We start from the raw sequence: 56,329 nt of genomic DNA, 5'->3' as shown, positions 1-56,329 counted from the left end.
CGAGGCGGATGTGAAGCGGGGAAAGACAGTTGAGCACCCCTCGGGTGCCGGGCGCGACCCCGGGCCAGGACGGGGACGGCACGCTGTCGCCCGGGTAGTGGTCGTCGCCCGTCCGCGTGGTGAGCATCGACTCGACATACGCGTCCTCGCGCTCGGGCCGCCAGTGCGCCTTGCCGTAGTAGTTCGTCAGGACGGCGCGGGGTGAGAACGGAGAACCGTCTCCGCGGTCGCTCTTGGCGAGCCCCGCCACGAAGTCGGGGTTGGCCGTACCCCCGCCCGAGCCCGCGCCGTCGGGCGAGTTGAGAACGCCGTCGTCCCCGTGCGTGCCGCCGAAACCGTATGGGGACACCGGGTTCACCAGGGTCATGGAGCGAACGGCAGCCGGATGGTCGCGCAGGTACTGCATGGCCACTCCCCCGCCCATGGACCAGCCCACGAGGTGCGCCCGCTCGATCCCGAGGGCCGTCAGCAGCGCCGCGAGGTCATCGGCATGGTCGCGCAGACCGCGGGTGGCGTCGATGGGCAGTGGGTCGGTGCCGCCGAATCCGCGCAGGTCCGGCGCGATGGGACGGTAGCGGTCCGGGAGCAGCTGAAGTGTCGGGTGCCAGAAGGCGGCGGAGGAGACGTTGCCGTGCAGGAAGACAACCGGTTCACCTTCGTCCCGGACCTCGGTGATCTGCACGGTCAGCCGCTCGGTGGGCACGCGGCGGGTGCGGTTGCCACTCGTGGTCATGTGCGGTCCTGCCTTTCACACGTTCTCTGAACAGTCACGTCGGTGGGCACTCACGCCGGCCCACGTTGCTACGCAAGCCAGGCGGCGATCTGGGCGGCGGCCGAGGAGTTCCATCCCAGTTCGAGGTGGTTGGCGCCGAGGACGGTCTTCCTGCCGCCGACCGTGGGGATGCCGGTGGTGTCGAGCGCGCTGTCGATGAAGACGACACCGTCGCTGGGTCCGCGGTTCTCATTGAAGATGCCGAGCACGTCCGGGGATCCGCCGGCCAGCAGATACGTCGTGACCGAGGCCGGCACCGCGGCGTCGTGCAGCGGCTCGATCAGTGAACCGGCGTCGATCGCGGCCTGGATTCCGCTGCCGGCGGTGTAGAGGCCCCGGCCGCCGTAGTACGTCGTGTACCAGTCCTGGGCTGCGCCGTCGACCCCGTACACACCGTCCCAGCGGGCCAGCATCTGCCGCTGGCCGGGGTAGTTGTCGTATCCGCCGGAGGGTGTCATCGAGAATTCCGGGTGGGCCGTGTACTGCCCGTAGCACGTCATGTGCGAGTGCGGGGAAGGAGCGTTGACCTTGCCTCCGCACTCCGGCCAGATGGAGAAGTCGTGCGCCCAGCCGTGCGCGTAGGGGTAGTCGTAGCCGCCGTTCGGGCCGCCGACGGTTATGAGCTTGCGCACGTCACCGGCGTACGCCCGTCCCCAGCCCGGCTTCACGGACGACACATACGCACGGGCCGACATCTCGCCCTTGCTCCAGCCGACCAGGTCCACCTTGTCGACACCCAGTTTCGCCTTGATGACAGCGATCGCGTCGCCCACGATCTGCGCCTGCATGAGGTTGTCGCCCTGCTTGTGCGCGAAGCCGACGGCGAAGACGCGGTGACCGCGCTCGGCAAGGTACTGCATCAGCCCGGTGGACGGGCAGGCGGCGGCGCCGCATCCGTAGCCGCCCGCCTCGCCGGGGTTGGCCCAGGCACGGTCCGCGGTGTCGTTGGCGCCGTGCACGAGGAGGACGGGGGTGGTCCGGCTGCCGGTGTTCCAGCCGGGTGCCGAGTAGAGCAGGAACCTGCCCGAGGAAGGCCGGGACACACCGCCGAAGTACGTGACGCGCTTGCCGTCCTGATCACCGCGGCCGTCCGACGGGTAGCCCTCGGTGCCGAATCCGCCGGTCGTGTCGAGATAGCGCTCGACGGAGTCCCAGCCGTTGGTGACGGTCCCCGCTCCAAAACTCGCTTCGAGGGAGAGATGGGAGGGCAGTTGGGTGGCCGACGCGGTTCCGCTGGTGATCGGCCACCCGACAGCCGCTGTCAGCAGGAAGGTGAGCAGTATGCGCCATTGCCTTGTCCGGCTTCGTCTGTGCCCCATCGTCCCGTCCCCATCTTCCCTGTCGTCCGTCCGGCCGGTTTCGCCACACTGCTCTGCGAAGCGCACGTTAGGTGAGGGGTGCGGTCGAACCTATGTGGGTGGCCGCCACAGGAAGGGCCACATGTATGGGGCGGCAAGGGGGCGGCTGACGAAGTCGCCGTCGTTGATACGCAGGTGGCCGAGGAGGCTCTCGTCCCGGCCGTCGCGTGGCAACCGGTTCAACTCGCCCGGCTGGTCAGGACGCAGTTCGGATAGTCGTTGTCCGGATCGCCGACGGCGACCCAGAGCTTCAGGACCTTGCCCTGCCTCAAGGCGGCGTAGGAGTCGGGCTCCCGCTCGAACTCTCTGGGGTGAGCGACGTCGAAGCCCACGGGGTGAGCGGTGTCGAAGGAGACGGCGACGAAGCTCTGCTTCTTGTTGGAGCCTTGGTCCCAGGTGCCTGTTCCGGACCAGGTCAAACTGTCGTACCAGTCGACGGCGACGCAGACCTTGTCGGCGATGAACGTCCCGTCCCGCTTCAGCGTGAGGGTGCCGCCTTCCGCATCGGTCCACGTGGTCGCGAGTTCGGTCGCTTCCAGAACGACCGGCTCGCCGTCGGGCGGCGGCATGACGGTGAACCTGCCGCAGGCCGTCAGGGCGAAGGCCATGACGAGGAAAACCAGCGCGGTACGGCTGCGACACAACACACTCCACCCCCGGCGGGCCCTGCGGGCCGCGTGCGCGACCGGTGGACTCAGGAACCCACGCCGTACCCTGACACGCGGTTTGAACATGTTCAAGTCCGGGTTCTCGGCGGCCACCCCGCACGAGGTGTGAGGCGCTGCGGCAGCGAAGCACCGCCCGACCACAGCGGCCGGTCCCGGTCGGGCGGCAAACGGCTCATGGAGCACCTCCACGAACCGCTCCCCGGCCAGGCGCGCGCAATGGTCCGCGCCATCACCGCTTGACGTGGCAGGGCCCCGCGGCAGGTTGCCGGCCACCCCGGGCCCGGGAACGGGCGGGGCGCCCTGGGCGGCGCCGGCTCACTGGCTCGCGAGCCGGCGCCACCCGCAGAAGGCCACGTCAGCGCACCCGGCCACGCGGCTTGAGGGGGCCGGGCGGAAGTTCGGGGGCGGGCAGCCGGTCGCCGTCATAACCCTTCACCTCACCGAACCGCGAGGTCTCCGTCCAGGCCCGCCGGGCCTCCTCGATCTCCTCGTGGGAGCGCCCGATGAAGTTCCACCACATATCATGCATTTCCCGTTCCTTCCCAGCTCAGGAACGTGACGGACCATCCCGGGTCAGCAAGACGTCAGCATTGGCAATCCGGGAGTCGAACCAGTGGCAGCCAAGAGCCTGGCCCACGGCATGGGCGTTTTCTTCAAGGACTGCGAGCACCCGCAAGTCCAGGTGGTCCAAGTGCCCCCCACGAGTACAAGATTCGCTACCGCGACGCAACCGGCAAGCAGACCCAGGAGTCCGGGTTCCCCACCCAGGACAGGACCAACAACCGGTTGACGGAGGTCTACAACAGCAAAAAGGCCACCCCGAGGAACCAAGCCAGGGCCGAACGCATCAAGAAGTACGGAGCGACGCACTTCAGCGAGTACGTCGCCGAGTGGAAGGCCGGCCAGCGTCACCTCGCCGACTCGTCGGTCAGGAATCTCGACTCGCTACTGGAGCACCACCTGTTCCCGGCTTTCCGAAGCCCGGACGGCACCAAGGAGCTGATCGCCATGAGCGAGGCTACCGAGAATCAGGAGGCTCCTGGGTCGGCCTGCTGCGCGACTGCCGGCGGCGAGGGATGCACGCTCCCGTCCTGGCGGTCGGCAACGGCGCGCTCGGCTCCTGGAATGCCCTGGCCGAGGTGATCCCCGGGATCCGCCGCGTCGTCGGGCACCGCAAAGCAGGGGCCTGGGGTCTCCAGGGCTCCGGTCCCCGCCGAGCCGGCGCAGTCGTCGTGGGGCGGTCCGGAGACCCGAAGGCACAGAACCCCGCAGAAGTTCTCGGCAGCGGAGGCCTGGCGGCTAGTCGGTCCGGTCCCACAAGCCCCCAACCCGCCGGTGGGACGGCAACGACGCCGAAGAAGAGGGTCTGATCCGTTCGAGGCAGTGACGGCCCCTGCGGCATCGCGGCCATGGCGGCGTACAGGAGGTGATCGACGCGGCCGCGCCAGGCGGGGCCGGCCTGGCGCGAGCGCGTGATGCACCGCGTAGAGGGCGGCGCCTGCGAAAAGTGTGGTCTGCAGGGCGTACACGGTGCGGTGGAGCTCATCGCGCCGCACGCCCTCCCATGCGGCGGCCCGGTACCGGCGGACTCACCCGGTGGGGCGCGGGGCGCGGAGGTGGGCGCGCTGTTCGAGCTCCTTCGTGGAGACGAGTTCGAGCATGGGCTTTCCGGGTGCGCACATCATGGTCACCACGAACCGGGTTCGCGCGTCGGCGAGCGCGTTGCCGTCCTGGTAGTGGATCACGTCACCGCCCGGCTCCCAGAACGTGCCGCCGGCCTCCACCACCCGCTCGGACTCGCCCTCGAGCTCGAAGCGGACCGCGCCCTCGACCACGTATCCGAAGGCGGGCCCGGAGTGGCGGTGCGGCGGGGTGCCCGGGTCGCCCGGCTCCCACTCGACCTGGATGGTCATCGCCGAAGCGCCCTCGGGGATGGTGAGGGGCGCGGCGTCCTGGAGCACCTGCACCGCGGTCATCCAGCTCTCCGACGCTGCCGGGTCTCCGGTTGTGTGCATGTGCCCTGAGTGGTTGTTCGACACTGGTGTGGACCTCCGTTGGTCGCCTCGTGATCGGGCGGAGTACATTTCCCCGCCTCTTCGTCAGTGTTGACCGGACATTGTGTGGATCCGTGGCACGTATGAAGTTGCCTGAGTGCATTCGTGGAGTGGTGCCACAACAACGGCCCAATCGCTGTCCTAGGTGTTGTGGCTGACGGCGCCGCCACGAACACATCAGCGAGGTCATCGCCCCCGACGGGAAGAGACCCAGATGAGAGTCGTTGTTGCAGGGGCCACCGGACGGATCGGCTCCAGGACGGTCGCCAGGTCGCGGAACCACGGTGTGGAAGTCACGCCCGTATCGCGCGGCGAGGGTGCCGACGTCATCACTGGGCGCGGGCTCACCGAGGCGCTGCGGGGCACCGCGGTGAAAATGGACAGCAGACTGATCGCGGCCTTCGATGACCTGGCCACAACGGTCTTCGACCAAATCACCGAGGAAGACAAGGTGGCGACCCGCTGGCGGTTGGGCGGGCACCACACGGGTCGATTCCTCGACTGTCCACCAACCGGGCGCTACGCGTCCTTCACCACGACCACCGTCGACCGGCTCTAGGACAGGAAGATCATCGACCACTGGTCGGACGCCGACTTCACGGCCTTCCTTCAAAAGCTCGCGGCCTCTCAGCCTCGATCCACCGACGTGCTCTGGACGTGATCTCTTGATCGTTTGGTGAGCGGGTTTCGGTCGGTGGTCGTGGGCAGGCAGGTTGTTTATGCCGGTCTGCCCAGCTTTTGCATGGGGGCGACCCGTGCTCAAGCCGACCCTGACCCCGTCACTGCCCTAACGCCGGCGAAGGCCCCAGGCGGCCACCGGGTTGCGCCATGTCGTTCAGTTCTCCCGCGACCAGGTCGCGCTCCGGCCCGCGTCAGATGCAATCTTCATGTTGCCCGAAAGGGCACCCGGGAATGGACAGGCAGTCACAACTCAGGCTGCCACTTGTCGAACACCCAGCCTGGATATGAGGTGCCGAGGTAAGGCAGGTGAGCGTCCCAGTCCCCAGGCGACAACGCCTGTACGGGTTGCAGTGTGATGCGACCGTTCGAGTCGACGTTGAACCCCCAGGAGAAGCCGACCAGTGGCAGGACTCGCCGTTCGGTGTCATCCATCGGTGTCCATGCGAGGTAGCTGTGGGCCGTCCAGTCGAGGGGATCCCGCCTGGCGCGGGACGGCGCGTCGAACAAGGTGGGATTGATACCGAAGAACGCGTACGGCGACGGCGCATCCTCGAAGAGGTAGAACGGATCCATGTCAAAGGCGGCCCCGGAGGTGGAGTTGTCCGTCGAACGCACCAGCTGCACCCAGCCGAAGAGGGCCCGGTAACCCCTCCCCGGGTAATCCACCACAGCCGTGCAGCTCGGGAAATCACGGGCTGAGGGATGCTTGCCGATCGCGGCGGGGTCATCCACATGTTCCACAGTCACCGCTAGCGAGCCCTGCATGTCGTCACGTAAGAAGGAAATGATCACGACTACACCCTGCCGCTCGGACGCCTCCCTGGGCAGAGCCCGGACGAGAGTCGCGGCAAGCGGTAAAGCAAGTGCGTTCGGTTCCTGTCGGGCCCTGGCGGGCGAGGTGGTCGGGGACGGTCAGGCGAGTGCGGGTGCCGGTGGGTCGTGGACGTCGTCGAAGAGGCGTGTCCACGCTTCTTGCCAGGGCCAGTTGTGGGGCAGGTGGAGGGTGATGCGTCGTGCGGAGCGGGCGATGCGGGCCGGGACCTGGACGAGGTGGGTGCGGAGGGTGGCGGTGGTGGCTTTGGCGTGGAAGGCGGAGGCCAGTGTGCCGGTGGCAGGTGGGCCAGGGCAGAGGCTTTGCTGTCGGCGATGACCTGTTCGACGACGGCGTGGTGGCGGTGTTCTTGTTCGGCCTGGAGGGTCTTGGCGAGGTTGTCGGTGAAAAACGGGTGGTAGCGCCAGACGGAGAAGAGTTCGCCCTGCTCTCCCACGATGGCGGGTTTGGCCAGGTCACGGACCCGGGGCACGATCAGCCGGGCCGTGACCCGCTCCGCTGATCAATTCGCGACTCAGCAGCTCTGGTTGCCGGCCGTACCAAGCGGATTGAACCTGCAGACAACGAGATCGCTCCTGCGGGCGGTTCAACTTCAGGTCTGCCACCAGGGCGTGTATCGGAAGTGTTCCAGGTTGGCCCGCGTGAGTGTGCAGGGGCAGAGAAGCCGATATGCCGGACCGTGCTCCACTTGCTGGTTGACGTGGTCGACGTGCTGTCGCAGCCGTTCACGCTGCGGTTCCTTACGCAAGAGGGGCGGCAGAGGCACACCCCAGATCTCCTGGTCCCTTTCGTGGATGCGCCCCGGCCGCCAGGGGTGCTGCGGCCGGGGTTGTTCCGCTCGGGCAACGGCGCGTTCGAACCGAGCGGAGTCCGGAAGGCGTCAGCTCGGGGCAGGGCCTCTTCGTCCGGGCAGACGGGGCGTGGCCCTGCCGTGCATGGTCGGGCTGACGGTCGGCGTATGCCTGAGGCCAGTCACTTGGCGAGTGTGCCGTCCCCCCGCACGGAAAACCAAGTGCCCTTCACGCCCTGCCCGTTGGTTTCACCGGGCTGCTCGTCACCGGTGTACCAGTAGAGCGGCCAGCAGTCGATGGTGAGCTGCGCGGTGCCGTCGGGGCGGGTGTACTTGATGAGGAGCTTGGGCGCGATGCCCTTGATGTTCTTCTTGTCGACGAGCTTGGCCGGCTTCCACTGCTTGAGGCAGTCGCCCTGACAGTTCGACTTCATCGGCCAGGCGGTGTCCTTGGTGAAGCGGTAGAGCGTGCGGCCCTTGCCGTCGCGGACGATCTCGCCGAGTTCCTTGTCCTCGACCGTCGACAGCGCGGGAAGTGCCTTCGGGGCACTCTCCGTCTGCTTCGCCTTCGACCCGTCGGGGGCGCCCGCGAACCACGTGCCGCCGACGCCCTGGCCCCGGGTCTGCCGGGGCACCGTGTCCTGCACATAGCGGTAGAGCGGCCAGCCCGCAAGCGTGAGCTGCCTGGTGCCGTCGGGACGTTCGACCGAGCCCAGCAGCGACGGGTCGAGGCCGCGGCCCGCCTTCGCACTGTCGGCGAGCACTGGAGGCCAGGTGGCGGCGCAGTCGCCCGCGCAGTTGGACGCGGGGGGCTCGGCCGTGTCTTTGTCGAAGCGGTACAGGGTGAAGCCCGCTCCGTCTGTCACGACCGATCCCAGATTCGCGCTCTTCCACACGCTCAGGCGTCCCGCTTCCTTGGGCTGCGCCCCGCCTTTCGAGGCGGAACGCTTGGCGGAGCCGGCGGTTGTTGCCGCCGTGCTCTGGGAGCTGCCGCACGCCGCTGTGGTCAGGACCGCGGCAAGGGTGATCGCGACCGGTGCGTAGGCGAATTTGCGCATGGGGATCCCTCTTTCGGAATTCTCGATGAATGCGTGAAATGAATTGCTGAGCTGATTGCCCAGGTGGTTGTGCGGCCTCTTCGGCGTCTTTTGATGTGCTCGATGTGCGCCTGAAAGGCCCGCTCCGGCAGCCAGGGAGGAGGTCGGCCGACTGCCGGAGCGGAGTTTATGGACCCGGAATCCGTCCTGCCGGTCACCGTGAACACGGCTTCGGCTGCAGAACGGTTCAATGCCGGGGGACTTCTTTTCTCGGGTCGCCTCTATCGGCGTGCGCCCGCATGCCACCATCACAACGCGCCCGGCCGTACACGCGCAGCCACACGCCTTGTCGTGCGGGGGCACGTCACACACGTCCCGTGCCCGCCCCCGCCAACGTCTGTGTCGGGACGACCACTTGGATGCCGAGCACGCCCAGGTCCACGCTTCCGTCGCTCTCCGCGTACCACCGCCAGTGCGCGCCGGGGATGTCGCCGACGGTGAGGACCGTCCAGCTGCCGCCCTCCGGTGAGGAGAGGTCCGCGAGGGCCCGTGCCTCCTCGGCCGTCGGCGCGTCCTGGAGGACGACGAAGCCCGTGACCTCGCCGGTACGGGCCGCGCCGCGTACCAGGCCGATGCCCAGTTCCTCCGCCGAGTTGAGGATCTCGTCCGGCGCCTTGCCCTGCACATCGGTGACCGAGCGGACCCGGACCAGGCCGTTCAGGCCGGGCAGGGCGCTTGCGCTCGGGTCCACCGACACCACCACCGTGCTCTGCCTGGGAAGTTCGAGCAGACCGCGGACCAGGGCCGCCACCGTGTCCTGCGCAACGACGAGGTCACCGCTGATGCTGAGCGCACCGTTGATCTGCCCGAGGTCCACCATGACCTGCGCGCCCCGCTCGCTCACCCCGATCCGGGCGAGGTGCGGCAGTGCGAGGGTCACGTCGGCCGTCGGATCGCCCTCGATGACGGAGGTCGGCCCGGTGCGCTCCCAGCGATTGGGTTCGAGCGCGGTCCACGGCACGGGCGCCGTGTGCGCCCCCGACACCGACGCGAGCAGCTTCGTTGGTTCGGCGAGGACGCTGTAGACCCGCACCGGACGCTCCGCCTCCGCCGCGTCGGCGGGGATCAATTCGCGCAGGGCCTGCCGCACCATCACCGGCGTACGGGTGTCCGCCGCGAGCCGCCGCGCGAGCGCGCCCCGCCGACGCCGCCGCAGCGCGAGGGCCAGGCGGCGCGGCAGCCGCGGCCGCAGCACCCGGGCGGCCCGCGCGATCCCGGATCCGGTGGCGCGCGCTGCCCGGCCGATCGGACGCCGCGCGACGATCACCACGGTGAGTACGGCGGCGCCGGCGACACCCCCGATCAGCCACGGCGACCCGAGCCGTTCGCCGAGCCCGGCGAACTGTCCCGAGCCCCGGCCGGCCGCGGCACGAGGCGCGGGGGAGGCGCTCCGTGCGGGAGGCTTCGCCGCGTCGGCGTTCTCCTCGGGCAGAACACCGAACTCCACGCCGGGCCCGTCCGCATCCTCCGGCAGGATCAGCGGGAAGCCCGGGGTCAGCTGATCGGGGCTCACGAAGGCAGAACCGTCCGGCAGCTGGCGCCCGCTGTTGAGGACCAGGATCTCCTCGAACCGGTCGCCGTCGCCGAGGGTGCGCTGGGCGATCCCGAACAGCGTCTCCTGCTCACCGCCGTTCTCCTGAGCGGACTTGACCACGTAGTACTTCGTCACCTCGTCGGCCCGCAGCGCCCGGGAAGGCTGCATCCGCAGGGCCGCCGGTGCCGGTGCGGAGTCCAGAGCCCGTACGGAATCCGGAGCCAGTACGGAGCCCAGCGCCTGCGCCGGTGCGGGCAGCGCCAGCCAGGTGACGGCCACCAGGCCGCACACCGCCGTCACCCGTGCAGTCGTGCGCCACGGCGCCGGCCGCCGCGCTTCGTTCGTCGTCCTAGGGGCGTCGCGCATCTTTCTCGTCCTCCTCCGTACGGGGCCTGGTGACGCGCACTGCTGATGCGTCGGCCGTCACACGCGCCGGGCCCCGGGTCGGTTCAACGAGCTGAACCGAAACGTCGACCGCCCCGTTAGGAGGTGCCGAACGGGCGTGTAGCCGGGAGGAGTTGGAAATGGCGCGTCGGCACACCACGGGCTGGGAGGTGCTCGGGTTCGGGGAGGACCCGACCCCCGGGAACCCGGAGGCGATCAGAACACTGGCCAGGACCTATCAGGAGCTGGGCGACGGGGCGGGCGAGGCGGTCGACCTGCTGCGCGACGACGGGGCGCTGCGCCGAGGCAAGGGCCAGGCGATGGACGCCCTGAAGACGCGGATCACGAAGGACCTGCCAGGGCTCCTGGAGAAGACCAGGGACTCCTTCCGTACCGCCGCGGGCGCCTACGACGAGTACGCGAACACCCTGACCGACGCCCAGGACATGCTGGACCGGGCCATCGACCAGGGTCAGGAGGTCGCCGCCACCGCGAAGACGGAGGTCCCGGCCCTCGCGGCGGACGCCACCCCGGAACAGGCCGAGACCCACCAGACGCAGCAGGGCGAGGTGGACGCCGCGAAGGATGCGCTGTCGGCCGCCGAGGAGCTCGGCCGCGCGGCGCAGCGGATGCGCGAGGACGGGTCCAACAAGGCCACGATCATCCTCGACGATGCCGCCGAACAGGCCATCCCCGCACGGGACTGGGTGAAGCAGTTCGGTGACTTCCTCGCGGACAACCCGCTGGTGGAGATCATCGCCGGGGTCATCATCGGCATCGTCGCCGTGTTCTTCCCGGTCGTGGGTCTCATCCTGGGCGCGATCCTGTTCGCCGTCTCGGTGATCCGGATGGTGTCGCAGGGCAAGATCGACGCCGGTGAGATCATCATCGGTCTGCTCACCCTCGTGCCCGGTGGTGTGCTGCTCGGCGGGCTCGGGAAGATCGTCGGGGCGGCGGGCAAGCTGGCTAAGTTCGCGCCGTTCCTGGCCAAGGTGGGCAAGGGTGTCGGGACGGCGTCCGGGGCCGTCTCGGCTGCTCTGAAGAACTCGACGTTCGTCCGCAAGATCATCGACCCGCTGGCCAAGGGGCTCGTGGGTCTCAAGGCGTCCCCCGGCCTGGCCCTCGGCGCCAAGTTCGCGATCGACGTGACCACCGAGTTCTCCCTCGGATTCCTGGCGAGCGGAATCACGGCGCTGGTCGACGGGAAGAAGTTCGACGCGGCCTCGGCCGCCACCGGCGCCGCGCTCGGCGCCGCCACGGCCGGTGCCTTCACCCTGTTCGGGGGGACGAAGTTCGCCACCAGCATCAAGGACGCCTTCACCACCAAGGGCAAGTTCAAGAGCAACATCGACAAGGCGTTCTCCGCGAACAGCCTCGGCTTCGCCGACGGCAAGTTCAAACCCGGCAACGTCTTGTTCACCGATACCAAGGGCGCGCAGAAGACCGGCTTCCACGGCATCAACGGCACGACCAAGTCGGACCCCACCACGGGAGAGGTCAAGACGAAGGTCACGACCCCGGACGGCGCGAAGACCGAGACGAAGATCACCCCGCCCGGCCCCAAGGCCGACCAGGTCCAGGCCCCCGACGACCTGCCCTTCGGAGTCCCGGGGCCCGAGACGTCGACGACCACCACGACACCGGACGGGTTCACCTCGACGACCGCGGACGGCACGAACACCATCAAGAGCCCGGACGGGGACGTCATCACCTCGAACGGCACCACGACGACGATCGACACCCCGATCCAGGGCCCGACCACGAAGGAGAAGATCTTCGACGGGCTCGGCGGCGAGTTCGCGCCCGCGCAGTCCGAGAAGCCCGCGCTCTCCACGGAGCTGGGCCCGAACGGCGGCTTCACGACCTCGGGACCGTTCGGCGAGGTCAACAAGGGGCCCGACGGCACCACGACGTTCAGCTCGCCCGGCGGTGACGGCGGTGGTCCCACGCCGGAGTTCACCGTGAACAACAACACGGTCGCCACCCCGAACGGACTCTCCGTGACCGACAACGGCGGCTCCACGACGGTGGGTGGCGGCGGGCTCAGCGCGGACAACGCGAACGGTGTCAGCTCGGTGTTCAACGGCCCCCCGGCGGGCCAGCCGGTGGTGACCCACAACCCCGCCGACGGCAACGTCGACATCAACTTCGGCAACACCACGCTCAACGGCAACGCGGGGAATCCCGGCGGCGGATTCGCCCTGCCGGACGGCACACAGGCCAATGTCGGCAACAACGGCAACGTGAGCGTCGTCAACGGCGACGGCGGTGGCCAGAGCGTCAACCTGCCTCCGGCAGGCGCGGGCGGCCCGGTCACCTTCACCGACACCAACGTCAGCACCAGCATCGCTCCGGGCGGCGGCGCCACCATCACCACGCCGGGCGGCGCCGCCACCACGCTCGACAACACGGGGTTCACGGTGAACACCGGCGGCCCCACCCCCGACACGGTGCAGTTCAACGGTCCGGGCAACTCGCTCGACGTGACCCCGCCCGGCGGTCAGCCGCAGGTCTCGGTCGGCCCGGACGGCGCCATTACCACCGGCAACATCACGACCGACGGCGGTGGCGGCGGCACGGCCACCGGCGGAGGGGGGAACGTGGAGTTCTCGCCCATCGACATCAAGTTCAGCACGCCCGACGGCGGAACGGTCTCCGTCAACCCGCAGGGACAGTTCGACCTGAACCCCTCCGGAACTCAGCCGCCGATCACGGTCAACCCGAACGGGGACATCTCCGTGGGCCCGAACGGCGTGGCCCCGGTCACCTTCAACGGCCCCGACGGCAGCGCCGTCACCACCAAGCCCGGCGGCGGCCTCGACGTGGCGCCGCCCGGCGGTCAGCCGGTGGTCTCGGCAGGACCGGACGGCGGCGTCACCGTCAGCGGGATCACCACCGACGGCAACGGCGGCGGTACGGCCGCGGGCCCAAGCGGCAAGATCGACTTCTCGCCGCTCGACATCAAGTTCAGCGCCCCGGACGGCACGGCGTTCACCATCAACCCCAACGGCAAGTTCCATGTGGACGGGATCAGCCACGGCGCGGACGGCGTCACCATCGGCGGCTCGACCACGGTCAACAACGACGGCTCGGCGAGCATCGCCCACGGCGACCAGGAGATCAACGTCGCCGCCGACGGCACCATCACGGCCAACGACGCGCAGGGCAATCAGGTGCCGCCGGCCGTGCCGCAGCCGACCCCTGGAAATCCGGTGAATGCGGGCAATACCACCATCTCCGTCGCCAATGCCGGCGGCCACTCGGTCACCGTCCACGGCCCGACCGGCGCCACGGTGACCGTCAACAACAACGGCACCACGACCGTCACCAATGGTCCGATCCAGGCGAGTCACGGCCCGAACGGCATCAGCGGCAGCGTGGGCACCGCCAACCCGGTCCAGGTCAGCCAGGGTCCGAACGGTGTCACGACCGTCAGTCAGAACGGTACGTCGGTGAGTACGGGTGGCAACGGCCCGACCACGGTCGCACCGCAGGGCGGGCCCGCCACGGTCACCGTCAAACCGCCCTCGGGCGGCAACCCCGCCCAGGTCACCACCGCCGACGGCAGCACCACCAGCGTCCACGGCGACGGCACCGTCACCAAGTCCGCGCCCGACGGAACCGGCACCCAGACGGTCAACACGGGCGGCCCGGACAACACCACGGTGACGGTCGGCAACAACGGCACCACGACTGTCAGCAATGGCCCCATCCAGGCGAGTCACGGCCCGAACGGCACCGGCGGCAGCGTGGGCACCGCCAACCCGGTCCAGGTCAATCAGGGTCCGAACGGTGTCACGACCGTCAGTCAGAACGGTACGTCGGTGAGTACGGGTGGCAACGGCCCGACCACGGTCGCACCGCAGGGCGGGCCCGCCACGGTCACCGTCAACCCGGCCGACGGAGGCAACCCGACGCAGGTCACCACCTCCGGCGGCAGCAGCACCACCCTGACAGGGAACGGCGCCCAGACGGACGTCAACGGCAACAACACGGCGAACAGCACGATCAACAACGACGGCACCATCAGCAACAACGCTCCGGCAGGCCCCAACAGCACCGTTGTCACCGGGGCGAACGGCACCACCGCCGCCGACAACGGCAACTTCAGCGTGGACAACACCGGCACCGTCACCGACGGCCCGGTCACCATCACCGCCAACACCGACGCCAACAACAACCCCGTGGCCACCTTCACCGACACCTCGGCCGGCGGTGCGCAGGCCGAGGTCGGCACCAACGGCGTCAACACCCAGGGCGTCAACACCACGGTCAACCCGGGCGGCGATGTCACCTTCACGCACAGCCAGACACCCGGCGGTCCGCCCACGACCGTCAACTCGGGCGCCGACGGCACGATCACCGCACAGACCCCCGACGGGGCCCAGGCGAAGGTGCCGCCGCCGCCCCAGAACATCGCGGGCGGCGGACCGGTGCCCGCACCGGCCGCGAGCACGATCACGAACAACAACGGCGCCACCATCTCGTCGGACGGACAGACCACCACATTCACCAGCGACGGGTTCACGACCACCACCGGCAACGACGGCACCGGCCCGGCCACCACCACCGTCCACCACGACTCCGGCGTCAGCCACACCATCGACAACAACGGCCAGGCCACGGTCGGCAACTCGCCGAGCGGCGCCGGCATCACCGGCACCAACACCCAGGTGACGGTGAACACCCCGCAGCAGGAGGGCTGGGGCCTGTTCGGCTCACCGGAGATGACCGGCGGCCAGAACACCCTGTCCAACGGCCCGGACGGACCCACGATCACCACACACGGGGCCGACCCGGTCCACGAGCCCGGCAGCACCGTCGTGCACGGCCCGAACCCGGGCGGACCCGACGGCGAGTTCTCCGTCACGTACGGGCCGGCCACCGGCACCTTCGCCCCCGGCGGCGTCACCGGCCTCGGCCCCTCCGGCACCCACGTCGACCCGGTCACCAACCTTCCGATCGACACGGCGGGCAACCCCATCGGCAACAACCCCGGTAACACCACCATCAGCACCGTCACCGGCGACGGCAACAGCGGCATCACCGTGCCCACGCCCGGCGGCGGCCCCGTCGTCCAGCACGACGGCTTCTACGGCGGCAACACCAGCGTCGACACCAACAACACCAGCATCGGCAAGAGCCCCGGCGACGTGGAGAACGCCGGTACGCCGGGCCAGAAGTCCGACATCCTGGACGGCCCGCACAACCCCTACAACCGCGGCCCCGCGCCGGGCCCCGAGACCTTCACGGTCGGCGGCAACGGCGGCGGTCCCTCCGCGGTCATCCCGGTCGGCGGCAAGGGCGCCTCCACCGTCCACGGCGGCCCGTTCGACGTGAAGGCCAACGGCAACGGCAGCTTCGACGTGTCCGTGCCCGGCAGCAACCAGCCCGGCGACACGGTCACCGTCGGACCGGACGGCAGCCTCACCGGGCCCGGTGTGGCTCAGGCGCAACCCGGAGCAGGACAGGAGGGGCCCGCCGGGCCCCCGCAGGTCACCTTCAGCAACCACACCACCGTCACCGGCGGGCAGGGCGCGGCGCCGGTCGTCACCCCCGAGGGCGGCGGGGCCACCACCACCTTCGCCAACGGCGGCGCCACCACCACCGACCAGGCGGGGAACGTCACCATCACGCAGAACCCGGACGGCACCACCACGTTCAGCAACAACGCGGGCGGCGAGAACACCACCTTCACCGTCACCAAGAACGGCGTGGAAGGCACCGTCACCACGACCGACAACAACGGCAACCCGGCCACGTTCGACGTCAAGGTCAACAACAACGGCTCCGCGCAGGTGAAGGACGCCAACGGCAAGACCCTCACCGAGGTCGACGCCAACGGCTCCTTCAACGAGCAGCACACCCCGATCCACGACTACCACGCCTACGCGGGCGGCCCCACCTCCGTCACCGAGCTCCACGAATACGGCTACGAGGCCCTCACCAGCATCCTCAAGGGCGCCGTCGGCCAGGCCGTCAACTTCGGCTACGAGGTGGGCGCCAAGGGAGCCGACGCGCAGACCACCCTGGAGAACGCGGGCATCAAACTCGGCTACGGCGTGGGCAATTCGCTGGCCGGCAAGAAGGTCGAGAACGACCACGGATTCAAGACCAAGGGCCCCGAGGTGCCGCTCTCCTCGCTCCCCACGAAAACCATCGGCGCCGTCAACTCCAACCAGGACACCGAATTGGCGAATCCGCCGGAAGAAGTCCCCATCAAGGTCTGAACCGAATGACCCCACCCCTCGTGTGTAGGGCGCGGGTCCACGAACGGTCCATGAAATACCCATCCGCATCACCGACTTGGGAACAGGAGAAATTCCGATGGCCGATTACATCGTCAACGACGAGAAGACCAGCGCCGCCGCCTCGCAGACCATGAACGAGTACGAGATCGCAGTCGCCCAGCTCAACAAGATCAAGTCCGACCTGGACGCGCTCACCGCCGACGGCTACAACACCCCGTCCGCCAAGAACGACTTCCAGCCCTTCGTGCAGGAGTACACGGACAACTACGGCAAGGTCACCGAGGGCCTCACCGGCATCTCCGAGTACATCAAGAAGTACGGCGAGGGCATGACCCAGTTCGACTCCGAGATGGGTGGCAGCCTCCGCAAGTGACCCCTCCCGGACATGGGCCGGGCCGGCCCGGCCGATGTCCCGCACAGCCTGGTGACCCCCGTGCCCAAGGAGCACTGACGATGCGTCTGACCGTCACCGCCGTCGACCCGGAGCAGGGTCAGACCGCGGACATCATGATCGAGACCGACCCCGAGGCCCCCGCGGGCGAACTCGCCGAGCAACTGCACCGGCGGCTGCGCGGCGGCACCCCGGACACCCCGCCCGTCCTGTACCACGGGGCCACCCCGCTCCCCGCCGACCAGCCGATGGCCGCCGCCGCCCTGCGCTCCGGCAGCCTGCTGTCCCTGGACGCCCCCGCACCCGAGGCGGGCCCGGAGCCGGACGGCGTCGTGGAACTGCGCGGCATCGGCGGCGCCGACGCCGGGCTGGTGTTCCGGCTGTCGCCCGGCGACTACGAGATCGGCTCCGCCGCGTCCTGCCGCATCCAGCTCCGAGCCGGAGGGCTCGCGAAGACCGCGGCGCGCCTGAAGGTGCACGCCGACGGCACCGCGACCGTACGCTCGGTCGACCAGGACGGTGTCACACGGGACGGCACCGAGGCGCGGGACTGGACGGACTGGCCGCTCGGCGGCGTCCTCACCGTCGGCCCGGCCCTGCTCGAACTGGCCGCGCCCTCCGTGCCCGACGCCGCCCTCCAGCCCTCCGACGACGGCGTGGGGCTCGACTACAACCGGCCGCCCCGGCTGCTGCCCCCGCCCGTCAACAACCGCTTCCAGCTCCCCGTACCGCCCGGCAAACCCACCCGTAACAAGTTCCAGCTCGTGCTGATCTTCGCGCCGTTGATGATGGCGAGCGTCTCGTTCGTCCTCTTCAACAACCCCAGGTTCCTGATCTTCGGTGTCCTCTCCCCGGTCGTCGCCCTCATTGCCCAGTTCTCCAACAAGCGCCGTGGCAAAGAGAGTTACGAGGACCAGCTCAAGGAGTACGAGGAGAAGAAGGCCGTCCTGGAACAGGACGTGGACGAGGCGGTGCTCGCCGAACAGCACGCCCGGCGCCTCGCCGCCCCGGACCCGGCGTCGGCCCTCCTGATCGCCACCGGCCCGCGGCAGCGGCTGTGGGAGCGCCGCTGGCGCGACGACGACTTCCTGCTGATGCGGCTCGGCGTCGCCGACCGCCCCGCCTACGTGGAGCTCCAGGACCCCGCCGAGCCGGAACACCGCCGCAGGGTCGACCGCACCACGCACTCCGTGCCCGTGACCGTGCCGCTGCGCGCCTCGGGTGTCATGGGCGTCGCCGGAGGCGACACCGCCGAGCCGCTGGTGCGCTGGCTGATCGCCCAGGCCGCCGTCCTGCACAGCCCCTCCGACCTGCGGATCTGCGTACTGTCCGGCACCGGCGGCGCGGACCGCTGGTCCTGGGTGCACTGGCTGCCGCACTGCGCGCCGCTCGGCGAGGACACCATCTCCCTGGTCGGCGCGAGCGCCGAGTCCGTGGGCCGCCGCATCGCGGAACTCACCACCGTGATCGCCGCCCGGCAGCAGGCCGGCGACCGGGCACCGCGCGGCGGTGCCGTGGGCGAACCCGATGTCCTGGTCGTCCTCGACGGCGCCCGCAGGCTGCGCTCCCTGCCCGGCGTCATCCAGATCCTCCGCGACGGACCGGCCGTCGGCGTGTACGCGCTGTGCGTGGACGACGAGGCCCGGCTCCTGCCCGAGGAGTGCCGCGCCGTGGCCGTGGCCGGGCCGAAGTGGCTGCGTGCCGAGCAGGACAACGCCGACCCCGTCGACGAGGTCCGCATGGACGCGCCGACCCGCTCCTGGTGCGTGGGCGTGGCCCGCGCGCTCGCGCCGATCCGCGACGTGGGCGAGGACGCCGACGAGAACCTGCTGCCCGCCTCCGCCCGGCTCCTCGACGTACTCGGTCTCGAACCGCCCACCCCCGACGCCGTCGCCGCGCGCTGGGTGATCGCCGCCCGCAGCACCCGCGCCGTGCTCGGCGAGGGCGTGGACGGTCCGTTCGCCGTCGACCTGGCCGCCGACGGGCCGCACGGCCTGATCGCGGGCACCACCGGATCCGGCAAGTCCGAACTGCTCCAGTCCCTCGTGGCGAGCCTCGCCGTCGCCAACCGGCCGGACGAGCTGAACTTCGTCCTCGTCGACTACAAGGGCGGCAGCGCCTTCGCCGAGTGCGAGGACCTGCCGCACACCGTCGGCATGGTCACCGACCTGGACACCCACCTCGTGGGGCGGGCCCTGGTCTCCCTCGGAGCCGAACTGAAGCGGCGCGAGCACATCCTCGCCGAGGCCGGGGCCAAGGACATCGACGACTACACCGACAAGCGCATCCGCCGCCCCGAGCTCCCCCCCATGGCCCGGCTCGTCCTCGTCATCGACGAGTTCGCCTCGATGGTGCGCGAACTCCCCGACTTCGTCTCCGGACTCGTCAACATCGCCCAGCGGGGCCGCTCCCTCGGCATTCACCTGATCCTCGCCACCCAAAGGCCCTCCGGCGCCGTCACCGCCGACATCCGCGCCAACACCAACCTGCGGATCGCGCTGCGCACCACCGACACCGGCGAGAGCCGCGACATCATCGACGCCCCCGACTCCGGGCAACTCTCGCCCCGCACCCCCGGCCGCGCCCACGCCAGGCTCGGCCACGCGGCGCTGCTGCCGTTCCAGACCGGCCGGATCGGAGGCCGCCGCCTCGACGCGTCGGACACGGACGAGGAACGCCCGGCGCCGATGCTCACCGAGCTCCACTGGGAGGCCCTCGGCGCCCCGATACCCAGGCCGGACGCCCAGAAGGACGCGTTCCAGCCGGTCACCGACCTGTCGGTCCTGGTCGCGGCGGTACGCGACGCGGCCACCCGGCTCTCCGTACCGCCCGCCCGCCGCCCGTGGCTGCCCCCGCTGCCCGACACCCTCACCCTCACCGACCTGCCGACGCCCCCCGAGGCGGACGAGGACGGCCGGCTCGCCCCGGTGGCGTACGGCCTGGTGGACGTACCCACCGAGCAGACTCAGCGTCAACTCGCCTTCGACCTCGACGAGATGGGCCATCTGTACATCGTCGGCTCACCGCGCAGCGGCCGGTCCCAGACGCTGCGCACCCTCGCCGCCGCTCTCGCCGGCGCGCACCGCTGCGCCGACGTCCACCTGTACGGACTCGACTGCGGCAACGGAGCCCTCCAGGCCCTCAGCGGGCTGCCGCACTGCGGTGCCGTGGTGGACCGGGGCCAGGTCGAGCGGGTGGCCCGCCTCCTCAACCGCCTGGCCGCCGAGGTCGGGCGGCGCCGTGAACTCCTCGGCAGGCGGGGCGTCGCCGACCTCACCGAGCTGCGCCGCGCCCTGCCCGAGGCGGAGCGGCCCCCGCACATCCTGCTGCTCGTCGACCGGTTCGAGGCGTTCGAGCGGGACTTCGCCAACTACGACCAGGGCAGCCTGATGGACGCCATGACCCTCCTGATGCGCGAGGGCGCGAGCGTCGGCGTGCATCAGGTCCTGTCCGGCGACCGCATCCTCGGCCAGAGCCGGTTCTCCGCCTCCACCGAGGACAAGCTCGTCCTGCGCCTCAACGACCGCTCCGACTACTCCATGGTGGGCCTCAACGCCCGCAATGTCCCCGAGGACCTCCCGGCCGGCCGCGGTGTCCTCTCCAAGGACATCAACAGCGCCCAGGTCGCGTTGATCCCCGGCACCGACGGCACCGACGCCACCGGCGCGGGCCAGGCCCAGGCACTCGGCGCACTCGCCGAACGGGTCGCGGAACGCGACGCCGGCGTACCCGCCGAGCGCAGGCCGTTCCGCGTGGACGTCCTGCCCGACGAACTGGACTTCGCGGACGCCCTCGCCCGCAAGCCGCGGAACACCTCCCCACTGTGGGCGATGATCGGCGTCGGCGGCGACGAACTCGCCGCCATCGGAACCGACTTGTCACAGGTGCCGTCCTTCGTGGTCGCCGGCCCGCCGAGGTCGGGCCGCAGTACGGTGCTGCTCACCATGGCGAAGTCGCTGACCGATGCCGGCACGAAGATCGTGGTGATCGCGCCGCGCAATTCGCCGCTGCGCGGCCTCGCCGGACAGCCCGGCGTCGTGGAGGTCTTCACCGACGCAGACGTCGCGGTCGCCGACTTCCGCGCCGCACTCGGCAAGGTGGACAGCCCCGCCGGAGCCATCCTCGTCGACGACGCGGAAATGATGATCAACTCCGAGCTCGACACCGACTTCGTCGCGCTCGCCCGCGGCAGCGCCGGGGACGGCTGGGGCCTGATCGTGGCCGGGAACAACGAGGCACTGCTCGGCGGCATCGGCGGCTGGCAGGCAGCCGTACGCCGCAACCGGTGCGGCGCCCTGCTCGCGCCCCGCCTCATGGGCGACGGCGAACTCGTCGGCGCCCGTCTGCCACGTGGCCTGATGGGCCAGGACAGCGAACCCGGCCGCGCCCATCTGCAGCTCGGCGACGGCCGCTTCACCACGGTCCGCGTGCCCGCCACGACGGTGGACTGACCGGCAGTACGGCGTACCGCACCACGGAGCAAGGCCGGAAGGCCTCCGCTCCCCTCCGGCCACCGGGGGGAGCGGAGGCCTTCCGGCCTTGGGCACACACGAAGAAGAGGGCCCGGCCGTTCCTCCCAGGAACGGCCGGGCCCTGTGCGGGGCCGACATCGGTCAGGTGGCCGCCGCGCCGGCGGCCACCGGCGCCTCCTCACCGAAGGCGAACGTCGAGGTGATGGCGTCGAAGAGGTCGCACAGCGGCTCGGCGAGCGGAATGTTCGGGCTGAAGCAGGTGATGATCAGGACCCGCTCACCACCGGGAAACGGCACGAACGTGTGCGTCACCACCATCTTGTACGAGATGCCGTCGGCGATCTCCGTCTCCTCGATGCCGGCCATCCGGCCGACCGGACCGACACCCGGCAGCGTCACCGTCGTGAGGGTCCGGGTGGTGCCCTCGCGGCGGCGGCCCCCGCCGGCCGAGAACTGTTCGGCGATGCCGCTGGCGGAGAAGTCCTCGCCGGGCGGCGGATTCACGCTGAACACCATGAGCCCGGCCATCAGCAGGCCGTCCTCGTACATGGCGGTGGTGCCAGCCGCATAGACGGCGCCGCGCATGCGGGCGCCCTCCATGATGCGCCGCGCACTGCGGAACGTGTGATTGATGGCGTCCCGGGTCTCCTTCTGCGGAGCGTGCCGCAGCATCTCGGCGCGGCGCTCGGCGAGCGTGTCGCCGTGCAGGTCGTACTCCGTCCAGTTCTCCGGGATGGCGATCCCGAAGGTGTGCGAACCAGCGGTCATGGGACCGTTCTCCTCAGTTCGTTTCGGGCCGGGCCCGTGTCGGGCCGGGCGGATGGGGGAAGCGAGGAGGCCGTCGTCCTAGGACGACGGCCGGGCGGCGCCTCCGGCGGGTGTTGCGTCGCCGCCACCGCCCGGGCTGCCGTTTTCCTTGAGCGAAGAGCCCATCTCGGTGTCGAATTCGGCGAAGGCCTTCACGATGGCGGCGCAGCCGTCCTTGAGGTCCTTGCTGTTCCGCTTGACCTGTACGCGCCCGTCCTTCCACGCGTCGTCGAAGTTCGTGCCGGGGCGCACCAGCGGCGGGCCGACGTCCTCGGGGTCGTAGCCCGACGGCCGGGTGTCGATGAGATCCACCACCCGGCCCAGCAGCTCACCGAGACGTTGCACCTCGTCTCCCGGCATCTCGATCTCGGCCAAGGCTCCTCCCTCGTACGCGTCGTCCGGCGGGCGTGTCCCGCCCCGCTCCAGGAACGACCGTGGACACGGGACGGTTCAACGCCCCGCCGGATCAAGGGCATAAGGAGGTCGGAGCGGCACCGGGGGTCTCGGGGACGGTCACACGGACTTGCGGACGAGTTTTCCGTCGGGCGACACGGCGAACCACTCGCCGTCCAGGCCCTGCCCGTTGACGTCACCGGGCGCCATGTCGCCGACGTAGTAGTACAGCGGCCAGTCCCCGTACGTGACATGCACGGCACCCCCAGACTGCTTCGCCTCGCGCAGCAGCGACTTCTTGACGCCCTTGCCCGCGTCGGCGGGGGCGGGGCTGGTCAGCGCGGGCCACACGGCGATGCACTCCGCGTCGCAGTTGCTGGTGGCCTCCTTGTCCTTGGTGAAGGCGTACAGGGTGCGGCCCTGGCCGTCGACCAGGATGGAGCCGAGCCCGACGTCCGCCACGGTGACCTCGGTGCCAGGCGCCGCCGTGACCGGTTCCCTGTCCGCGCCGGTGCCGCCGTCGCTCCCGGTACCACAGGCGACAAGTCCCAGGGCCAGCGGGATCGTGAACAGAGCCTTGCGTGCGCGCATGGTGATGACCTCTCTCGTACGTCGTGAAAGCGGGGCGAGTTCCCCGTGGCCCACACGTGCCGCCCGCGGTACGGGTTCAGCGAGCGCCGTCCCGTCTGCCGACGCCCCAAATCACGGACGGCGTTGAACCGTTCGGTCCGTGCGTCCGTTGGTCGACGCGAAGGGCCCTGGAAGCCCAACTCCCGGAAGGACGAAAGACATGCGCAGGCTCACTGTCGCGGCGGGCGTCGCCGTGCTCCTCGCCGGCCTCACCGGTTTCGCCGGTCTGGCCCCGGCCTCGGCCGAGAGCGGCCCCGGCGCCGGGAGACCCGATGGCGCCCGGGTCTCGACGGCCGCCGCCGAAGCTGCGCGGGCACCGGCCGTCTCCCTGATCGCCCGGCTCACCGGCGACCAGGCAGCGCGGAAGAAGGACGGGCCCGCCGAGGGCGCCCAGGGCGGCAAGGCCGTCGCGCTCATCAAGGTCAAGGGCGACCGCGTCACGTTCGCCCTCACCTGGAACGGCATCGACAGGCCGGCGCGCGGCCATCTCCACCAGGGCCGGCCCGGCAGCAACGGCAAGGTGAAGGCCGAGCTGTTCGGCACGGCCATGCCCGCCTCGGTGAATTCCGCCGCCGGGCAGACCTCGATGTCCTCCGCCGCGCTCGCCCGGCGGCTGCGCACCGACCCCGGCGGCTTCTACATCGACCTGCACTCCGAGGAGTCCCCCGGCGGCACGGTGCGCGGACAGCTACGGCTCCTGGACAAGCCGGTGAACCCGCTCAGCATCATCAGGGGCGGCAAGTTGCGCGCGCTCGCGGACGGCGGCCAGGAGATCCCGGCCGACGCCCCCGGGAAGGCGGGCGACCCGGACGGGCACAGCACCACGTTCCTGCACCCGAGGCCGGACCGCGTCGACTACTCCATGGCCTGGGTGAACATCGGGGCGCCGCTGGCCGGACACATCCACGAGGGGGTGCTCGGCGAGAACGGCGACGTACGGCTCCCGCTGTTCGTCACTCCCGTACCGAAGAACATCTTCGCGATCTCCGGCAGCGTCAGCACCCCCGACGCCGAGCTGATCGCACGCCTCAAGGGGAGCCCGACCAGCTTCTACTCGGACGTGCACACCCGTGAGTTCCCCGACGGCGCCGTACGAGGGCAGTTGTTCCGCTGACGTTCACCGGCAAAGGGCTGACGGGGGTTTCGCGGGTGGCTTGTGGGCAATCTTGCTTGCCCCGGCCCCTGGTGACACCCTGCATCCGTGCGGATCAAGCTGCCCTTCCCCAACTCCCGCCTGTTCTGGGGGATACTGCCCGTGGTGCTCGGGCTGATCGTGATCCTGGGCGTCATGACGTTCGGCGCCGGCAGGGCCGCCACGGTGTCCGGCGCACCCGCCGACGACAAGTACGTGGACATCGGGACCGTTGTGCCGAATCGGGCGCCCACGGCCGGACCCGACGCATCCACCGGCTCGTACACCGTCGACTGCGGCCGCAACGAACAGGGCCACTACAACATGGACAACGTCGTGACCTCCCCGGGCGTCGTGAACGGCGCCCACCACACCCACGACTACGTCGGCAATCTCTCCACCAACGCCTTGTCCACCGACCGGACTCTGGCCGCCGCCGAGACCACCTGTGCGGGCGGCGACCGGTCCACTTACTACTGGCCGGTGCTGCGCCGCCTCGACCGCACCGGCGAGGCCCACAAGGCCGGCGTCGGTGCCCACGGCAACACCGGTGAGGCCGTCACCGCCTCCTCGGTGCGGGTGGAGTTCCGTGGCAACCCGGTGAGTTCGGTCGTCGGCATGCCCCGCTTCCTGCGGCTGATGACGGGCGACCCGGTCGCGGCCACCACGGACAGCACGAACGTCCGTGCACAGTGGGGCTGTTCCGGCTACCCGGACCGGTTCACCCGGAACTACGCACGCTGCCCGCAGGGCAGCGGACCGACCCGCACCCTGGACTTCCCGAGCTGCTGGAACGGCCTCGCCACCGACAGCCCCGACCACCGCGCGCACACACCGTTCCCCGCCGCCGACGGCGCCTGCCCGCGGGCCACGTTCCCCATTCCGCAACTGCGCGTCACCCTCACCTATGAACTCCCGGAGGGCACGCCGTTCGCCGTCGACTCCTTCCCGGAGCAGCTGCGCGACCCGATCACCGACCACGCGATGTTCGTGAACGTGATGACCGGGGACCGCATGGCGGAGCTGGTGCGCTGCATCAACGAGGACCGGCAGTGCAGGGCGGGGTGACCAGGACCCCTCGCACAGCCCCCGACCAACCTGTGACTTGTCTCACATCTGCCGGGAATTGAACCGACCCGGCCCGCCGTCCGTGTTCAGCGCATCGGCCCAGGAGAGGACGGAGAAGATGGATGGCGGCATTGTGGTCCCGCAGCCGGCAGAGACAGGACACCGGTGACGAGGCACTGATCCGGTCCCTCTACGAGGAACACGGCAGAGCCCTGCTCGCGTACGCGCAACGCCTGACCGGCGATCGCAGCGCCGCCGAGGACGTGGTCCAGGAAACCCTGATCCGGGCCTGGAAACATCCGGACGCGCTGGTCAACGGCAAGGGCTCGGTACGTGGTTGGCTGCTCACCGTGGCCCGCAACATCATCACGGACCGGTACCGGGCCAAGGCCGCGCGCCCCACGGAGGTCGCCGAGTCGGTGACCACCCAACCCGTCGAGCAGGACCACGCGGACGCCGTGGTCGACTCGATGGTCGTCATGGAGGCGCTCGACCGGCTCTCCCCGGACCACCGGGACGTACTCATGGAAATCTACTTCCAGGGCAGGAGCGTCGCCGAGGCGGCGAACAGACTCGGGATACCACCCGGGACGGTCAAGTCCCGGTCACACTATGCATTGAAGGCCCTGCGGGACATGTACGCGGACAGACCGACGGCAGTGAAGCTGGTGGCGTTGAAGGGGGTGGCGGTGTGAGCACCAGGGAACACGACAGCGAACTGCTCGGCGCCTATGTCCTCGGCGCGCTCGATGAGCAGGAGGTGCGAACCATCGACGAACACATGGCTTCGTGCCAGAAGTGCCGCGACGAACTGGACGGGCTGCGGGAGATGGAGTCCGCGCTCGGCGAAATGCCCCCGGAGGCGTTCCTCGACGGGCCCCCGGAAGGCGGTGACCTGCTGCTCCAGCGCACGCTGAGGCAGGTCCGCAACGAACGCGCCGGGCAGACGCTGCGGCGAAGAGCGGTCCTGGGCGCGGTCGCGGCGGTCGCAGCGGGCGCCGTGCTCGGTGGCGGCATACTGATCGGGCAGAACACCGGCGACGGCCGCGCCCTGGAGGCCCGCCCGCCGGCACCCTCGGTCACGGCCACCGCACCGGCCACGCCCCCGGGGAGCGTGAAGGTCGTCGAGGGCCACAGCACCAGAACCGGCAGCGAGATGCGCCTGAAGGTGACACCGGCAGTCGACTGGATCCGCCTCAATGCCTCGGTCACCGGCATCCCGGCGGGAGAGCGCTGCCGCATCGTGGTTGTGGCGAAGGGCGGCAAGCGCGAGATCGCCGGCAGCTGGCTGGTCGCCAACAAAGAGAAGGGGGCGAACCTCGACGGCTCGGCAGCCGTCCCCCTGGACGACGTCGAGAAGGTCGTGGTCGAGAACGACAAGGGCAAGGAGTACGTACAGGTCAGGATCTGAGCACGCGCCGGGCCCGCACAGCCCATGCCCTTGCAGCGCCGCGGACGTACCCGGAGTGTGGGGCCACCACACCGCCGCGTACGCCCACGGCCGACGCGACCGCCCGGCCCGCTCCTCGAACGAAATATCCGGAGTACGGGCGCACCACCGCCAGGGGGCCACGGCCGTGACAAGCCGGACGATTGCCCGCGAGCGGGGCGAGCCCGGGGACTCCGCCGTCCGGGCCCATGGCTACCGCCCCGTCCGGTGCCGGTGGTTGGCCCCCAGGGCCACAACTGCCTGCGCGGCCAGCCGGCCACGTCGGACCGGTGCCGGCAGGAACGCGGCAGTGGGGGCGGTGCGCTCGTCGTCAGGGTCCGGAGGGCGGTCACGGCGGCCACCCCCACGGCGGCGCCGGTCACGATGCGCCAGATCCCGGCCCAGGCTCCGCCGCCGAGTCCGATGCGGTCCAGCAGGAGGAAGCTGAGCATGGCGCCCGGCAGGTGTCCGGCGACATGGGCGGGCCAGTTGCCCGGCGGCGAACGACGGGCTGCTCACCGAGGCCTGGTTGTACGCGGGCACCGCCAAAGAGCGCGACCCGATCGACGGTCTCCGGCCATATGGACAGGGGCACCAAACCAGGACTTCGGCGCAGTCGCGTGCCGTCCGATTCGTGATCACGTGAGTCCGAGAAGGATGAGCGGCCGGCCGGCGTCGCGGGCGTTGTGCCGGAGGCCGGCGGCGATGCTGCTCTTCCAGGCGAGGCGAAGAGCGCTGGCGGCGAGGTTGCGCCAGGTCGCCATGGCGCCGGGTGCTGAGCCGGTCGCAGCTGGGAAGCTTCCTCGGCGATCGTCGTGTCTCGGACGTGGTCCAGGTCTTCGATCTTCCAATGGCTGCGCATCAGCCGAGCGAGCTCGGCGGGTGTGGCTTGTTCCGCAGTTGGGCTGGTGACCGCGCAGACGGTCTTGATCCTGACCTCGCCGGTGTTGCGCTCCATCGGCGGCGTTTGGAGCTGGATGGCCCGGCGGGCGCCGGGAAAGAGCAGGCTGTTCGCCGTGCGCACTTGGATGCGGCGGATCTCACCGCGGTCGTCCCGGTGTCGTGGGTGCTGCCTGCAGCGGAATCTGCTTCCAGGGAAGGGATTTGATCTGCTTGTAGAGCTGCTTGTGAAGCTTCTTCTGGTTCCGTTTCACGATCACGATGTACTGCGTGTCTCGGCCGAGCAGGTAGCCGGCGTGCTCGCGCTGGGTGTGCATGGCGTCGCCGGTCACGACCACGTCCGCCGGATCGGCAAGGGTCTCCGGCAGAGGCTGGAAGCAGGTGGTTTCGTCGGTCTTTACGCCAACGTCGAGTTTGGCCAGGACCAGGCCTCAGAGGCGGTCGCAGGCTGCGAGTACATGAATCCAGCGGCCCATCGCCCGGTCCAACGCGTCGCCGTCGATGCGGCCCAGCAGCCGACGCACCGCCGACTCCGCCGGCAGGCACCGATTCGGGAACGGCGGATCGGTCCGTACGCCGAGACGCTCCAAGGACGGACGACGGGGCGTCGGTGATCCACTCACCCACCGCCGGCAGAGAGGTCGCTCCGGCCGGAAACGCGCACGCGGACAGCGCAAGCATGACGACCAGAGCGTGCCGTACGCCGCGTGGATCGCGAGGGCCGGGCACCTCGGCCGGACGCTCCAGCCGGCCCGGGATGTCTCCGGGTACGCCCGGGATGCTCGCGAAGTTGGTCAAAGGCAAGCGGGATCGGCGATGACGCGTCGGCAGGCACGGTTCATTCGCCCGCGGTGTCCTCGGCCTCCCAGCGAAGCAGATCGCCTGGCTGGCACTGGAGCACCTCGCAGAGTGCTGCGAGCGTCGTAAAGCGCACCGCCTTGGCGCGACCGTTCTTGAGTACCGCCAGGTTGGCGGGCGTGATCCCTACGCGGTCTGAGAGTTCGCCCACGGACATCTTCCGCCTGGCCAGCATCACGTCGATGTCGACGGCGATCGGCATCAGATCACCTCGTCCAACTCGGCCTGCATCTGCGCCGCTTCGACATCGCGGGCGACGGCCTGGGCGAGCAGCGTCCGCAGTACGAGCACGATGAGCGCGACCCCCAGGATGGCCACGCCAATCCCGCCCATGATGAGAGTGACGCCCGGGTCTTCCCGCTGGCCGGGCGCATTCACGGCCGTGACCGCGAACCACACGAGGGCAGCCGCGACGATCGCGCCGATGATGACGTCCACGTACCGGAAGGCGGCGTGGGAGAACACAGTTCCGCGCCGCACCATCGCCACCAGTCGCCATACGCAGACCAGGGCGACCTGAGCCGTTCCGATGCCCAGGATCGTGATCACGCGCAGCGCGGTCAGCGGGAGCGACCCGTCCTCCGGATCGTTTCCGCTGACCAACGCCCACACCATCAATGCCTGTACGAACACGGTGCCGGTGAGCACCACCACGAGCACGGTGCGCAGCGCGCGCACGGTCAGCTTTCCCATGACTCATCCTTCCATCGAAATACGATGGAAATCTATCGAATATCGATATGTAAAGCAAGGGCTGAGCCGAAGGACGAATTCATACCCTGGCGGGACGCCCCCCTCCCGCGACCGGCGAGATGCGAAAGTTTTCGATCTTGCCGAAGTCGACCTCACTCAGTCACACATCGGACGCCGTGCGACTACGCCGAAGCCTCCGGCACCAGGCCGCTGTGCGCGATCAGGTTCGGCTCATCGAACGCGGCCGGGACCGGGATCAGATCGAGAGGGGTAACGATGGACGACCATGGACTGAGCGGGAATCCGGCGTGGACTCCGGTCGCGCTGCTCGCGCGCGAGCAGCGCGCTCGGCTCGGGGCGATCGGTTCGGACCTGGAGGAGCAGCCCGAAGCCGATCGACGCAGCGGCCCCGCACCCGGTTTGCGGGCCGCTGTGAAGGGGCCGATCCTGAAGGAAAGGCATGCCGAACGATCGTGTGGACCGAGCACAAGGGCTGCGAAGCCTAGGACCGCGGCCCGATCCAGGGAGCGGGTTCCAGATGAGGCTTGTCGTCGATCTCAACCGGTGCCAGGGATTTGCTCAGTGCGTCTTTCTCGCCCCGGACGTCTTCGCTCTGCATGGCGACGAAGCGCTGCTGTTCTCCCCGCACTTCGACGAGGCGCAACGTGACCGGGTGGAAAAGGCTGCTGCAGCCTGCCCGGTCCAGGCCATCCTCGTCGACTACTCCGACGAGCCGACGAAGGGCGTGGAGCCCCATGTCCGCTGAGACCGACGTCGAGGTCTTGCGGCGCCAGGGCCGCATTGTCGTCGTCGGTGCCTCGCTGGCCGGTCTGCGCGCGGCGGAAACCTTGCGCGACAAGGGCTTCACCGGATCGCTGACCATGATCGGCGACGAGCCGTACGAACCCTACGACCGGCCGCCGCTGTCGAAGCAGGCGCTGCTCGGGCGGGCGCGGGCCGAGGACACGGCATTGCCTCGGCGGCGCGACATCGATGCCGAGTGGCGTCTGGGCGGCGCCGCTGAGGGCCTGGACCGGGAGGCGAAGCGGGTGCGCCTGGCGAACGGCGACACCGTGCCCTACGACCGCCTGCTGATCACCACCGGGACACGAGCTCGGCCCTGGTTCCACCCGGAAGAGGCTGCACTGGACGGGGTTTTCGTGCTGCGTACCCGCGACGACTCAGCACGCCTGCACCGAAAACTGACCGGGGGCGCCTCCAGGGTGCTGGTGATCGGAGCCGGTTTCACGGGCTCCGAGGTCGCCTCCGCCTGCCGGGAGTTGGGCCTTGAGGTCACAGTTGCCGAGCGCGGCCCGGCACCGCTGGTAGGCGCGCTCGGCGGGGTGATCGGCGCGGTCGCGGACCGGCTGCAGCGCAAGCACGGAGTCAATCTGTGCTGCGGAGTCAGTGTCACCGCCCTCGAAGGCGACTATGCGGGACGACTCAGGCGCGCTCATCTGTCCGACGGTTCGGCGATCGACGTGGAGGTGGCGGTCGTCTCGCTCGGTGCCGTCCGGAACACGGAATGGCTCGCCGGTTCGGGGGTGGCCGCGGGCCCCCGGGGGATCGCGTGCGACGCCGGGTGCCGGGTGTTCGACGTCAATGGCATCGTCACCGACGACATCTACGCCGCCGGTGATGTCGCACGCAGCCCCCACCCGCTGTTCGACTACCAGTTCCTGGCGCTGGAGCACTGGGGCAACGCGGTCGAACAGGCCGAGATCGCCGCCCACAACATGATCTGTGCAGGTCCAAAGCGCCGTCCGCATCTGTGGCTGCCGATGTTCTGGTCATCCCAGTTCGGTGTCAACATCAAGTCGGTGGGTGTTCCCTCGCTGGGCGACCAGCTGGTCGTCGCCCAGGGGACGCTCTCCGAGGAGCGGTTCGTAGCGGTGTACGGGTACCACGGCCGCGTCATCGCCGCGGCGTCCTTCGACGGAGCCAAGTGGCTGGGGTTCTACGAGCAGCAGATCGCGGCCGGCGCGCCGTTCCCGCCGGAGTACGACACGGTCGACCGTCGCACCGAAACTCTGGAGCCGGTCGACCCGGCCTTCCCCGACCCCCATCTGCCCACCCACGGGCCCACCGTCACGCTGACGGGTCACTCACCGGACGAGCGGCGTGTCGAGTTCGTTCCGTCGCATGCCTGATCACCGGCCCTGTGCCGCCCGGAGCCCCTCAGGAGACACCATGACCCCAGGCACCATCACTGCGCAGATCGCCGACTACGCCAATCGGGCCGATCCGTACCCGCTCTACGCAGAACTGCGCAAGACACCGGTCAGGCGGGAGGACGACGGCACCTACCTGGTCAGCACCTACTACGAGGTGCGGAACCTGGCCAACGACCCGCGGCTGAGCAACGACACGAGCAACCGTCCGCCGGGCTACGCGCGCGTCGGGCACCCGGCGGAGGAGACCGGTCTGCCACCCAGCTTCATCTTCACCGACCCGCCCGTGCACGACCGGCTGCGCGACACCATCAACCGGCCGTTCGGTCCTCCGCACAGCCCCAGATTCCTCGACGGACTGCGCGGAGAGCTGGCCCAAGTCGTCACCGAGCTGCTGGACGCCTTCGACGGCAAGGACCAGGTCGACATCGTCGAGGACTTCTCCTATCCCCTTCCCGTCACTGCCATCTGCAAGGTCCTCGGCGTGCCTCGCGAGGACGAACCGCTCTTCCACGGCTGGGCCGACGCCCTCGCGTCCGGAATCGATCCCCAAGCCGCCGGCCGGAGCGGCCAGGAAAAGGCACAGCAGGCGCGCCAGGACATCGGCGCCTATCTGTCCGACCTGATCGAGACCAAACGCCGCCACCCCGGCCCCGGAATACTCAGCGCGCTCGCCCCCGACATGACACCGGCAGACCTGGAGGCCACCGCGGTCCTGCTCCTGGTCGCCGGCCACGAGACCACCGTCAACGCGATCACCAACACGACCCTCACCCTGCTGCGCCACCCCGACGTCCTTGACCGGTTCCAGAAGGAGCCGGAACTGGCCGTCCCCCTCATCGAGGAAGTACTGCGATACGAGCCCCCGGTCCAGTTCGTCCCGTGGACCACCGCCCTGGCCGACATCGACGTCGCCGGCACCACGATCCCCAAAGGCTCACCGGTCTGGCTCATGCTGGCCGCGGCCAACCGCGACCCCAAACGCTTCAAGGAGCCCGACCGGTTCGATCCCGACCGCAAGGACAACGAGCACCTGGGTTTCTACACCGGCATCCACTACTGCTTCGGCGCCCCGCTCGCCCGTATAGAACTACATGTGGCTGTGCCCGAACTGTTCCGCCGGGTCAAGTTCTCCCGGCTGATCGAGGACCCGCCGCCGTACCGCGCCAACGCAGTGCTGCGCGGCCCCCGCCACCTTCCCGTGGCGATCGAAGGCCTCACTGCCTGATCGTCACACAAGCCCTCCCAGGGGTGTCGGCGTATGTACCGACCGGCAGAGGGCGTCATTGAGGCCGCCGAGGAGCTGCGTCACCCGTGTCCGGTGGGGGACGCACCTTTCTCGATGTCTCCGAGGGGAGCCGTTCATGACCACGGCGAAAGACCTGTTCATCATCTCCATGGACCTGAAGCATTCCGTAGGGCAGGGCGACCTGTCCCTCGCACTCGCGGGAGCCGAGCTGATCGATCTCATCGGTGCGGGTGCGGTCGCCTTGGACGGAGACCGCATCGTGCCGGGTGAACCGCCGACGCTGGACGACCGGTTCATGTGCGAGGCCGCGGCAGGGCTCACTCGGCAGGCACCCTACGAACGGGTCGAGGACTGGCTGTGGCGCCGTGGCCGAGACCTCTCGGCCGCGTACCAGGCCGCCTTGGAGGAGAACGGTGAGCTGAAGCCGCAGCGAAGCAGTCGGTTGCCCTTCGGCTCGGGACGCATGGAACCGGTCGATACACCCGCCCGCCGCCGTGCAGCCGACCGCTGGAACGAGAAGGAACCCGTCCTGGCCGCCCTCGCCTCGATCGTGGGCATCGACGACGAACGCTCCGACGATGAGACCGGCCTCGATGACGACGCAGTGACGACCGTGGTGACCACCGTCCACGACGCGGTGATGGAGCTGGAGGCCGTACGCCAGAGGCGGAACATCGAGAAAGCCGCCTTCGCCAACGTCTGGCGCGGACCGTGAACCGAGCCCGCCTTCAGCAGCGCGCTCGGTTCCGACATCGACGCACGGCCGTCGGGCAACTCCCCATGCTTGTCCGTGGACCAGTATCGGTCAGAGGCCCGCGGACTACACCTGGAAACTGAGTGCGCGTCCGGCCCACCGTTCGATCGCGGTGTTCCATGGACACCGCCAAGTCTGGAGTAGGACGGTCACCGGACCGCGCTGCAACTCACAACTGACACCGTGATCCTGTTTGCGCAGTCCGGCAGGATCGTCACCCGGCACGCATAGGACCTGGTCGTCCCAGCCTCGTCGCGCGCAGTGCGGAGTGGGCCCGGCCCGCGCTTGATGGGCAGCAGCACAGCGGACCGCAGTAGCGCGTACGCGCCGAACAAGCGAGATCCGCGATTCACGGCCCGCCAGGAACAACGCGCGCAGTCACTCATCGACCGGGTGTGGCCGGCAGGCAAGCCGCCGGTCTTCCGTCAGTGCCGGTCCAGCTGCTCCGCCCAGTCGGCGGGCACCCTCCCAGTGGGGCCCGGGACCGGCTGGTCGAGGGGGTGGCTGTCGGGTGGAGCCAGTTCGGGTCCGGTCTCGGAATACTCCGAGGTGTCGAAGTTCCAGAACCAGCCCTCGCCCGGTTCGAAACTGCGGATCACGGGGTGTCCGGTCGCCGTCCAATGGGCGGTGGCGTGCTTGGCGGGCGAGTCGTCGCAGCACCCGACGTGGCCACACAGCGCGCAGCGCCGCAGGTGTACCCACCATCCGTCGGCGGCGTCGCACTCGACGCAGCCCGAACCGCTCGGCGGGACAGAGGTGTCGATGCCATTCTGCGATGTCATGAGCTCTCCTCCTGGACAGTCCGCCGGACGAGGAAGCCGACCTTCATGTCGCACTCAGTCAAGTATGTCCGGAAGGCGCCGCCGACGCGCCACGGCTCGGCCTTCCGGTCCGCCGCGCCACGGATTCAGATGTTGAACGTCGATGGTCGCCGCACACGCTCCCGCTGCCGCCGTCGCGCAGGCCGGCATCCGACTGCGGGATCCCAGCCTCGTATCGACCGCCATCGTCCGGGGCGCTGAACTCCGTCCAGCCTCGGACCGGTCGGCGCGGCTTACCCGCTCACGTGATGTCGGCGCCGTTTCCTCACCCGCACGGGTGACAGACCGGGCGGACCGGCGGCACGCAGGATGGGACCGGGGTCAGATCGAGAGGGTGGCGATGGACGACCATGGACTGAGCGGGAATCCTGCGTGGACTCCGGTCGCGCTCCTCGCGCGCGAGCAGCTCGCACGGCTGGGGGTGGTCGGTTCGGAGCACGCCGCAGCCGCCGGGGACGTCCTCTTCGCGGCCGGCGACGCGTCCTACGACTTTTTCGTCGTCCTCGACGGGGCGGCGGACATCGTGGAACGGCTCGGTGAGACGACCGAGCGGGTAGTGGCCTCGTACGGTCCGGGCGAGTTCCTGGGCGAGATCGGCATGCTCACCGGCGAGCGCGCACGCCTCGCCGGCGTCATGCGGAGCGCGGGCCGGGTGCTGCGCGTCCCGCTGCGGCAGATCCAGGTGCTGATGACGCAGGACACCGACCTCAGCGACTTCGTTCTGCGAACGTTCCTCGAACGCCGGGCGAACCTGTTGCGCAAGCGCGCCGGTCTCACGCTGGTCGGATCCCGGTACGACCCACACTGCCGGGCACTGCTGCAGTCGTTCTCACGCAGTCGGACCGCTGTGAACTGGCTGGACCTGGAGGATCGGCCAGAGGCCGAGGCGCTGCTTCGGGAACTCCGGGTGCCCGTCGCGGACCTCCCCATCGTGCTCGTCCCGGGGCGGCCGATGCTGCGCAACCCGCAACCGGCCGACATCGCCGCAGAGTTCGGGGAGCCACCCGCCGAGGCCGACGACGACCGGGACGTCTGCGACCTGCTGGTCGTCGGAGGCGGCCCGGGCGGCCTGGCGGCGGCGGTGTACGGCGCGTCGGAGGGACTGCAGACGGCTCTGCTCGACGCGGCGGCCTTCGGGGGCCAGGCCGGTACCTCCTCCCGGATCGAGAACTACCTCGGGTTCCCCGCAGGTCTCTCCGGCGCCGAGCTCGCCGCCCGCGGTGTCGTGCAGGCGGCCAAGTTCGGCGTCCGGTTGCACCGCAACGCCCGCGCCGCCGCCTTCGCCGGCCGCCCCGGCAGACACTGCGTGACCTGCGACGACGGGCGCGTGTTCAGGGCCCGGGACGTCATCATCGCGACCGGCGCCGAGTACCGGCGCCTTACCGTGCCCGGAGCCGAGTCATGGGAGGGAAACAGCGTTCACTACGCCGCCACCGTCGCCGAGGCGCAGTCCTGCCTCGGCAAGCCGGTCGCTGTCATCGGCGGGGGAAACTCGGCGGGACAGGCCGCGATGTTCCTGTCGCGGACATCCGGTCCAGTACATCTGCTGGTCCGGGGCGAGGATCTGGAACATTCGATGTCGCGCTACCTCATCGAGGAGATCGCGGCCAACCCGAGGATCCGGGTGTGGCTTCGGACGGAGACGGTCGCCCTCGTGGCGGACTCGGAGATCACCGCAATCGACGTCGTCGACCGGAAGGCCGGCCGGCGTTCACGCCTGGAGGCCGGCGCCGTCTTCGTCTTCATCGGCGCAACGCCCTGCACCAGCTGGCTCGGCGGTCGGCTGGCGACGGATCGCAACGGCTTCCTGCTCTCCGGACAGGATCTCGACAGCGCCTGGGAAGCCGACCGGGCACCACTGCCCTTCGAAACGAGCGAGCCGAGCGTGTTCTGTGTCGGCGACGCACGCAGCGGCAGCGTGAAGCGGGTCGCCGCCGCCGTCGGAGAGGGATCCGCCGCCGTCCGGCTCGTCTTCGAACGCCGACGACTGGATGGCGATCGTCACCTGCTCATGTGAGGGACGAGCACGGACGGAATCGACACCATGGAACCGGCGAGGATCTCCGGGACGCGGGATTCACACCTGCATCCACGGCCGAGGAGCCCGGAACGCCGATGAGCGTCCGAGAGGAATGGCCACCGACGGGTCCAGCACAGCACCACGGCGGTGTGACAGAGCCAGGCGGAGGCGACTCTCCGGATTGTCGAAGTCACACAACAGTGCATGCTCCTTCGTGCTGCAGGAGGGAGGAGCCGTAGGTTGCCGGGCGTCAGTCGACACGCGGCTGGGAACCGCCGTGGTGGGCTCAGCGCCCCGGGCCGCAACGCGGTCGCGATGGCAGCCCGGGCGGGTGCCGTAACCCCGGCGCCGGAAGCTGACTGGCCATCAGAGAAGTCGGCGTCGGGTCAGCATTGATCCGAGCAGCCCCTGCATCAGCCGGCCACACCCACGACTCTCGGGGACGCCTGCCGAACACCGATGGCCGGTTCGTTCGATACCGCCCGAGGTGCCGCAACCAGCGCCGGCTCACTGGCTCGCGAGCCGGCGCCGCCCACAGAAGGCCACGTCAGCGCACCCGGCCACGCGGCTTGAGGGGGCCGGGCGGAAGTTCGGGGGCGGGCAGCCGGTCGCCGTCGTAGCCCTTCACCTCGCCGAAGCGCGAGGTCTCCGTCCAGGCCCGCCGGGCCTCCTCGATCTCCTCGTGGGAGCGCCCGATGAAGTTCCACCACATGACGATCTCCTCCTCGAAGGGTTCGCCGCCGAGGAGCATGAGGCCCGCGTCGCTGTCCGCGCGCAGCGGGAGTTCGGAACGGCCGCAGCCGAGGTAGAGCATGGAGCCGGGCTGCACGGGCACGCCGTCGACCTCGGCGCTGCCGGACATGGAGAGCACCGCGTACTCGAAGTCCGGGTCCAGCGGCAGCCGGGCCTCGGCGCCGGCGGTCAGGGCGAGGTCGGCGCCGACGATCGGGGTGTACGCGGTGCCGGGCGAGGCGGCGCCGTCCAGCTCGCCCAGGATCAGGGTGGCGGTGAGGCCCGGGGCGGAGACGGTCGGCAGGTCGATGTGGTGCTGGAAGTGGGGCTCGACGTGGCGGTGGGCGGACGGGAGGGCGACCCAGAGCTGGGCGCCGTGCAGGAACCTCGCGTGGGGCTTCGGGCTCTCCTCGGAGTGGCTGATGGCCCGGCCGGAGGTCATCAGCCCCAGTTCGCGCGGGCGGATCGTGCGCAGACTGCCGACGCTGTCCCGGTGCAGGACCTCGCCGTCGTGCAGCCAGCTGACCGTCTGCAGGCCCATGTGGGGGTGCGGCGGGACCTGCATCCCGGGTTCGTCCGCGATGTCGTCGGGACCGTAGTGATCGACGAAGGCCCAGGCGCCGACCATCCGGCGGCCCAGGTTGGGCAGCAGTCTGCGGACCTCGGTGGACTCGCCCAGCCGGACGTGGCGAGGGGTGAGGAGTTCACGCACGGGCTCGGCGACGACAAAACCCCGTCCTCCACAGACGGAGAGTGCGGCCTGGCGATCGAGATTGCTCATGGCGCTCAACCTATTCCCGAGCGGGTCCGGGAGGGCCGGTACCCACGCCGACAATTTAGTGGAATATTCAATCACCGTGCGCCGTTGGGGCAGTCACAGGGTGGTCGGGCAGCGGCTCGGCCACCGGTCGGACGGAGCGGGGCAGGAGCCGCGCGGTCCGTGACTGAGGAGGTCAAGTGAGCGACACCTACTTCGAGTTCGGCACGGCTGCCGACCGCTGGGACCGTGCCCGGATGTTCTTCGAGGCCAAGGAGTACATGAGCGCGGCCCGGATCCTGGAGGGACTGGTCGAGGAGGTCCCGGAGCAGGTGTCGACGCGTCTGCTGCTGGCCCGGACCTATTACCACTCGGCACGGCTCGGCAAGGCCGAGACGGAGCTGCGGGCGGTGCTGGAGCGCGACCCGGTCGAGCACTACGCGCGGCTGATGCTCGGCCGCACCCTTGAGCGTCAGGGGCGGAGTGCGGAGGCGGCCGGTCATCTGCGGATGGCCGCGGCGCTCTCCGGGGACTTCGGCTCCGCTCCGGACGGGGCGGCCGCTCAGGGGCCGTCGGGCACCTGAGTCCGGGAGGGGCACGGTACGGGCGGCCGAGCAGGGCGGCCGCCCTGCTCGGCGTCGTACGCGCATCGGAATCGACGCCTCCGGCGGCCGCCCGGCCGATTTTCGGATGCCGTGCGCTCGTCCCGCGTGATATGTCACTCGCTCATGACCGATCTTGAGACCTCTCGCCTCCTGCTCCGCCCGATGAACGCCACCGACGCTCTGCGGGTGATCTCCGGCACGCCCGGTGAAGGGGCCCGCTGGGCACCCGGCTATCCGTCCCCGGGGGAGAAGTCCGCGGCCCAGCGCTTCCTGGAGACCTGTGCGACGACCGGCGATCCGAGTCCCTTCTGTTCGTACGAGATATGTCGCCGCACGGACGGACTGGTGATCGGCGGCATGGGATTCCATGGCGCGCCGGACGAGGACGGGGACGTCACGATCGGCTACGGCCTCGTCCCCTCGGCACAGGGAATGGGTTACGCCTCCGAGGCGTTGCGCGCCCTGCTGCTGTTCGCCCGCGAGGAGGGGGTGCGTCGGGTGCACGGTGACACCGACCTGGACAACATCGCGTCCCAGCGCGTCATGGAAGCCGTCGGCATGCGTCTGGAGAAGCAGGACGAGCGGCTGAAGTACTACCGGACCGACTGGGGCCCGCGGTCCGAGGAGTAAGCCGGTGCGGGGGGAACGCCGGAACCCCGACGGGAGGTCCCGTCGGGGTTCCGGCGTTCCGCCCGCGTGTGATGCCGGTCAGCCGGCCGCGGTGGCGGGGCGGTTCGCGCCGCTGCCTCCGGTGGTCACGGCTCCGGTCCTCGGTGCGAGCAGCCGGTCCGTCAGCTGGCCGAAGAGGAGCCCGAAGGCCACCCAGAGGGTGGTCTGCACGGCGAGGGTGCTCAGTCGGAACTCCCAGAGCAGGGAGGCCGGGAAGTCCTTGCCGACTTCGTTGTACGAGGGCAGGAACGCGTAGGCGAACCCGATCACCAGGACGTACGCGGCGGATGCCGTGATCGTCGCGTTCCAGTTGCCCAGCCGGGGAGCCAGCCGTTTGCCGAGGATGACGGCGGCGACGGCCAGCAGCACGCTGAGGGCGACCATCAGGAAGAACAGCGCGGTGCGCGGGCCGATGGTGTCGGGGTTGCCGACGGCCGGCGGGTTGGCCGGGTACTTCAGGAACGGGACGACGTACACCGTCAGCAGTGCCGCGCCCGCGATCAGCGCGGCCGTGGCCCGCGGACCGAACCTGCCGATCCGGCCGAGGGCGTAGCAGAAGACGAGCGCGGCGATGCCGCCGATGGCGACACCGAAGACCAGTACACCGGTGGCGAGGCCGGCGGTGGACTGCATGGTGCGGCTGACCAGTTCCTCGCCGCCGTCGTGGTGGTGGCTGTGCGCCTCCTCCAGGGCGATGGCCGCGTCCACACGCGACTCACCGAGGAAGTAGGCGACCAGCAGAGCGAGTGCGCCCGCGGCGAGGCCGGCCAGCATGCCGCGGACGAGCAGGGCTCTGACAGATATGGAGTTCATGTGGTTTCCCCAGGATCGGACGGTACGTCAGTGGCAGGGGAAACCGAGGAGGTGGCGGCCGTCGTGGACCCACTCGTGGACACCTTCGCCGGAGATGACCGCGGTGGCGCCCTGCTCGGCGCCGACGAAGTACAGCAGTACGAGCATGAGGATGCCGAAGAAGACCGCCCAGGGGGCGATGGCCTTCAGGGAGATGGGGGTGATCGCCGGTACGGCGGTGGCGGGGGCAGCAGTCTGTGCCATGGCAGAACCTCCTGAGGGAACACGCGTCCCGATCGTGGTGCCTGAGACGTGGGTGCTGGGTCTGACTTCCCGCACAGGTACGGGTTCACAGTGGCGCGACCGTGCCGGATTCTCACCGGACTTCCGTCACACCTACGTCATGTTCGCCGTGACCATACCGCTTGGGGACAGGTGCCGCCATGGTGCCGGTGACGGGGCCCGACCGCCCGGATGCCAGGGTGGGCACACCCGAGGGGCCAGAGTTCAGGGAGTTGACCGGGTCATGGCAGTACAGGTGATGTTGATCTCACCGGCGCTCAACGCCGCGCTGCGCGAGGCCCGTTTCGACGGTGACGCACCGCTGGACGCGGCCGGGGTCCGCCGGGCGGAGGCGGTCGCGGCAGCGGTGCCGGACGCCGACCGGTATCTGCGCGGGCCGTCCGAACGATGTGCCGGGACCGCCGACGCGCTGGGGCTGCGGGCCGGACCCGAACCCACCGTGCAGGGCTGGGACATGGGCCGGTGGAGCGGTCGGCGGCTGGCGGCGGTGAGCGCGGCCGAGCCGGAGGCGGTGTCGTCCTGGCTGACCGATCCTTCGGCGGCTCCGCACGGTGGCGAGTCCCTGCTCGAACTCTGCGCCCGGGCCGGACGCTGGCTGGACGCGCTGGAATCCGCCGAGGGCGGCGGGGGCAGCCGCGTGCTGGCAATCGTCGAGCCGGCGGTGGTGCGGGCGGTGATCGTCGGGGCACTCGCGCTGCCGGTGGAGGCGTTCTGGCGGCTGGACGTCGCCCCGCTGACGCTGACCGCGCTCAGCGGCCGTTCCGGTCGGTGGAACCTGCGGTGCGGGCAGCAACTGTCCCCCGCGACCGGCCCCGCCGTCTGATCCGACCGATCCGATCCGACCGATCCGATCCGGGCGGCCGATCCGATCCGGGCGGCCGATCCGATCCGGCCTGCGATCCGGTCGGCCCCGCCGATCCCGCCGATCCCGCCGATCCGAATGCGCTGTCCGGGATCCGGAGCTACCCCCTATGGTGGTGGGTGCAGCTGGTTCGCCCTGTCCGCCAGGCAGGCGCGTCGCAAGAGGGAACCCGGTGGGAATCCGGGACTGCCCCGCAGCGGTGAGTGGGAACGACCGCCGTCATCGAGCACTGGACCCGACGGGTCCGGGAAGCGACGGCCAGTAGGTGTCTCGTACGCGGGACGCGCCCACGAGTCCGAAGACCTGCCACTGCCCGTGCGCGTCGGACGCGCACGGTGATCCCGGTGACCTCGTGGGCGGGTCGGCGTACATATCGAGCAGGTCACGCGCGTCGGCACGGCGCCGCGGATCCGCCCGGTCCGTCATCCCTTCGCGTCTGCGATCCGTCCCGGGGTCGTACCAGGACACGCTCGCGAAGGAGAGTCACGTGACCACCGAGTCCGCAGTCGCGGCAGCCCGGGCCACCGTGTACGGCTACCCCCGCCAAGGGGGCGACCGGGAACTGAAGAAGGCCGTCGAGGGCTACTGGAAGGGCCGCGTCACCGCAGCCGCCCTCCGGGAGACCGCCGAAGAACTGCGCCGCGCCAACTGGCGACGGCTTGCCGAGGACGGCATCCACGAGGTCCCGACCGGTGACTTCTCGTACTACGACCATGTGCTGGACACCAGCGTGATGGTCGGTGCCGTGCCCGTCCGGCACCGTGCGGCCGTCGCGGCCGACGCGCTGGACGGCTATTTCGCGATGGCGCGCGGGACACAGGACGTGGCGCCGCTCGAAATGACCAAGTGGTTCGACACGAATTACCACTATCTGGTGCCGGAGCTCGGCCCCGACACCGTCTTCGCCGCCGACTCCACCAAGCAGGTCCGGGAGTTCGGGGAGGCGCTGGCGCTCGGGCACGACGCCAGGCCGGTGCTGGTGGGTCCGGTGACCTATCTGCTGCTGGCCAAGCCCGCTCCCGGTGTCGCCGCCGACTTCGAACCGCTGACCCTGCTCGACCGGCTGCTGCCGGTGTACGCCGAGGTGCTGGCCGATCTGCGTGCGGCCGGTGCCCAGTGGGTTCAGCTCGACGAGCCCGCGCTGGTGCAGGACCGTTCCCCCGCGGAGCTGAACGCCGTCGCACGTGCCTACCGCGATCTCGGTGCGCTTGCCGACCGGCCGCGGCTTCTGGTCGCCTCGTACTTCGACCGGCTCGGTGACGCACTCGCCGTACTGGCGAAGTCTCCGGTCGAGGGCCTCGCCATGGACTTCACCGGTCCGGCCGCCGCCAATCTGCGGGATCTCGCCGGGGTCGGGGGTCTGCCGGGCAGGCGGCTGGTCGCCGGGGTCGTCGACGGCCGCAACGTGTGGATCAACGACCTCCAGCAGTCCCTGGCCACCCTAGGCACCCTGCTCGGTCTGGCCGGCCGGGTCGATGTGGCGGCCTCCTGCTCGCTGCTGCACGTGCCTCTCGACCTGGCCGCCGAGCGCGACATCGACCCGCAGGTGGGGCGCTGGCTGGCCTTCGCCCGGCAGAAGTCGGCCGAGATCGCCACGCTCGCCAGGGGGCTTGCCCGGGGCACCGCATCGATCGCCGCCGAACTCGTCGCCAACCGCGCCGACCTGGCCTCCCGGGCGGGCTCCGCGATCACCCACGATCCGGCGGTACGGGCCCGCGCCTCGGCCGTCACGGAGGCCGACTCGCACCGTGAACTGCCCTATCCGCAAAGGGCGGTGGCCCAGCGCGCCCGGCTCCGGCTACCGCTGCTGCCGACGACCACGATCGGCTCGTTCCCGCAGACCTCTCAACTGCGCACCGCACGAGCCGACCTGACGGCGGGGCACATCGACGCGGCCGCGTACGACAAGCGCATCGAGGCCGAGATCCAGGAAGTGATCGCGTTCCAGGAGGCTGCGGGCATCGATGTGCTGGTGCACGGGGAGCCGGAACGCAACGACATGGTGCAGTACTTCGCCGAACGGCTCACCGGCTGCCTCGCCACCCGGCACGGCTGGGTCCAGTCGTACGGCACCCGGTATGTGCGGCCGCCGATCCTGGCCGGGGACATCGCGCGCCCGGAGCCGATGACGGTCCGCTGGACGACGTACGCGCAGTCGCTCACCGGCCGGCCGGTCAAGGGCATGCTCACCGGCCCCGTCACCATGCTCGCCTGGTCCTTCGTCCGTGACGACCAGCCGCTCGGCGAGACCGCGCGCCAGATCGCCCTCGCACTGCGGGACGAGGTGAACGACCTGGAGTCGGCGGGCAGTTCGGTGATCCAGGTGGACGAGCCCGCGCTGCGCGAGTCGCTGCCCCTGCGGGCCGCCGACCGAGCCGGGTACCTGGCCTGGGCGACCGAGTCGTTCCGGCTGGCCACCTGCGGCGTACGCCCGGACACCCAGATCCATACGCACATGTGCTACGCGGAGTTCGGCGACATCGTCCGGGCGATCGACGACCTGGACGCGGATGTGATCAGCCTGGAGGCGGCCCGCTCGCACATGCGGGTGGCCGACGAGCTGGCGGCCACGGGCTACCCGAGGGAGGTCGGCCCCGGCGTGTACGACATCCACTCCCCCCGGGTGCCGAGCGGCGGGGAGGTGGCCGCCCTGCTGCGCAAGGGCCTGGAAGCGATTCCCGCCGAGCGGCTGTGGGTCAATCCCGACTGCGGTCTGAAGACCCGGGGCTGGCCGGAGGTGTGCGCCTCGCTGCAACACCTCGTTTCGGCGGCCGCCGAGGTGCGGGCCACTCTGCCCGGCGGCGCCGGCCGGACGGTCCGCTGAGGGTCCTCCGACGGTTCCGCGGCCCGGGGCGGGTGCCCGTTCGGGTGCCCGTCCCGGGCCGCGGCGCGCCGTGTCATGAGGCCCCGAGCCCGAGCGGTCCGGCGGCGATCGAATGCAAGAAGTGTGGTCCGTACCAAGGTATTGACAGCCCCTTGGTTCACTTCTTAAATCGCATGAAGAACCAAGACCTCTCCCTGCTCCCCCACAACGGGCATTTGTCATAGCCATGACATGAGCTCGCTCCACTCCGCACGGGAAGGACCCCCATGACCTCTCCCCGCCGTCTGCTGGCGGCCGCGCTCTCCGCGCTCGCTCTCGTCTCCGCCTCGTCCGCGCTCGCCTCCGGGGCGCCCGCCCCCGGACCCCGCACCACCGCGGCCACCTTCACCGACGACTTCGACGGCCCGGCGGGCGCCGCCGTGGACGGGGCCAAGTGGCAGATCGAGACCGGCGACAACGTCAACAACCATGAACGGCAGTACTACACGGCCGGGAACAACAACGCGGCACTCGACGGCCAGGGCCATCTGGTCATCACCGCGCGCCGCGAGAACCCGAACAACTACCAGTGCTGGTACGGGACTTGCGAGTACACCTCGGCCCGGCTGAACACCTCCGGCAAGTTCACCCAGACGTTCGGTCACGTCGAGGCGAGGATGAAGGTGCCGCGCGGCCAGGGCATGTGGCCGGCCTTCTGGATGCTGGGCGACGACATCGGTCAGGTCGGCTGGCCGAACTCGGGCGAGATCGACATCATGGAGAATGTCGGCTTCGAACCGTCCACGGTCCACGGCACGTTGCACGGTCCGGGCTACTCCGGCGCGGGCGGCATCGGCGCCGCGTACACCCTGCCGGGCGGCCAGGCGTTCGCCGACGACTTCCACACCTTCGCCGTCGACTGGGCTCCCGGCTCGGTGACCTGGTCCGTGGACGGAAACGTCTACCAGCGCCGTACGCCCGCCGACCTGGGCGGCAACAGCTGGGTGTTCGACAAGCCCTTCTTCCTGATCCTCAACCTCGCGGTGGGTGGCTACTGGCCGGGCGACCCCGACGGCGGCACCTCCTTCCCGCAGCAGCTCGTCGTCGACCACGTGCGGGTCACCACCAGCGATCTCCGGCCGCCGGCCTGACCGCACGGCCCGCACGGCCCGCACGGCCCGCACGGCCCGCACGGCCCGCACGGCGGGCACGGCCCGCACGGCGGGCACGGCCCGCACGATCCGCCGGTGGCTCGCCGGACCGGTGACAGGCGACCGGTGACCTGTCACCGGTCACCGGTCGCCTGTCACGGGTTACCGGTCGCCTGTCGCCTGTCGCCTGTCGCCTGTCGCCTGTCACGGGCTACCGGTCACCGGCCACCGCCGGGCCCGCAGCGCGGGCCTACGCGTCCCGGTAGGACTCCAGCAGGCGCAGCCAGACCTCGCTGATCGTCGGGTACGCGGGAACGGCGTGCCACAGCCGGTGGACGGGGACCTCGCCCGCGACCGCGATCGTCGCCGAGTGCAGCAGCTCGCCGATGCCCGGCCCCACGAACGTGACGCCGAGCAGCGTCTCCCGGTCGAGGTCCACGATCATGCGGGCGCGCCCCCGGTATCCGTCCGCGTACAGGCCGGAGCCGGCCACCGCCGCGAGGTCGTGATCGACGGCCCGGACCCGGTGGCCGGCCCGTTCGGCCTCGGCGAGGGTGAGGCCGACCGAGGCGGCCTCCGGGTCGGTGAAGACGACCTGGGGGACGGCCGCGTGGTCGGCGGTGGCCGCGTGGGCGCCCCAGCGGTCGGTCTCCAGCAGTGGTGCGCCGGCGGCACGGGCGGCGATCGCGGCGCCCGCGATGCGTGCCTGGTACTTGCCCTGGTGGGTGAGGAGCGCCCGGTGGTTGACGTCGCCGACGGCGTAGAGCCAGGGCATGCCGTCCACGCGGCAGCTGTCGTCGACGGTGAGCCAGGTGCCGGGCTCCAGGCCCACCGTCTCCAGTCCGAGGTCTTCGGTGCGCGGGGCCCGGCCGGTGGCGAAGAGGATCTCGTCGGCCTCGATCTGTTCGCCGCCGTCCAGCTCCACGGTGACCGGGCCGTCCGGGGCCGCGCGCCGCACGGCGGCGACCGAGGCCCCGGTGCGGATGTCGGCGCCCGCCTCGGTGAGCGCCTGCCCGACCAGTTCGCCGGCGAAGGGCTCCATCTTCGGCAGCAGGCCCTTGCCGCGAATCAGCATCGTCACCCGGGCGCCGAGGGCCTGCCAGACGGTGGCCATCTCCACACCGACCACACCGCCGCCGACGATCACGAGGCGACCGGGCACCTTCTTGGCGCTCGTCGCCTCCCGGCTGGTCCAGGGGCGGACCCCGTCGATGCCCGGCAGGTCGGGCACGACGGCGCGGCTGCCGGTACAGACGGCAACGGCGTGGCGGGCGGTGAGCAAGTGTTCGGTGCCGTCGGGCGCGGTGACGGAGACCGTCTTCGTGCCGGTGAGCCTGCCCCGGCCGCGGTAGATGTCCGCGCCGATGCCCTCCAGCCAGGCGACCTGTCCGTCGTCCTTCCAGTGCGATGCGTACGCGTCGCGGTGGGCGAGGACCGCCGCGGTGTCCAGCGGCCCCTGCACGGCCTCGCTGAGGCCCGGGACGCGGCGGGCGTCGGCGCGGGCCACCACCGGGCGCAGCAGGGCCTTGCTGGGCATGCACGCCCAGTAGGAGCATTCGCCGCCGATGAGCTCCACCTCGACGACCGCGGTGCTGAGCCCGGCCGCACGGGCCCGGTCGGCGACGTTCTCACCCACCGGACCCGCTCCGATGACCACGACGTCGTACTCGGCGTTCACTGAAGGATCTGTCATGGGGACAGTCTGGTCGTGGGTGTGCGCCGCGGCCACATGGGCAGGCGGAATAGCGCAAGCGCAGGCACCGTTGTTCGGACAGATCCGAGCGGGCACAGGAAGAGGTACAGACAATGAGCACCGTTGAGCTCACCAAGGAAAACTTCGATCAGGTCGTCAGCGACAACGACTTCGTCCTGATCGACTTCTGGGCTTCCTGGTGCGGCCCGTGCCGGCAGTTCGCGCCGGTCTACGACGCGGCTTCGGAGCGCCACGACGACCTGGTCTTCGCCAAGGTCGACACGGAGGCACAGCAGGAGCTGGCGGCGGCCTTCGAGATCCGTTCCATTCCCACGCTGATGATCGTCCGGGAGAACGTGGCGGTGTTCGCGCAGCCCGGAGCGCTGCCGGAGGCGGCGTTGGAGGATGTGATCGGGCAGGCGCGGAAGCTGGACATGGACGAGGTCCGCAAGTCCATCGAGGGGCAGCAGAAGGACGGGCAGTAGGCGCCGTACGCTGCCGGAGCCTCCTTGGCTCCCCGTTTTCCATGTCCTGGTTTTCCACGTCCTGCGCGTTGCGCGCGGGTGAGGGGCCCGGCCGGGCGGGCCGGGTCCTTCGTCGTGTCCGGCCGTGGCCGGCCGGGCCCGGGAGCGCCTGGTTCGGCCTCAGCGGTCCGCGTCGGCTCCGGCTTCCCTCTCCCGGATCCTGGCCGAGAGGCCGAAGGACAGCTCGGCGCCGTCGACCAGCAGGGCCTCCACCGTGTGTGTCTCGGGGTCGATGTCCGCGACGATGCCCTCGCCGGAGTACCGGGGGTAACCCGACGCCCCCGTCTCACCGGTCGCCGACACCACGGCCGAGCGGACGGCCCCGCCGGGCCCGACGTCATCGGGTTCGGCGGCATCGGACTCGGCGGTGTCGCGCTCGGCGTCATCGACGGTGGCGCCCTCGGCGGTGGCGTCCTCGGCGATGCTCGGGACCAGCAGGATCTCGTAACTCTGCGGATGGCTCATGGTCATGACGCTAGGCATGCGGCGGGTGGTGCGCACGTTGCCGCGCTGGCACCCGGTGCGGTCCGGCCCGCCGGGCCCGTTCCCGGCGCCTCAGGCGGATTCACGCCCGACCGCCCCGACCCGCAGCAGGTCGTGGTGTTCGGGGGCGGCTCCGGGGTGCCGCACCAGCCGGTCGACGAGATCCGCCAGCGGCTGGGCCGTGGCCAGCTCCATCCGTACGGTGCTGAGCCGGGGCCGCAACAGCCTGCCCAGCATCAGATCGTCGGCGCCGACCACGGCGGTCTCGCGGGGCACGTCGATGCCCGCGTCCTGAAGGGCCCGCATCAGGAGCATCGCGTATTCGTCGTTGTAGGCGAACACGGCGTCGAGGTCCAGGGTGCGCCAGCGGTCCGCGAGCCGGGCGGCCGACTCCTCCTCGTACCGCAGCGGCAGTGGCTCGATCCGGGCCCCGTGGGGCCGGGCGGCCTGCCGGGCCCCGGTCAGCCGGGGTTCGGCGAACAGGTCGAGGCCGCTCTCCTCGGGCATCACCACACCGATCCTGCGCCGTCCGCGCTCCAGCAGCAGGCCCACCGCGCAGCTGCCGACCTCCCGTTGGTCCATCACCAGCGCGTGGACACCGGGCACCGGCCGGGGGCCGAGGGTGATCACGGCCTTGGCCCCGGATCGTCTCAGCAGACCTGCCCCCTGCGGGGTGAGGGGGATAGTGCCGGGGGCGATCACGGCGACGGGACGCAGTTCGGCCCAGGCGCGGGGTGCGTCGTCGGGGTCCAGGCCGGTGCTGCCGTACTGGACGACGGTGTAGTCGAGGCGGCGCAGCCCCGATTCCAGTTCGTGGAAGAACCGGTGGTGGAGCGGGCCGGTCGGGAAGGCCGCGGTGGGCAGCAGCACCATCCGGGTGTGTCCGGCACGCAGGCTGCGGGCCGCGGCGTGCGGGACGTAACCCAGTTCGGTGGCTGCCTCCCTGACCCGGCCGCGGGTGGATTCGCTGATCCGCACGGTGGGGCTGTTGTTCAGCACGTACGAGACGGTGGCCCTGGAGACCCCGGCGAGCCGTGCTACGTCGGCGCTGGTGGGGACGGGGCGTTGGGCGGGCTGGTTCGGTAACTGGCTCATGGCGTCGGGCAGTCTTCCAGACCTGTCGTGCGTGGGTACGCTCCGGGGCAAGGCTGAACCCTCGATGGCGGGGCTGATCGGCCGGGTGACCGGAACGGTGGGACCGGGGCCGGTCCGCGAGGTGATGGTACGGATCCGGGGCGGCGCCGAGCACTTTCTCGCTCATCCGGCGTCCGCGAAGGAGCGGATCGAGGTGGGCACGGTGGTGACGGTGCTCGGAAATCTGCCGCCGCGCATGGTCAAGTTGACTTCCGTGTAAGGGAGTTGAGGTCCGCGCCGGATCCTTTTGACGGCCGGGGCGATCAAGGCGCGGGCCGCCGCCCCGGCGGAGAATCAGGAGGCGGTCGTCGCCCGGCAGCCGGCGGAGAAGTGGCCGGAGACCGTCCGGGCGGGCGCGGGTGCCTTCGGCAGTGCGGACCACATGGTGCCCGCCGAACGGGGCCGACGGCATGTCGGACATGTTCGCGAAGGCGCTGCCATGAGCGGCACGGGTGCGGGCCCGGCCCGGCAGTTGCCCGCGACGACGGGCCGGAGCGGTCCGGCCGAACCCGTGCCGCGGGTGAACGGGGGTGGCTCCGGGGACTGGGGCCTCGCCGCAGAAACGGCGGATCCCGGTGACGGGTGATCAGGAGGACGGCGCGCCTTCCTGACCGGACCCGGCCGGCGGTGGCCGGTGTGCCCCCGATCCGGGCGCGCACCGGCCCCGCTCCACGGATTCGGCCGCACAGGTCATACGGTGTGGGGATGACCATCCAGCACCGTGACGACAGCATCGACACCTCGGCGGACTTCCCCGGCCGCACCGGCACGACCGCCACCTCGGAGGCCGACCCGCGTGATGTGGGGCCGGTACGCACCTCGTACGCCCCCGACCGGGACGGCGACCCCGACCCCGGCGAGATCGTCTGGACGTGGGTGCCGTTCGAGGAGAACGACGGGCGCGGCAAGGACCGCCCGGTTCTGGTGGTGGCCCGCGAGGAGACGGGCACGCTGCTCGCCGTGCAGCTCTCCAGCAAGCAGCACGACCGGGACCGCGAGTGGGTGGCGCTCGGGGCCGGCCCGTGGGACAGCTCCGGCCGGCCGTCGTGGGTCGATCTGGACCGGGTCCTGCGGGTGCACGAGGACGGCATGCGGCGCGAGGCCTGCGCGCTGGACCGGGACAGGTTCGACCTGGTCGCCGGGCGGCTGCGGGAGCGCTACGACTGGAGGTAGGGCCCCTGGCCCTGCCCCAACCCGTGCTCCTCGCCCCGGCCCCGTTCCGGCCCGTGCTCCTCGCCCCGGCCGAACGTCCGCTCGAAGGCGGTCCGGGTGGTGGCTTCGGGGCTGCGGTCGAGGATGCCGAAGACGATCTGCTCGAAGTGACCGGCGAACCTGCCGCCGTCCAGGAGCAGCGCCCGGAACACCCCGGCCACCTGTGCCGGATCGTTGCGGAACACCCCGCAGCCCCAGGCGCCCAGCACCAGCCTGCGGTACCCGCGTACCGCCGCGACCTCCAGCACCCGCTCCGCCCGGGAGGCGAGCGCGGCGGGGATGCGGTGGGCCTCCTCGGGGGTGCGGCTGCCGATGACTCCGGCGTTGGGCGCCGGGGAGGTGAGGAAACCCGCAGTGTACGGGGTGTCGAGCAGCCGCCCGCGGTCGTCGCGGAACACCGGCACACCCGGTGAGTGAATCACCCGGTCGGTGTAGAAGGCGCTGCGTTCCGCCCGGTGGTGGGCGTAGTAGTCGGGGGCGCGCAGCAGGGTGGCGTACAGGGCGGAGCCCCGGCACAGCGCCTCTTCCTGGGCCTGGGCGCCGTTGAGGTAGCCGCCGCCGGGATTGCGGGCGGAGGCGTAGTTCAGGACGGCGACCTTGCCGGGGCCCTCGCCGGTCATCCGTTGCGCCGCCCGCAGGCTGCTCTCGCCGGTGACCTCGACGGCCGTGGTGCGGTCGGAGTCCAGCGCCGCGACCGGCACCGGCTCGGGGCCGTACAGCCTGGTTCCCGAGAGTGCGGTGGTCAGGGCGCGCTCGATGCTCACCTCGCGCCCGTCCGGTGTGCGGTAGCGGCCGGCCTCGACGATGGCCTCGGTCTCACGCGCGATGCCACGCAGTCGTGCGCTCATCGGTACTCCCCCGTGTGGTGCATACGGGGCATGCTCGGCGCTCCGACGGCATGGACGCAACCGGATTTCCGATCCGAAGGGGCACTCTTGTGCGATCCATCCGCAGGGGTTTGGGTGGTGGGGAGGCACCGAGAAGAGGAGGCCCGGCATGTCGTCCGACACCCCCTGGGAACACGGCCCGCCCGGCCAGCCCCCGCCGCTCGGCGAGGGCGAGGCCGAGGATTTACTGCGCTGCATCTGTTTCAAGACGGGACCGCCCCGCAAGGTCGGTGTGGAACTCGAATGGCTCATCCACGACCGGGATCGACCTCACGTCCCGGTACCGCACCACCGTCTCGACGCGGCCGCCGGCATCGTCCGGGGCCTGCCCCTGAGCGCGGCGCTCACCTTCGAGCCCGGCGGCCAGCTGGAGCTCAGCTCGCGCCCGGCCGACTCCCTGATGGCATGCATCGATGCCACCGCCGACGATCTCACCGCGGTACGCGACGCCCTGGACGGGGTGGGTCTCGTGCCGGTGGGATTCGGCGTCGATCCGTGGCACCCGCCACGCCGTCTGCTGCGCGAACCCCGCTACGACGCCATGGAGGTCGCCTTCGACCGGTCGGGACCGGCCGGTCGCGCCATGATGTGCACCACCGCGTCCGTCCAGGTGTGTCTGGACGCCGGGGAGGAGGAACCGGGTCCGCTCGGCTACGGGCGGCGCTGGCAGCTGTCCCATCTGCTGGGCGCCGTCCTGGTGGCGGCATTCGCGAACTCCTCCTTCCGGCACGGTCGCCCGACCCCCTGGCGGTCCGCCCGGCAGTCGCTGTGGGCCGACCTCGATCCGTGGCGGCCTCTGGCACCGCCCGGCCTGCTGCCGCCGCGCGACGCCTGGGCGACCCATGTGCTGGACACCCCGGTGATGTGCATCCGGGAGGAGACCGGCCCCTGGTCCGTGCCGGAGCGGCTGACGTTTCGCGAATGGATCCGTACCGGCGCGCCGAGACCACCGGTTCGCGCCGATCTCGACTACCACATCAGTACGCTCTTCCCGCCCGTGCGGCCGCGCGGCCATCTGGAGCTGCGCATGATCGACGCCCAGCACGGTGCGGACGGGTGGCTGGTGCCGCTCGCCGTCACCACTGCCATGTTCGACGACCCGGAGGCCGCCGAGACCGTGTACCGCACCGTGAAACCGCTGGCCGAGACGGCCGGGGCGGAGCCGGCGCCGCGCAATCCGCTCTGGGTCGGTGCCGCCCGTGACGGCCTGGCCGATCCCGAACTGCGGGCGGCGGCGGTGGCCTGCTTCGAGGCCGCACTGGAGGCGCTGCCCCGGTTGGGGGCCACCACCGCCGTGCAGGACGCCGTGGCCGGCTTCAACGACCGTTTCGTGGCCCGGGGCCGATGTCCGGCCGACGATCTTCCCGAACTGCTCGCGCCGGGCCCGCCCGGTGGTCCGGGCCGCCCCTGGGAGGGGTCCCGCTCATGACCGATTCCGCCACACCCACCGGCTCCGCTCCCGAAGGGGCGGACCCCGAGGCACTGCGGCAGCGCGCCCTCGCCGCGCTGCTCACCGCCCGGGAACGCACCGCGCTGCTCACCGACAGTGTGGACGACCACGAACTGACCGCCCAGCACTCGCCGTTGATGTCCCCGCTGGTCTGGGACCTCGCACACATCGGCAACCAGGAGGAGCTGTGGCTGCTGCGCGCGGTGGCCGGGCGGGAGGCGATGCGCCCGGAGATCGACGGGCTGTACGACGCCTTCGAGCATCCCCGGGCGACCCGCCCCTCGCTGCCGCTGCTGGCCCCCGCCGAGGCACGTACATATGCCGCGGAGGTACGCGGCCGGGCCCTGGACGTCCTCGACGGTGCCGCGCTGGACGGCGGCGGTCCGCTGGTGCGGTCGGGGTTCGCCTTCGGCATGATCGCCCAGCACGAACAGCAGCACGACGAAACGATGCTGATCACCCATCAGCTGAGTTCGGGGACGGCCGTGCTGACCGCGCCCGTGCCGCCGGCCGTCACCGACGCCGCCGGCCTGCCGGCCGAAGTCCTCGTCCCGGGCGGCCCGTTCACCATGGGGACGTCCACCGAGCCGTGGGCCCTGGACAACGAACGCCCGGCGCATGTGCGCGACGTACCGGGCTTCTTCATCGACACGACCCCGGTCACCTGCGGCGCGTACCAGGCGTTCATCGAGGACGGCGGCTACACCGAGCGGCGCTGGTGGCGGCCCGGGGGGTGGGAGATGGTCCGTGAGCACGAGCTGGCCGCTCCCCTGTTCTGGCACCGGGACGCCGGCCGGTGGCTGCGCCGCCGCTTCGGGGTCACCGAGGAGGTTCCCGCGAACGAACCGGTGCTCCACGTCAGCTGGTACGAGGCCGATGCGTACGCCCGTTGGGCCGGGCGACGGCTGCCCACGGAAGCGGAGTGGGAGAAGGCGGCGCGCCACGACCCGGCGTCGGGGCGTTCGCGGCGCTACCCCTGGGGCGACGAGGACCCGTCCCCGGAGCTGGCGAACCTGGGGCAGCGCCATCTGCGGCCCGCACCGGCCGGCGCGTACCCGGGGGGACAGTCGCCTTGCGGCGTCCGGCAGTTGATCGGTGATGTGTGGGAGTGGACGTCGAGCGACTTCCTCCCCCATCCCGGCTTCTCGCCGTTCCCGTACCGCGAGTACTCCGAGGTGTTCTTCGGGCCGGACCACAAGGTACTGCGCGGCGGTTCGTTCGCCGTGGACCCGGTGGCGTGCCGGGGTACGTTCCGCAACTGGGACCTGCCGGTGCGACGGCAGATCTTCTCCGGCTTCCGCACCGCCAGGGACATGTGATGTGCCGTCATATCGCCTACCTGGGGCCGATGGTGCCGCTGGGCGAACTGCTGACCCGGCCGCCCCACTCATTGGTACGCCAGTCCTGGGAGCCGAGGGAGCAGCGGCACGGGACCGTCAATGCCGACGGTTTCGGCGTCGGCTGGTACGCGGACGGCGATCCGGTGCCCGGACGCTACCGGCGCCCGGGGCCGGTCTGGGGCGACCAGACCTTCGCCGACCTGACCAGGGTGGTGCGCAGCACGGCGCTGCTCGCCGCCGTCCGTGATGCCACCCATGCGGACGCCGACGGCGAGGCGGCGGCCGCGCCGTTCGCCGCCGGGCCGCTGCTGTTCAGCCACAACGGTGTGGTGCAGGGCTGGCCGCACTCCTTGGCCCCGCTCGCCGCGGGCCTGCCACCGGCCGAACTGCTCGCCCTCACCGCCCGCTGCGATTCGGCCCTCGTCTGGGCCCTCGTACGGCACCGTGCGGCCGTGGGCGACCCACTGCCGCAGGCCGTCGCCGACACCGTGGTCGACGTGGCGGCCGCGGCGCCGGGATCGCGGCTGAATCTGCTGCTCACCGACGGCGCGACGATCGTGGCGACGGCCTGGGGCGACACCCTGTCGTACCTCGCCGAGCCCGGTCTGCGCACGGTGGTGGCCTCGGAGCCCTACGACGACGATCCGCGCTGGCGCACGGTCCCCGACCGCACCTTGCTGACGGCGACCCGTGCCGACGTTCTGCTGACCCCGCTCAAGGAGCCCACTGCGTGAGTCCCTTTCTGCTGACCCGCACCCTGCCGGTGGACGCGACGGACGCGGCGCTGCGCGCCGATGTGCTGCACGGTCTGACCCGGCACCCGAAGACACTGCCGCCCAAGTGGTTCTACGACGCCCACGGCAGTGAGCTGTTCGAGGAGATCACCCGGCTGCCCGAGTACTACCCGACCCGTGCCGAGCGGGAGATCCTGATCGACCGCGCCGACGAGATCGCCCGGGCCGCCGGGGCACGGACCCTGATCGAGCTGGGTTCCGGCTCGTCGGAGAAGACCCGGCACCTGCTGGACGCGCTGGACGCACTGCACAGCTACGTACCGGTCGATGTGAGCGAGAGCGCGCTGCGCGGGGCTGCCGAGGCCCTGCTCGCACAACGGCCCGAGCTGTCCGTGCACGCCCTGATCGCCGATTTCACGGGTGGTCTGGCGCTGCCGGGCACGCCCGGACCCAGACTGATCGCCTTCCTGGGCGGCACGCTCGGCAATCTGCTGCCCGCCGAGCGCGCGGTGTTCCTCAAGTCGGTACGGTCGCTGCTCTCCCCCGGCGACGCGCTGCTGCTCGGCACGGACCTGGTGAAGGAGGAGAAGGTGCTGGTCGCCGCGTACGACGATGCGGCGGGGGTGACCGCGGAGTTCAACAGGAACGTGCTGCGGGTCGTGAACCGGGAGCTGGGGGCGGACTTCGACCCCGCCGGCTTCGACCATGTGGCGCTCTGGGATCCGGAGCACGAGTGGATCGAGATGCGGCTGCGGGCCCGTCGGGCACACACCGTGAAGATCCCGGAGCTGGATCTGGTGGTGCCCTTCGAGGCCGGCGAGGAACTGCGTACGGAGGTCTCGGCGAAGTTCCGCAAGGAGGGGGTCCGGGCGGAACTGGACGCGGCCGGGCTGCGGCTCGATCAGTGGTGGACGGATTCCGGCGGCCGGTTCGCGCTCTCGTTGGCGATGGCGGTCTGAGCCCGGCGGGCCAGGTCGCGGCGGTCCGGCCGGCCGGGCGCCGGGATCTGCGGAAGTACGCGGATCTCGGCGGTCAGGCCCGCCGCCGTCACCACCCGCCACAGTGAGGCGATGAGCGGATCGTCCCCGACGAACGCGGCCGCACCGGCCGGTGCGGTGTTCTCGTGACCGGCCCGGCGGCAGCCACTGACGGGCCCGGTCCGGCCGGTCGTTCCGGTGGGCCGGGGCGGCTCGACGCGGTAGCTGAGACGTACCGGCCGGACCGTGGCGCCCGCGTCGATCGCGGCCTGGAAGGCGGCCGGTGCGAAGCGGCCGCCGGAGCCGCGCCCGCACCAGGTGGTGCCCTCCGGGAAGACGACCACGCGTGAACCGCCTCGCAGCGCCGAGCCGATGGTGCGCACGGTCGTGGGCAGTGCGCGCAGTCGGTCGCGTTCGACGAAGAGTGTGCCGCCCCGGGCGGCGAGCGGGCCGAGCAGCGGCCAGCCACGTATCTCGCTCTTGGCGAGCATCCGGCCGGGGAACACGGCCGCGACCAGCGGGATGTCCAGCCAGGAGATGTGGTTCGCGACGACGAGCGTGCCCGCCGCCCCGGATGCCGTGCCGGGGCCGGCCGGTGTGCCGACGATCCGCACCCGCACCCCGAAGGCGCGCACGACGCCGTACGCCCAGCGCCGGATCAGCCGTTCCCGCCGTGCCGCGCCGAGCACCGCCACGAACGGTGCGCCCAGCGCCCCGGCCGTGATCCACAGGCATCCGGCGAGCAGCAGGGCCGCGGCGGCCGGGCGGCCCCGTATCCGGCCGTCGTGACCGGCGCAGGTGCCCGGGGTGCAGGGGGCGGTGGGCAGCCAGGGGTTCATCGCAGCGGGGCGAGGGCGAGGAAGTGGCGCAGGTAGCGCGGGTCGGTGCGGCGCAGCGACAACAGTACGTACAGGTCGGCGACGTTGAAGTCGGGGTCGTGGGCGGGTGCCCCGCACACCCGGGCGCCGAGGCGCAGATAGCCGCGGAGCAGCGGGGGGAGCGTGGCGAGACC

General features: G+C 70.7%; 49 protein-coding genes, 4 pseudogenes and 1 riboswitch (1 of these 54 cut by a window edge). Of the genes and pseudogenes, 29 read left to right on the top strand and 24 right to left on the bottom strand.

Annotation, left to right across the window (positions count from 1 at the left end):
* The 4 genes and pseudogenes from AADR41_RS13570 to AADR41_RS13555 all read right to left on the bottom strand — a co-directional run.
* A protein-coding gene (locus AADR41_RS13570; protein ID WP_342281621.1) for an alpha/beta fold hydrolase crosses the window boundary here: on the bottom strand, positions 1-733 show its 5' portion. The gene continues 299 nt to the left of window position 1, outside the view; only the first 733 of its 1,032 coding nucleotides appear in the window; it begins with the start codon at positions 731-733; its stop codon lies off the left edge, out of view.
* Between the two features lie 68 nt (positions 734-801).
* A complete protein-coding gene (locus tag AADR41_RS13565) occupies positions 802-2,091 on the bottom strand; it encodes an esterase/lipase family protein (protein ID WP_342281620.1) in 1,290 nt (429 codons plus the stop codon).
* Between the two features lie 218 nt (positions 2,092-2,309).
* Entirely contained in the window at positions 2,310-2,738 is a 429-nt protein-coding gene (locus tag AADR41_RS13560; RefSeq protein ID WP_342281619.1) for a hypothetical protein, read from the bottom strand.
* Between the two features lie 415 nt (positions 2,739-3,153).
* Positions 3,154-3,318, bottom strand: a pseudogene (locus tag AADR41_RS13555) (pirin family protein); the annotation flags it as partial.
* A gap of 464 nt (positions 3,319-3,782) precedes the next feature.
* Between AADR41_RS13555 and AADR41_RS13550 the strand changes: the two are divergent.
* Positions 3,783-3,955 (top strand): annotated as a pseudogene (locus AADR41_RS13550) (transposase); the annotation flags it as partial.
* Between the two features lie 432 nt (positions 3,956-4,387).
* Here AADR41_RS13550 and AADR41_RS13545 read toward each other — a convergent pair.
* The gene (locus AADR41_RS13545; protein ID WP_342281618.1) at positions 4,388-4,813 is read right to left on the bottom strand and encodes a cupin domain-containing protein; all 426 of its coding nucleotides are present in this window, start codon (positions 4,811-4,813) and stop codon (positions 4,388-4,390) included.
* A 253-nt stretch (positions 4,814-5,066) separates the two neighbouring features.
* Here AADR41_RS13545 and AADR41_RS13540 point away from each other — a divergent pair, with 253 nt between their 5' ends.
* Positions 5,067-5,411 carry an ester cyclase gene (locus tag AADR41_RS13540; protein WP_342281617.1) on the top strand — a complete coding sequence of 115 codons (345 nt, stop codon included), beginning with the start codon at positions 5,067-5,069 and terminating at the stop codon, positions 5,409-5,411.
* A gap of 365 nt (positions 5,412-5,776) precedes the next feature.
* Here AADR41_RS13540 and AADR41_RS13535 read toward each other — a convergent pair whose 3' ends face one another.
* Complete coding sequence (locus AADR41_RS13535; protein WP_342281616.1) at positions 5,777-6,325, bottom strand: hypothetical protein; 549 nt, start codon at positions 6,323-6,325, stop codon at positions 5,777-5,779.
* Positions 6,326-6,648: 323 nt separating this feature from the next.
* On the opposite strand from AADR41_RS13535, the gene AADR41_RS13530 reads away from it, so the two are divergent.
* Positions 6,649-6,867 (top strand): hypothetical protein, encoded by a 219-nt coding sequence (locus AADR41_RS13530; RefSeq protein ID WP_342281615.1) that lies wholly within the window; start codon positions 6,649-6,651, stop codon positions 6,865-6,867.
* 470 nt (positions 6,868-7,337) lie between these two features.
* Here the strand turns inward: AADR41_RS13530 and AADR41_RS13525 are convergent, their stop codons facing one another.
* Both AADR41_RS13525 and AADR41_RS13520 read right to left on the bottom strand, forming a co-directional pair.
* Positions 7,338-8,213, bottom strand: a complete 876-nt coding sequence (locus tag AADR41_RS13525) for an SCO0930 family lipoprotein (protein WP_342281614.1) — start codon at positions 8,211-8,213, stop codon at positions 7,338-7,340.
* 343 nt (positions 8,214-8,556) lie between these two features.
* Entirely contained in the window at positions 8,557-10,152 is a 1,596-nt protein-coding gene (locus AADR41_RS13520; protein ID WP_342281613.1) for a hypothetical protein, read from the bottom strand.
* Between the two features lie 158 nt (positions 10,153-10,310).
* Here AADR41_RS13520 and AADR41_RS13515 point away from each other — a divergent pair, with 158 nt between their 5' ends.
* From AADR41_RS13515 to AADR41_RS13505, 3 genes are all read left to right on the top strand, one after another.
* Positions 10,311-16,400 (top strand): beta strand repeat-containing protein, encoded by a 6,090-nt coding sequence (locus AADR41_RS13515; RefSeq protein WP_342281612.1) that lies wholly within the window; start codon positions 10,311-10,313, stop codon positions 16,398-16,400.
* A 97-nt stretch (positions 16,401-16,497) separates the two neighbouring features.
* On the top strand, positions 16,498-16,794 hold the full coding sequence (locus AADR41_RS13510) for a hypothetical protein (RefSeq protein WP_342281611.1): 297 nt from the start codon (positions 16,498-16,500) through the stop codon (positions 16,792-16,794).
* A gap of 80 nt (positions 16,795-16,874) precedes the next feature.
* Positions 16,875-21,263 carry an FtsK/SpoIIIE domain-containing protein gene (locus AADR41_RS13505; RefSeq protein WP_342281610.1) on the top strand — a complete coding sequence of 1,463 codons (4,389 nt, stop codon included), beginning with the start codon at positions 16,875-16,877 and terminating at the stop codon, positions 21,261-21,263.
* A gap of 162 nt (positions 21,264-21,425) precedes the next feature.
* On the opposite strand, the gene AADR41_RS13500 is transcribed toward AADR41_RS13505, so the two are convergent.
* From AADR41_RS13500 to AADR41_RS13490, 3 genes are all read right to left on the bottom strand, one after another.
* On the bottom strand, positions 21,426-22,052 hold the full coding sequence (locus tag AADR41_RS13500; RefSeq protein WP_342281609.1) for a hypothetical protein: 627 nt from the start codon (positions 22,050-22,052) through the stop codon (positions 21,426-21,428).
* 78 nt (positions 22,053-22,130) lie between these two features.
* Positions 22,131-22,466, bottom strand: coding sequence for a hypothetical protein (locus AADR41_RS13495; RefSeq protein WP_342281608.1), 336 nt, complete (start codon positions 22,464-22,466; stop codon positions 22,131-22,133).
* A gap of 138 nt (positions 22,467-22,604) precedes the next feature.
* Complete coding sequence (locus AADR41_RS13490) at positions 22,605-23,075, bottom strand: COG4315 family predicted lipoprotein (protein WP_342281607.1); 471 nt, start codon at positions 23,073-23,075, stop codon at positions 22,605-22,607.
* A gap of 199 nt (positions 23,076-23,274) precedes the next feature.
* Between AADR41_RS13490 and AADR41_RS13485 the strand changes: the two genes are divergently transcribed.
* The 4 genes from AADR41_RS13485 to AADR41_RS13470 all read left to right on the top strand — a co-directional run bounded on the left by AADR41_RS13485 (position 23,275) and on the right by AADR41_RS13470 (position 26,725).
* A complete protein-coding gene (locus AADR41_RS13485; protein ID WP_342281606.1) occupies positions 23,275-24,228 on the top strand; it encodes a CHRD domain-containing protein in 954 nt (317 codons plus the stop codon).
* 87 nt (positions 24,229-24,315) lie between these two features.
* Positions 24,316-25,314, top strand: coding sequence for a DUF1996 domain-containing protein (locus AADR41_RS13480; RefSeq protein ID WP_342281605.1), 999 nt, complete (start codon positions 24,316-24,318; stop codon positions 25,312-25,314).
* Positions 25,315-25,436: 122 nt separating this feature from the next.
* Positions 25,437-26,009 carry a sigma-70 family RNA polymerase sigma factor gene (locus AADR41_RS13475; RefSeq protein WP_342281604.1) on the top strand — a complete coding sequence of 191 codons (573 nt, stop codon included), beginning with the start codon at positions 25,437-25,439 and terminating at the stop codon, positions 26,007-26,009.
* On the top strand, positions 26,006-26,725 hold the full coding sequence (locus AADR41_RS13470; RefSeq protein ID WP_342281603.1) for a zf-HC2 domain-containing protein: 720 nt from the start codon (positions 26,006-26,008) through the stop codon (positions 26,723-26,725). The genes AADR41_RS13475 and AADR41_RS13470 overlap by 4 nt, the downstream gene beginning before the upstream one ends.
* A 656-nt stretch (positions 26,726-27,381) precedes the next feature.
* Here the strand turns inward: AADR41_RS13470 and AADR41_RS13465 are convergent.
* Positions 27,382-27,507 (bottom strand): hypothetical protein, encoded by a 126-nt coding sequence (locus AADR41_RS13465; protein ID WP_342281602.1) that lies wholly within the window; start codon positions 27,505-27,507, stop codon positions 27,382-27,384.
* A gap of 144 nt (positions 27,508-27,651) precedes the next feature.
* Here AADR41_RS13465 and AADR41_RS13460 point away from each other — a divergent pair, with 144 nt between their 5' ends.
* The gene (locus AADR41_RS13460) at positions 27,652-28,257 is read left to right on the top strand and encodes a hypothetical protein (RefSeq protein WP_342281627.1); all 606 of its coding nucleotides are present in this window, start codon (positions 27,652-27,654) and stop codon (positions 28,255-28,257) included.
* Positions 28,258-28,481: 224 nt separating this feature from the next.
* Here the strand turns inward: AADR41_RS13460 and AADR41_RS13455 are convergent, their stop codons facing one another.
* Positions 28,482-28,703, bottom strand: coding sequence for a helix-turn-helix domain-containing protein (locus AADR41_RS13455; protein ID WP_342281601.1), 222 nt, complete (start codon positions 28,701-28,703; stop codon positions 28,482-28,484).
* Complete coding sequence (locus AADR41_RS13450) at positions 28,703-29,194, bottom strand: DUF2975 domain-containing protein (RefSeq protein ID WP_342281600.1); 492 nt, start codon at positions 29,192-29,194, stop codon at positions 28,703-28,705. The genes AADR41_RS13455 and AADR41_RS13450 overlap by 1 nt, the downstream gene beginning before the upstream one ends.
* Before the next feature lie 538 nt (positions 29,195-29,732).
* Here AADR41_RS13450 and AADR41_RS13445 point away from each other — a divergent pair.
* From AADR41_RS13445 to AADR41_RS13430, 4 genes are all read left to right on the top strand, one after another.
* Positions 29,733-29,960, top strand: coding sequence for a ferredoxin (locus tag AADR41_RS13445; RefSeq protein WP_342281599.1), 228 nt, complete (start codon positions 29,733-29,735; stop codon positions 29,958-29,960).
* Positions 29,950-31,344 (top strand): NAD(P)/FAD-dependent oxidoreductase, encoded by a 1,395-nt coding sequence (locus AADR41_RS13440; RefSeq protein ID WP_342281598.1) that lies wholly within the window; start codon positions 29,950-29,952, stop codon positions 31,342-31,344. Before AADR41_RS13445 ends, AADR41_RS13440 begins: the two co-directional genes overlap by 11 nt.
* 40 nt (positions 31,345-31,384) lie before the next feature.
* Positions 31,385-32,593 (top strand): cytochrome P450, encoded by a 1,209-nt coding sequence (locus AADR41_RS13435; RefSeq protein ID WP_342281597.1) that lies wholly within the window; start codon positions 31,385-31,387, stop codon positions 32,591-32,593.
* A 136-nt stretch (positions 32,594-32,729) separates the two neighbouring features.
* A complete protein-coding gene (locus tag AADR41_RS13430; protein ID WP_342281596.1) occupies positions 32,730-33,329 on the top strand; it encodes a GOLPH3/VPS74 family protein in 600 nt (199 codons plus the stop codon).
* Between the two features lie 464 nt (positions 33,330-33,793).
* On the opposite strand, the gene AADR41_RS13425 is transcribed toward AADR41_RS13430, so the two are convergent.
* Positions 33,794-34,150 carry a UBP-type zinc finger domain-containing protein gene (locus tag AADR41_RS13425; protein ID WP_342281595.1) on the bottom strand — a complete coding sequence of 119 codons (357 nt, stop codon included), beginning with the start codon at positions 34,148-34,150 and terminating at the stop codon, positions 33,794-33,796.
* A 379-nt stretch (positions 34,151-34,529) separates the two neighbouring features.
* Here AADR41_RS13425 and AADR41_RS13420 point away from each other — a divergent pair, with 379 nt between their 5' ends.
* Positions 34,530-36,206: an FAD-dependent oxidoreductase gene (locus AADR41_RS13420; protein WP_342281594.1), complete on the top strand. Its 1,677-nt coding sequence runs from the start codon at positions 34,530-34,532 to the stop codon at positions 36,204-36,206.
* A gap of 550 nt (positions 36,207-36,756) precedes the next feature.
* On the opposite strand, the gene AADR41_RS13415 is transcribed toward AADR41_RS13420, so the two are convergent.
* Entirely contained in the window at positions 36,757-37,722 is a 966-nt protein-coding gene (locus AADR41_RS13415; protein WP_342281593.1) for a pirin family protein, read from the bottom strand.
* A 176-nt stretch (positions 37,723-37,898) separates the two neighbouring features.
* Between AADR41_RS13415 and AADR41_RS13410 the strand changes: the two genes are divergently transcribed.
* Positions 37,899-38,282, top strand: a complete 384-nt coding sequence (locus AADR41_RS13410) for a tetratricopeptide repeat protein (RefSeq protein WP_342281592.1) — start codon at positions 37,899-37,901, stop codon at positions 38,280-38,282.
* 144 nt (positions 38,283-38,426) lie between these two features.
* Positions 38,427-38,933 (top strand): GNAT family N-acetyltransferase, encoded by a 507-nt coding sequence (locus AADR41_RS13405; protein ID WP_342281591.1) that lies wholly within the window; start codon positions 38,427-38,429, stop codon positions 38,931-38,933.
* 78 nt (positions 38,934-39,011) lie between these two features.
* Here AADR41_RS13405 and AADR41_RS13400 read toward each other — a convergent pair whose 3' ends face one another.
* Both AADR41_RS13400 and AADR41_RS13395 read right to left on the bottom strand, forming a co-directional pair.
* Complete coding sequence (locus tag AADR41_RS13400; RefSeq protein ID WP_342281590.1) at positions 39,012-39,785, bottom strand: CbtA family protein; 774 nt, start codon at positions 39,783-39,785, stop codon at positions 39,012-39,014.
* A gap of 27 nt (positions 39,786-39,812) precedes the next feature.
* On the bottom strand, positions 39,813-40,028 hold the full coding sequence (locus tag AADR41_RS13395) for a CbtB domain-containing protein (protein WP_124720415.1): 216 nt from the start codon (positions 40,026-40,028) through the stop codon (positions 39,813-39,815).
* A gap of 262 nt (positions 40,029-40,290) precedes the next feature.
* Between AADR41_RS13395 and AADR41_RS13390 the strand changes: the two genes are divergently transcribed.
* The 3 genes from AADR41_RS13390 (at position 40,291) to AADR41_RS13380 (ending at position 44,883) form a co-directional block, all read left to right on the top strand.
* Positions 40,291-40,890, top strand: coding sequence for a histidine phosphatase family protein (locus AADR41_RS13390; RefSeq protein ID WP_342281589.1), 600 nt, complete (start codon positions 40,291-40,293; stop codon positions 40,888-40,890).
* A 147-nt stretch (positions 40,891-41,037) separates the two neighbouring features.
* Positions 41,038-41,254, top strand: a riboswitch (cobalamin riboswitch).
* Between the two features lie 162 nt (positions 41,255-41,416).
* The gene (gene metE, locus AADR41_RS13385; RefSeq protein ID WP_342281588.1) at positions 41,417-43,753 is read left to right on the top strand and encodes a 5-methyltetrahydropteroyltriglutamate--homocysteine S-methyltransferase; all 2,337 of its coding nucleotides are present in this window, start codon (positions 41,417-41,419) and stop codon (positions 43,751-43,753) included.
* Between the two features lie 266 nt (positions 43,754-44,019).
* Positions 44,020-44,883: a glycoside hydrolase family 16 protein gene (locus tag AADR41_RS13380; protein ID WP_342281587.1), complete on the top strand. Its 864-nt coding sequence runs from the start codon at positions 44,020-44,022 to the stop codon at positions 44,881-44,883.
* A gap of 250 nt (positions 44,884-45,133) precedes the next feature.
* Here the strand turns inward: AADR41_RS13380 and AADR41_RS13375 are convergent, their stop codons facing one another.
* Complete coding sequence (locus tag AADR41_RS13375) at positions 45,134-46,576, bottom strand: dihydrolipoyl dehydrogenase family protein (protein WP_342281586.1); 1,443 nt, start codon at positions 46,574-46,576, stop codon at positions 45,134-45,136.
* A 113-nt stretch (positions 46,577-46,689) separates the two neighbouring features.
* Between AADR41_RS13375 and trxA the strand changes: the two genes are divergently transcribed.
* Positions 46,690-47,061 carry a thioredoxin gene (gene trxA / locus AADR41_RS13370; RefSeq protein WP_342281585.1) on the top strand — a complete coding sequence of 124 codons (372 nt, stop codon included), beginning with the start codon at positions 46,690-46,692 and terminating at the stop codon, positions 47,059-47,061.
* Between the two features lie 159 nt (positions 47,062-47,220).
* Here the strand turns inward: trxA and AADR41_RS13365 are convergent, their stop codons facing one another.
* A complete protein-coding gene (locus AADR41_RS13365) occupies positions 47,221-47,565 on the bottom strand; it encodes a hypothetical protein (RefSeq protein ID WP_342281584.1) in 345 nt (114 codons plus the stop codon).
* Positions 47,566-47,655: 90 nt separating this feature from the next.
* A complete protein-coding gene (locus tag AADR41_RS13360) occupies positions 47,656-48,678 on the bottom strand; it encodes a LacI family DNA-binding transcriptional regulator (RefSeq protein ID WP_342281583.1) in 1,023 nt (340 codons plus the stop codon).
* A 64-nt stretch (positions 48,679-48,742) separates the two neighbouring features.
* Between AADR41_RS13360 and AADR41_RS13355 the strand changes: the two genes are divergently transcribed.
* The 3 genes and pseudogenes from AADR41_RS13355 to AADR41_RS13345 all read left to right on the top strand — a co-directional run bounded on the left by AADR41_RS13355 (position 48,743) and on the right by AADR41_RS13345 (position 49,890).
* Positions 48,743-48,937, top strand: a complete 195-nt coding sequence (locus AADR41_RS13355; protein ID WP_342281626.1) for a hypothetical protein — start codon at positions 48,743-48,745, stop codon at positions 48,935-48,937.
* A 24-nt stretch (positions 48,938-48,961) separates the two neighbouring features.
* A pseudogene (locus tag AADR41_RS13350) lies at positions 48,962-49,303 on the top strand (hypothetical protein); the annotation flags it as partial.
* A 119-nt stretch (positions 49,304-49,422) separates the two neighbouring features.
* Entirely contained in the window at positions 49,423-49,890 is a 468-nt protein-coding gene (locus tag AADR41_RS13345) for a type II toxin-antitoxin system PemK/MazF family toxin (RefSeq protein WP_342281582.1), read from the top strand.
* On the opposite strand, the gene AADR41_RS13340 is transcribed toward AADR41_RS13345, so the two are convergent.
* Positions 49,875-50,777 (bottom strand): TIGR02452 family protein, encoded by a 903-nt coding sequence (locus AADR41_RS13340; protein ID WP_342281581.1) that lies wholly within the window; start codon positions 50,775-50,777, stop codon positions 49,875-49,877. The two genes, AADR41_RS13345 and AADR41_RS13340, sit on opposite strands and share 16 nt — an antisense overlap.
* A gap of 148 nt (positions 50,778-50,925) precedes the next feature.
* Here AADR41_RS13340 and egtA point away from each other — a divergent pair, with 148 nt between their 5' ends.
* The 4 genes from egtA to egtD are packed head-to-tail and all read left to right on the top strand — an operon-like array spanning position 50,926 to position 55,299.
* Positions 50,926-52,245, top strand: coding sequence for an ergothioneine biosynthesis glutamate--cysteine ligase EgtA (egtA, locus tag AADR41_RS13335; RefSeq protein ID WP_342281580.1), 1,320 nt, complete (start codon positions 50,926-50,928; stop codon positions 52,243-52,245).
* On the top strand, positions 52,242-53,585 hold the full coding sequence (gene egtB / locus AADR41_RS13330) for an ergothioneine biosynthesis protein EgtB (RefSeq protein ID WP_342281579.1): 1,344 nt from the start codon (positions 52,242-52,244) through the stop codon (positions 53,583-53,585). The genes egtA and egtB overlap by 4 nt, the downstream gene beginning before the upstream one ends.
* The gene (gene egtC, locus AADR41_RS13325) at positions 53,585-54,340 is read left to right on the top strand and encodes an ergothioneine biosynthesis protein EgtC (RefSeq protein WP_342281578.1); all 756 of its coding nucleotides are present in this window, start codon (positions 53,585-53,587) and stop codon (positions 54,338-54,340) included. The genes egtB and egtC overlap by 1 nt, the downstream gene beginning before the upstream one ends.
* On the top strand, positions 54,337-55,299 hold the full coding sequence (gene egtD / locus AADR41_RS13320) for an L-histidine N(alpha)-methyltransferase (protein WP_342281577.1): 963 nt from the start codon (positions 54,337-54,339) through the stop codon (positions 55,297-55,299). The genes egtC and egtD overlap by 4 nt, the downstream gene beginning before the upstream one ends.
* Here egtD and AADR41_RS13315 read toward each other — a convergent pair.
* Both AADR41_RS13315 and AADR41_RS13310 read right to left on the bottom strand, forming a co-directional pair.
* Complete coding sequence (locus AADR41_RS13315) at positions 55,242-56,156, bottom strand: lysophospholipid acyltransferase family protein (protein ID WP_342281576.1); 915 nt, start codon at positions 56,154-56,156, stop codon at positions 55,242-55,244. The genes egtD and AADR41_RS13315 overlap by 58 nt on opposite strands.
* Positions 56,153-56,329, bottom strand: a pseudogene (locus tag AADR41_RS13310) (GNAT family N-acetyltransferase); the annotation flags it as partial. The pseudogene AADR41_RS13310 and the gene AADR41_RS13315, both read right to left, overlap by 4 nt.

Origin of the sequence: Streptomyces sp. CLV115, from assembly GCF_038448545.1 — a bacterium.
Lineage (GTDB): Bacteria > Actinomycetota > Actinomycetes > Streptomycetales > Streptomycetaceae > Streptomyces > Streptomyces sanglieri.
This window is presented reverse-complemented; position numbering and strand designations above follow the sequence as displayed.

Excerpts from the sequence above, each read along its gene's own strand:
- AADR41_RS13565 (WP_342281620.1), bottom strand. The coding sequence starts at position 2,091 with ATGGGGCACAGACGAAGCCGGACAAGGCAATGGCGCATACTGCTCACC.
- AADR41_RS13560 (WP_342281619.1), bottom strand. The coding sequence starts at position 2,738 with ATGGCCTTCGCCCTGACGGCCTGCGGCAGGTTCACCGTCATGCCGCCG.
- AADR41_RS13545 (WP_342281618.1), bottom strand. The coding sequence starts at position 4,813 with ATGCACACAACCGGAGACCCGGCAGCGTCGGAGAGCTGGATGACCGCG.
- AADR41_RS13540 (WP_342281617.1), top strand. The coding sequence starts at position 5,067 with ATGAGAGTCGTTGTTGCAGGGGCCACCGGACGGATCGGCTCCAGGACG.
- AADR41_RS13525 (WP_342281614.1), bottom strand. The coding sequence starts at position 8,213 with ATGCGCAAATTCGCCTACGCACCGGTCGCGATCACCCTTGCCGCGGTC.
- AADR41_RS13520 (WP_342281613.1), bottom strand. The coding sequence starts at position 10,152 with ATGCGCGACGCCCCTAGGACGACGAACGAAGCGCGGCGGCCGGCGCCG.
- AADR41_RS13515 (WP_342281612.1), top strand. The coding sequence starts at position 10,311 with ATGGCGCGTCGGCACACCACGGGCTGGGAGGTGCTCGGGTTCGGGGAG.
- AADR41_RS13510 (WP_342281611.1), top strand. The coding sequence starts at position 16,498 with ATGGCCGATTACATCGTCAACGACGAGAAGACCAGCGCCGCCGCCTCG.
- AADR41_RS13505 (WP_342281610.1), top strand. The coding sequence starts at position 16,875 with ATGCGTCTGACCGTCACCGCCGTCGACCCGGAGCAGGGTCAGACCGCG.
- AADR41_RS13500 (WP_342281609.1), bottom strand. The coding sequence starts at position 22,052 with ATGACCGCTGGTTCGCACACCTTCGGGATCGCCATCCCGGAGAACTGG.
- AADR41_RS13490 (WP_342281607.1), bottom strand. The coding sequence starts at position 23,075 with ATGCGCGCACGCAAGGCTCTGTTCACGATCCCGCTGGCCCTGGGACTT.
- AADR41_RS13485 (WP_342281606.1), top strand. The coding sequence starts at position 23,275 with ATGCGCAGGCTCACTGTCGCGGCGGGCGTCGCCGTGCTCCTCGCCGGC.
- AADR41_RS13475 (WP_342281604.1), top strand. The coding sequence starts at position 25,437 with ATGGCGGCATTGTGGTCCCGCAGCCGGCAGAGACAGGACACCGGTGAC.
- AADR41_RS13465 (WP_342281602.1), bottom strand. The coding sequence starts at position 27,507 with ATGGCGACCTGGCGCAACCTCGCCGCCAGCGCTCTTCGCCTCGCCTGG.
- AADR41_RS13455 (WP_342281601.1), bottom strand. The coding sequence starts at position 28,703 with ATGCCGATCGCCGTCGACATCGACGTGATGCTGGCCAGGCGGAAGATG.
- AADR41_RS13450 (WP_342281600.1), bottom strand. The coding sequence starts at position 29,194 with ATGGGAAAGCTGACCGTGCGCGCGCTGCGCACCGTGCTCGTGGTGGTG.
- AADR41_RS13445 (WP_342281599.1), top strand. The coding sequence starts at position 29,733 with ATGAGGCTTGTCGTCGATCTCAACCGGTGCCAGGGATTTGCTCAGTGC.
- AADR41_RS13440 (WP_342281598.1), top strand. The coding sequence starts at position 29,950 with ATGTCCGCTGAGACCGACGTCGAGGTCTTGCGGCGCCAGGGCCGCATT.
- AADR41_RS13435 (WP_342281597.1), top strand. The coding sequence starts at position 31,385 with ATGACCCCAGGCACCATCACTGCGCAGATCGCCGACTACGCCAATCGG.
- AADR41_RS13430 (WP_342281596.1), top strand. The coding sequence starts at position 32,730 with ATGACCACGGCGAAAGACCTGTTCATCATCTCCATGGACCTGAAGCAT.
- AADR41_RS13425 (WP_342281595.1), bottom strand. The coding sequence starts at position 34,150 with ATGACATCGCAGAATGGCATCGACACCTCTGTCCCGCCGAGCGGTTCG.
- AADR41_RS13420 (WP_342281594.1), top strand. The coding sequence starts at position 34,530 with ATGGACGACCATGGACTGAGCGGGAATCCTGCGTGGACTCCGGTCGCG.
- AADR41_RS13415 (WP_342281593.1), bottom strand. The coding sequence starts at position 37,722 with ATGAGCAATCTCGATCGCCAGGCCGCACTCTCCGTCTGTGGAGGACGG.
- AADR41_RS13405 (WP_342281591.1), top strand. The coding sequence starts at position 38,427 with ATGACCGATCTTGAGACCTCTCGCCTCCTGCTCCGCCCGATGAACGCC.
- AADR41_RS13400 (WP_342281590.1), bottom strand. The coding sequence starts at position 39,785 with ATGAACTCCATATCTGTCAGAGCCCTGCTCGTCCGCGGCATGCTGGCC.
- AADR41_RS13395 (WP_124720415.1), bottom strand. The coding sequence starts at position 40,028 with ATGGCACAGACTGCTGCCCCCGCCACCGCCGTACCGGCGATCACCCCC.
- AADR41_RS13390 (WP_342281589.1), top strand. The coding sequence starts at position 40,291 with ATGGCAGTACAGGTGATGTTGATCTCACCGGCGCTCAACGCCGCGCTG.
- AADR41_RS13380 (WP_342281587.1), top strand. The coding sequence starts at position 44,020 with ATGACCTCTCCCCGCCGTCTGCTGGCGGCCGCGCTCTCCGCGCTCGCT.
- AADR41_RS13375 (WP_342281586.1), bottom strand. The coding sequence starts at position 46,576 with ATGACAGATCCTTCAGTGAACGCCGAGTACGACGTCGTGGTCATCGGA.
- trxA (WP_342281585.1), top strand. The coding sequence starts at position 46,690 with ATGAGCACCGTTGAGCTCACCAAGGAAAACTTCGATCAGGTCGTCAGC.
- AADR41_RS13365 (WP_342281584.1), bottom strand. The coding sequence starts at position 47,565 with ATGAGCCATCCGCAGAGTTACGAGATCCTGCTGGTCCCGAGCATCGCC.
- AADR41_RS13360 (WP_342281583.1), bottom strand. The coding sequence starts at position 48,678 with ATGAGCCAGTTACCGAACCAGCCCGCCCAACGCCCCGTCCCCACCAGC.
- AADR41_RS13355 (WP_342281626.1), top strand. The coding sequence starts at position 48,743 with ATGGCGGGGCTGATCGGCCGGGTGACCGGAACGGTGGGACCGGGGCCG.
- AADR41_RS13345 (WP_342281582.1), top strand. The coding sequence starts at position 49,423 with ATGACCATCCAGCACCGTGACGACAGCATCGACACCTCGGCGGACTTC.
- AADR41_RS13340 (WP_342281581.1), bottom strand. The coding sequence starts at position 50,777 with ATGAGCGCACGACTGCGTGGCATCGCGCGTGAGACCGAGGCCATCGTC.
- egtA (WP_342281580.1), top strand. The coding sequence starts at position 50,926 with ATGTCGTCCGACACCCCCTGGGAACACGGCCCGCCCGGCCAGCCCCCG.
- egtB (WP_342281579.1), top strand. The coding sequence starts at position 52,242 with ATGACCGATTCCGCCACACCCACCGGCTCCGCTCCCGAAGGGGCGGAC.
- egtC (WP_342281578.1), top strand. The coding sequence starts at position 53,585 with ATGTGCCGTCATATCGCCTACCTGGGGCCGATGGTGCCGCTGGGCGAA.
- AADR41_RS13315 (WP_342281576.1), bottom strand. The coding sequence starts at position 56,156 with ATGAACCCCTGGCTGCCCACCGCCCCCTGCACCCCGGGCACCTGCGCC.